Source organism: Nostoc sp. DedQUE05, assembly GCF_034530955.1.
GTDB lineage: Bacteria > Cyanobacteriota > Cyanobacteriia > Cyanobacteriales > Nostocaceae > Nostoc.
The window spans coordinates 1-57671 of the sequence record NZ_JAVRCB010000035.1 but is presented as its reverse complement, the minus strand read 5'-3'; the positions used below and the strand labels follow the sequence as shown (position 1 = coordinate 57671).

The window sequence follows — 57671 nt, the reverse complement described above, 5'->3', positions numbered from 1 at the left end:
CCTGTCGCCAGTTTATGGTGGTTGGGTGGAAGCCAAAGGGCCGCGCTATTGTCCCAGTATCGAAGATAAGATTGTGCGGTTTGCCGACAAGGAAAGCCACCAAATCTTTATTGAACCAGAAGGAAGGGATATACCCGAACTGTATATCCAAGGGTTTTCTACAGGGTTGCCAGAAAATTTGCAACTGCAAATGTTGCGGACTCTCCCTGGTTTGGAAAAATGTGTGATGCTGCGTCCCGCTTATGCAGTGGAATATGACTATTTACCAGCAACTCAGTGTTACCCCACACTAATGACTAAAAAGATTGCGGGGCTGTTTTGTGCTGGGCAGATTAACGGCACCACAGGTTATGAAGAAGCTGCTGCTCAAGGGCTGGTGGCGGGAATTAATGCCGCTCGATTTGTTCGCTCTCAAGAAATGATTGTGTTTGCCCGCGAGCAAAGTTACATTGGGACGCTAGTTGATGACCTGTGTACAAAAGACCTACGGGAACCTTACCGGATGCTTACAAGTAGGTCAGAGTACCGATTGCTATTGCGTTCTGACAATGCCGACCAACGTCTGACACCCTTGGGAAGGGAGATTGGTTTAATTGACGATCGCCGCTGGGATATGTTTACCCAAAAACAGGGTAATATCACCACAGAAAAACAAAGACTGCAAGCCACACGAGTTAAAGAACATGATGAAATTGGAATAGCGATCGCATCTGATACCCAACAAGCAATTAAAGGTTCGATTACCCTCAACGACTTGTTGCGGCGTCCAGGATTACATTACGTCGATCTCGACAGGTTCGGACTGGGAAACCCCAACCTCAACCGGGCCGAGAAAGAAGGCGCAGAAATTGACATCAAGTATTCTGGCTATCTCGCAAGGCAACAAAATCAAATTGACCAAATTGCCCGCCAAGCGCACCGCCAGTTACCTGGGGATTTAGACTACACAACAATTGATACTCTTTCTAAAGAGGCACGGGAAAAGCTGACTCACATAAAACCACTTACCCTTGGTCAAGCTGCACGTATAGGTGGTGTAAACCCAGCGGATATTAACGCCTTATTATTATATCTAGAATTGCGTAGAAGCAAGAGCCAGTCAGAGTTTCCAGCGTTAGCTTAACACAAGCTTGATAAAGACTGAGTATAGTAGTAGGGAGAGAGATTGGTATGATAGATGACATAAAGATTAGTAGTGGCATCATCAACAATCCCCAGATGCAAGTTGAGTTTAATACCAACACTCAATCAACTTATCTCAATTAGATGGGGGATTGGATGTTTCATTATTCAGGAGGCAGTGTTTCGACTACGCTCAACAACCACGCAGGAGTAACCCACGCACAACTGCATAGGATTGGCGAAAGACCGGAGGCAAAGCGGCTCCTCTGTTTGTTTCTCGCCCGATACATCTCAATACAATTCTTCTTTTTAAACAGGGTAATTACCCAAATCTGAAGTTTTTATTCATACTTATTTACTTCAGTAATAACTGCCCTCAACCTACTGCCTCCTCTGATAATCCTAATTTTCAGGCAGTCTCAATGAAACAAGTTTCACCACCAAGTATGAAAGAGGGACTGGGGACTGGAAACTGGGAACTGGTATTTTTACTCAGCACTCAGCACTCAGCACTCAGCACTTTCAAGTCAGTAGAAGTGGCGTTTCCTCGTCCAAGCAACAACCCAGAACGTCTATGTTACAAGAAGCCAGCACCCGTCTCATAGTACCAGAACCATCAGAAGACTTAATCACCAACGAGCCTTGGTCGATAGAAAACTATGCTGATGGCCTAATGGATGAACTCTTTGCCGATATCGACTACATTCTGGATGCTAGTGGTAATCTGCCTTCTCAAACTGTTAGGCACAGTAGTCAGAACAGATCGAGCCACTCTGTTGCTGGAGTTTCCGCCCAAGCTCAACGCCAATCGCCTCCAGAATACGTGCCTCTGCAAACAGTTATGATACCACAGATTACTCTGAACCAAGGAGTACAGTCAGTTGCTCAAGATCGGCACAAGCAATTGAGTACCGTTGTATTTGACACCTCTACTGTTAAACCAGTTAGTAGAAAGCGTCAAAAAACTAGTTCGGTTTTGGGCAAACTGCTGATTGTAGGAACAACTTTAGGCGTGGCGATCGCTAGTACGATCTACTTGGTGCAGTCTGGAGTCGTATATCTTTTAAATAACAAATTGCCTGAGTCAGCGCTTCTATTGCCGCAATCGCAGTCACGGTTGCCCGTAAAAACAGAAATTGAGGCAGAGTTAGTTGACTATATGCTCCAATCGCTGGCTGTTATAGATAAGCAAGGAGCAAAAAGCAATCAAAAATCTTTCAATCCAGGATTCTCCAGTCAGGCAAATACTAACCAAATAGCCTTTGGTCGCCAGCAAGCAACTGGTAATCTACCAGCACTTCCACTTCTAGCTAATAATACACCACCAGCCCCTAATCGTTCTGGAAGCGTTGTTGAGCGCATCTATGTCCCCGTTTATCAAGCGCCGTCACCAATGCGCTACGCCCTTCCAGCCATTCCGGGGACTCCCACACTTTTACCACAAGTTGCCAGCGCGTTACGGGTATCTCAACCTAATGTTGTCAAAACTGCCCTGAATACAGTGCGACAAGCTGCCAAGCCTGTAACTGTCAATATGTTAGCTGCGGCTGTACGAGCCGAACTAAAACCGGTGGCAGCCAAAACTGCACCCATTACCGTGCGCCAAACACCCAAACCTCTGCCTGCATTACCAGTAGTTCCATTGCGTGCTGCACTGGCACCAGAGTCAGAACCAACTATTACCCAAGAACAAGTATATCCGGCAACGGCGATCGCAGTTGCTCCGAGTAATACCTTAGAGGGATTGCTAGAGTTGGGCAACAAATCTGCCGCTTTGTTTAAAATTGATGGCGTGACTCGCCGCATCAATATGGGTGAAAGTATCGGCTCCAGCGGTTGGACACTAGTAGATGTCAGTAATGGCGAAGCAGTCGTCCGACGTAACGGCGAAGTACGATCGATTTATGCAGGACAGAAACTATAAATTTTTTAACTCACTATCTGATTGAGGGGAGTTTAAAGATTAAACTCATCTATTACCATTAACAGTACTGCGACCTGCAATAATTGATTGAAATAATTCGATCGCGTCAAATATTCCTCTGTCTCTATCTGCACTGTTAGGATTGCCTGCTGATATGTAGCCTGACTAATGCGATCGCGCCTTAATAGTTTTAATATTATCAGCTTTATTGATAGCAAGATCGCTTTTACCTCCAACAGACTCTAGTAACTATTGAGCGAAGATTAATTTTTTGAGAATTTGCCGATTGATTTCAGTAACTTTGATACTTTCAATGCCAAGTTGTGTAAATACTGTTGATAAATCTTTATTAAAATAAGTTTCAACTAAATCATCTAGTAATCATATAGTTTTGTCCTTTTAAAAAGGATTTGCATAACTCTTCACCCAATAATGGTTTTCCTCAAAATGGACATCTAAAATTGGGTAACTTCCTGGCTTAATATCAAATTTAATTGGGTTTATTTCCTTTGATAGCTTAAGAGTTACACATTCGCTACACTGCTATTAACCCAAGATGTTTAGGCGTAGTCTGTCGTAGACATCGCTCTGTCGGTAAGAAAAATTAAATATTTATTATAAATAGCTGAAAATCTTGTCTAATTATCTCATAAAGCAGCGAAATACCACAACCTTTAATCAATATAAGCAGAAAATCAGGTTTTTGGTGAAGAATTGGAAGACAGTATTGAATTTCCCTACCTAAAGATAGTTCACAGAAATAAATTTCAATGTTAGAACTACTATAATTTATGTTTATTATAGTTCCATTATGGTGACTATATGAAAACCTACATCGTGTATACATCTTCCTTAAGCAAGATATATTTAGCTAAAAAAGTTAGTTTGCTAATTGATGTAATCCTCAAACCTTAACAACATGAAACAACCTAACTATTTTCAAAATAATTCTAAAAACTCTTTAAGAGAAAAGTATCATCTTTACAAAGGCGAAAAGCTGAACTGGCTTCAAGTAACTCTTCGGCTTGAAAGGTCAATTATCTCTATTATTCTTCCTTGGGTAATTTTTTGTACTATATATGGTACTTTCATATCATTTTTAGCTCATTTAGGATTACCAATAGCATTTTCAGATTCTAGCAATATTCTTACCAATGCTGTTTTAAGCTTTAATATTGGCTTTACATTACTATTAGTCTTTCGGACGAATACAGCCCATGATAGATTTTGGGAAGGTCGTCAACTATGGGGAGCTTTAGTTAATACATCGCGTAACTTAACTCGTGGAATTGCGATAATAGTTAAAGAGAAGACACCACAAGATAAATTAGAAAAAGAAGCAATGCTTCGGTTAGTGACTGCTTTTGCAGTTGCAATGAAGTTACATCTTAGATCGGGGCCTTTAGACACTCAGTTGGCATCATTAATGTCTGAAAAACAATATTTATACCTCCAAGATAGCGATCATCCTCCACTACAAATTGCTTATTGGATAGGAGATTACTTGCAGTATCAGCATGACCGAAATTGCCTAAATGTCTATCAACTAACTACTTTACATAATTGTGTAAATGAGTTAGTAGATATTTTAGGCGGTTGCGAACGTATTTTAAAAACGCCATTGCCTTTGATATATACTATTAAATTAAGACAACTGTTATTAATTTTTTGTCTTATATTACCTTTGGAAATTGTGAGCTTTTTAAATTGGTGGACTGGGATAGTAATGGCTTTTGTCAGTTTTACATTATTAAGTATTGAACAAATTGGTTCAGAAATTGAAGAACCTTTTGGCTTTGATCCTAATGACTTACCTTTAAATACTATTTGCAATACAATCTCAAACAATGTTGAAGAATTAATCAGGCTTACTTCTAACAATGTTCGTTCTTATTAAACCTGTAAATAAGTTTTATCAGTCAAGTTTTGATGAGAAAGGAGAGGTTTTTCCTTTATTAAACATAGAAAATACTTGGTTGAAAAATATAATAGTTTAATAAATGCTTCGCCAAGCTTTTACCGTCCCTTTACCAATTTCGCTATCAACAGTTTGACCTCCTTCTAAAACTAGTCTGATATCTAAGTTCTCATCTGGAGCATTTTTCAAAGCAGTGGCTAGTTCTTGACTGACAGCAAATGTGCCGGTTGAACCGTCTAACTGAAAAACTTTTTCTCTGACCTTGAGTAAAAGCTTATCGACTTTTTTAGTCGTGACAAATCTAAGATAGTCAGGTCTGGGATACACACGACCTGCGGTGTAGAAAGAAGACATTGCTTGACCCGAATTTACTGTTACGAGTACTCGAATGCTGGAAGGTGTCCACAAACTAATAACTTGCGTTGAACCCCCACGGTACAAATAGCCACCTAAAGAATTGCGGTCGAAAACTCCAACCAACTCCCCTTCAAAAGGGTCAACAATTCTTACGGCTTTCGACCAAGGCACATCCATATCGGGGGACAGTCCAGCCGATTTGACCATTGGCAAATCCCTTGATGCTTGAGCAAGAATAGCTATTTCTTGAACGGTGAAAGCAGCACAATGTTGAGGGGAAATTACAGCCAAGCTAGCCCCAAAAAGAAGAACTGGAATCGTTTGCGGTAACTTCATCATAAGTCAGGGGTATAATCTTCAAATACTTCTTAGTGCAAAACAGTTTGCCTCACTTCAACTGGTTCGCCGGTTAAGCTAAAAGGTCGAACTTCGGTAATTTTTACCTTTACTAACTGCCCTTTGAGTTCTTTGATGTTGCCGCTAAAAAAGGTCAAACGATTACCGCCAGTGCGTCCCATTACCTGGGTTGGATCTTTAGGATTTTGGTCTTCTACTAAAACTTCTTCAATGCGTCCAAAGTAACGTTGCGATCGCTCTGCTACTTTTAAGTTTCCCAGATGATTGAGCCGTTGCAGGCGATCGCTTTTAATTTCTTCACTCAGTTGATTGTCCCACAAAGCGGCTGGTGTCCCCGGACGCGGCGAATATGCTGCTGTATTCAACATATCAAAGCCAATATCTTCCACCAGTTTCAGGGTATTTTCAAACTGTGCTTCTGTTTCCCCAGGAAAACCGACAATTACATCGGCACTAATCGAGGCATCTGGCATATACCGCCGAATGGTATCGATAATCCGGCGATATTTCTCATGGGTATAACCCCGCGCCATCGCCTTTAAAAGTTCGTTATCCCCAGATTGAAAGGGAATGTGGAAGTGTTCGCACACCTTGGGTAACTCAGCACAAGCCTGAATTAATCTTTCAGTAAAATAACGGGGATGGCTAGTAGCAAATCTTAACCTTTCAATTCCCGGCACATCATGTACGTAATAAAGCAAATCTGTAAAGTTGTGCAGATGCCGACCTTCTGGTGTCACTCCAGGTAAATCTCTACCGTAAGCATCAATATTTTGACCGAGTAGGGTAATTTCTTTGTAACCTTGCCGTCCTAATTCTGCCATTTCAGCCCGGATAGCTGACGGCGTGCGAGATTGTTCGACACCACGCACATTGGGAACTACGCAATAGGTACAGCGTTCGTTACAGCCGTAAATCACATTCACCCAAGCGGTCACTGTACTATCTCGTCGCGGCTGGGTGATATCTTCAATAATGTGAACTGCCTCGGTTGCGACAACTTGGTTGCCTTCAAATACTGACTCCAACAAATCTTTCAGACGGTTGGCGTGTTGTGGCCCCATTACCAAGTCTAATTCTGGCACTCGCCGCAACAGCGCTTCTCCTTCTTGCTGGGCAACACAACCAGCGACAATGAGGGTTAAATCAGGTTGCTCGTGTTTGCGCTTTGCTTGTCTGCCAAGATAGGAATATACCTTTTGTTCAGCATTATCCCGAATAGTGCAGGTATTATAGAGAATCACATCTGCATGATTCGGATCTTCACACCACTCAAAGCCCATGTCTTCCAAAACGCCAGCCATGCGCTCTGAGTCAGCTTTATTCATCTGACAACCGAAAGTAGTAATGTGATATTGGCGTTTAGAAGTGGTCATGGGCAATTATGCTGAATCAGCGTAATGTATGTCAGGTTTATTTCTATTCTATAACGCTCTTAAGCTGCTTCAGGAGTGCAGAGTACCTTGGCTCAGATTCCTTTTAATATTTCAATATAAAAACCTCAAGAAGTTACAAGCTGCAAGGATTAGCGGTGATGAAATTCCACCTCTTTCTCCAAAATTCTGATGTCATAGTTGCCAAAGAAATCGTGACCTAGTAGCCCGATGCTGGCTTTTGGTGCGATCGCTACTTGAAGATTATTGGCTGTAACTCCACCTACTGCAATAGATTTTACCTTACTGGTTGAGAATTTTACTTCACTACCATCAGCAATTTGGGCTTGCATTGTACCTGTAGCCTGGAGGTTAAGTGTATTCGCCATATCTTGAGTGATAATGGTTCCACTAGCACCTGTATCTACAATCATTTCAAAGGTTTTTTTGTCGTTGAAGGTGACATCAATCACAGGAGTTCCACCAAAACGGCGTTTGATTGAGACTCGAAAAACTTTATTGTCTGAAGGTGCGGCTATGATATTGCCACAAATTCTTCCCAATCCAACGGTTTTACCAGAGGAAGTTATCATGTAACACGCTCCTGGATCGTCTGCTGTTGCCCGATGAGAGAATGCTAAAAATATCAGCGTCGGCATTAGTGCAATTGCAGCTAGATTAACGGTTGTAATCCAACGCCTCCAAGCATTCTTCATGTTATACCGCGCTCCATTTTTTTTGACTACTTTTAATATCTAAACTCATCATGGTGGCTGTAAAACATGGTGTTAAAAGAACAGCTTTTTAATATAAAAATTCAAATTATATCTATCTAAAATAGACATTTATAACAACTTTTTTAGTTTTAAATTAGCTAATTTTTTATATATGTATCTCAAAAATATGAAATCGTCGCATCTTACTCAATATATCTTACATAGAATTACTGATTGGTAAATTAAAGATTAGGTAAAGACATGATGAAACTACTTAGAGCAGATTCAATCTGACATACTAATAAGTTGGATAAGATAAATTTGTAGCTTACTCAAAGCTTGCTGCTGCATTTACAGCAGTTGCGATCGCATTTTTAACGGCGATATCTTTTTGTTCTAGAATGATATTTTCACTATCAGTACGCGAAGCAACTACACCGCAAATAGCAGCAGCAGCAAAATTATACACACCTGCCATTTTAAATAGCGTGCCGCATTCCATCTCGTAATTCAAGATATTCAAGCGCCGATATTCTTCTGTGATGCCATGCAGCGATCGCATTAAATTTGGATTGGCTGAATCAGTGCGTTCTTGTCCTTCGTAAAAAGTATCAACTGATGCCGTAATTCCGATGTAATGTTCAATCTTTAATTCTCGTGCAGCTTTAACTAAAGCAACTGTGAGAAAAGGATCGGCTGCGGCTGGATATTCCACAGGCGCAATGTCATTTGCTGCACCTTGGCGACATAATGCTGCACTGCTAATAACAACGCTACCGACTGGTATATAAGATTGAATCGATCCGCAAGTTCCAATGCGAATAATTTGCCGGATTCCTACTTGGATTAACTCGTTGACAACAATACTTAATGAAGGCGCACCCATACCACTAGTAGCAGATAAGATGCTGCGACCATTCGGTAAGTATCCTACATAGCTATTGAGTCCGCGATTTTCTGACAAGACGCGTACATCTTGTAAATAAGTTTGAGCAATTAGGTGCGATCGCTCTGGATCGCCAGATAATAGAGCAATGCTGGGAGGCGATGAACCTAAATCGTCTTGCCCAAAGCCAATGTGATAGAAACGTTTATTTGGCATTCAATTTTGGATTTTAAATTTTAGATTATCTTACTATTTAGCTCACTTACGAACCGTCTTTACCTCTCCATGTAAGATGCCATTGGTCATAAAACTTAGACTCTGGAATAAATTTTTGGCGAATTTCTGCCATTTCTTCGGAGCGGTTAATACTTTGCATCAGATAACCACTCTCAAAGATAAGCTCATGAACTTCCTCATATTTATAAGCAGGTTGAAAGCCAAGATGAATATATAGGTTCTTAATAAAATTATTGGCTACTAATAAACTTCCTGTAAATTCAACAAGATAATTTAGTTCATCATAAATAGCGCTAGGATGAGGCACAGGCGTATCTCGACGAGAAGGTAAGACACCCAGAAAATCTTTTGCTTTACCTTGTTTTGCAAGTTTTTCTTTTAGGCTGAGAGAGATAATTAATTCTTTTAAGTAAAGCGTCTCTTCTATTACCTTATAAGTACAACAATAGCCTCGCCAACAAGCTGTTGTACCCCATTGAGGAGAAAAACCGTGTTGCGTTGGCTCAAATAATCCTACACCATCAACACCTGCAATACAGAATATTTGACTTTTATAAATTAATTGATCGCTAATTTGACCAGTCATTTTTTTCTTATACATTTAAGGGAAGCCACTTGCTCCACTTGCGATATCCCCAAATGGAGCAGTTGGCGTAAATTAGGAGGGAATGTGCGAAGCGCACCAGGTTTCAGATTTTAAATGTGTAACTCCTGCTTTACCTAAAATCTCCTCCTTCCCATACCTGAAGTTGTCTTTCAGCCGCAACTATACAATTTAGATATTTAGGTGGATAGAGAAAATGATCGTAAGCTAATGCCATCTGTCTAGCAGCTTCAGTATATGGCACTCGTCCTATTCCCGTACCCAATCCAGGACAGGCAATGGTGTTAATTTTTTGCCTAACGTGTTGATTATGGTGTCGAACTGACAGCAGCATCGCCCACATCGCTATATAAGGAATATCTGTCCCAGCAATAATCATGGGAACTCGCATCGTAGGGGTATGAGCCAAAAAAGGATGTTTGTGATGGCCTGTTTCCACAATCATTGATGTTCCCACAGGCTGTTCGCCCAAATAATCCTCAAGAATGCGCTGCTGGACTCTTGCCATTAAGGAAGGGCCGAAAAAACGGATAATTGCCGCATCTATGCCACCATCCATCATTCCGAAAGAGTTAGCAGGGCTGACCATACAATCAAAATCTGGCAACCACTCGAAATAGTTATTCACTATTTCTACATTGGGTAAGTAATTAAAATGTTCTTCAAAGGCTGCACACAACAAAGAGTCGGGAGCTACCAATATCAATTTCAAGCTTTCATTTCCTCCGCTTGAATATCTATTTTAAACGTCAGCTAGGGCAAATATCAACTGTCTGACTTTTCGCGTCAGCTAGAAAGGCCCACGAAAAACCTAACCCCCTAACCCCCAACTCGTCGCGGGAAGGGGGAAAATTCAAAGTCTCTCTCCTAAAAGGAGAGAGATTTAGAGAGAGGTTTTTCAGATACCGTAAAAAGTCAGAACTGTTTGTCTGTATTATCAGCCTTGTCTTCTATTTATACTACATATATAATACAAAATATATCACCACTCAGTTGGTGACTGTTTGTCGCTTGAACAAAAGGAAATTTTATGATTCCCCGAACACGCATCCGAAATATTGGTATCTCTGCCCACATCGACTCTGGTAAAACTACGCTGTCAGAGCGAATTCTCTTCTACACGGGCAGAATCCACGCTATTGAGGAAGTGCGGGGAGGCGGTAAGGGTGCAACGATGGACTTTATGCCAGAAGAAAAACTACATGGTATAACCATCACTTCTGCTGCTACCACCTGCCAGTGGCACGATACCCAAATCAACCTGATTGATACACCTGGACACGTAGATTTTACAATTGAAGTGGAACGTGCCCTGCGGGTATTGGATGGGGCAGTGATGGTGCTGTGTGCTGTGGCGGGTGTGCAGTCCCAGTCCATTACGGTGGATCGGCAAATGAAGCGCTACCGTGTGCCGCGTTTGGCATTCATCAACAAAATGGATCGGACGGGAGCAGATCCATTTCGTGTAGTACAAGGAATACGCGATCGCTTGCAACTCAATGCAGTATTACTCCAGTATCCTATCGGCAGTGAAGACCAATTCCAGGGAGTGATTGACCTGGTAGAAATGACTGCTGACTACTTTGAGGGGGAAAACGGGGAAAATCACGTCAAAAAGTCGATTCCCAAATCACTTAGGGATGAAGCACAACAGGCACGGGAGAAGTTGCTCGATACTTTATCGCTGTTCTCAGAACCGATGACCGAGATGCTACTGGCGGGTGAGGAAATTCCTAAAGAATTAATTTGGGAAACCATCCGACAGGCAACCTTGAGCCTAGAATTCACGCCTGTACTGCTGGGTTCGGCATTCAAAAATAAAGGAGTGCAAAACTTATTGGATGCAGTTGCGCTTTATCTACCATCTCCCGTAGATAGAGAAGTGGTTAAAACCGCAGAGTTGGTGAGTGTCTACCCTAACCCCGATGCTTCTTTGGTGGCATTGGCATTTAAACTCACTGTCGAATCCTTTGGGCAGTTGACGTATACCCGGATTTACTCTGGGACGCTCAAACCTGGCGATACCGTCTACAACTCGCGGACTGAACAGCGAGTGCAAATCGGTCGCTTGGTGAGAATGCACGCCAATAAGCGAGAAGAGGTAAAAGTTGCCGTTGCTGGGGATATTGTGGCTCTGTTGGGTGTGGATTGTGCTTCTGGTGATACATTCTGTTCTGGGGAACCACTGGTATCTCTAGAGAAGATGTTTGTACCGGAACCAGTAATTACGCTGGCAATTACGCCCAAGAAACAGGAAGATAGCGATCGCCTTTCCAAAGCACTCAATCGCTTTCAAAGGGAAGACCCCACCTTCCGGTTGAGTATCGACCCCGAATCAGGATCAACTCTGATTTCTGGGATGGGCGAACTCCACTTGGAAATCTATCTCGAACGCATTCAACGAGAATATAATGCCGAGGTTTACGTTGGTAATCCTGCCGTGGCGTACCGGGAAACCATTAGGCAACAAGCTACTTTTGACTACCGATTCAAGAAACAGTCAGGCGGCCCCGGTCAGTACGCCCATATTACTGGATGGATTGAACCCACAGATCAGCCGTTTGTCTTTGAGAATCGAGTGGCTGGGGGTGCGATTCCCAAAGAATATATCCCGGCGTGTGAGAAAGGTTTCCGTGAGGCGATGCAATCAGGACAGCTGGAAGGCTATCCGGTAACTGGGGTGAAAGTCGTTCTGGATGGTGGTTCTTATCACCCAATTGACTCTTCAGAATTGGCTTTCCGGTCAGCATCTCATCAAGCAATTGAAGGTGCGATCGCCAATGCAAAACCCTACATCCTGGAACCCATCATGCTTGTTGAGGTGGAAACACCCAACGAGTTTATGGGAAGGGTTCAGGGTGACTTATCCTCCCGTCGAGGTTTGTTGTTGGGTTCCGAGACAATGCAGGGATACACGGTGATTCGGGCAGAAGTAGCGCTGGCGCGAATGTTTGGGTATTCTACAGAATTGCGATCGCTCACTTCTGGCATGGCTACTTTTTCAATGGAGTTTGCCTGCTATCGGCAGTCCTGAACCAACATTAGCAATTAGTATCTCCAGCTTGTCCGATCAAAAAGACAAGCTGGAGCTTAATTAAATCATTTAATCAGAGAAAGCCGTAGGGCCCAGCAGTAAATACCGTTCGGTTAAGGAATTTCTTTGTTGAAGCAGGCTGTTCTTGAGCAAGGGAAGAAAAGAAGCTGTTCTTGAGAGAAGAATTACTGAACAATGACCCTCTTTTCTCCCCTACCTCTCATCTACCCCTGCTTCCCCTGCTCACCTCAACGCAGAAATTCCTTAACAAAACGGTATTGCCCCAACTGGGGAGAGTATCAACAACGCCGTTGCTCCCAGGTCTAATTATTCAGTCACGTCTTTATCATCAATTTTTAGCGCCTTAAGAGGGTGTTTGAAAAGTTTTGAGGGGTCAAATTTTATGCTAATCGCTTCACCACTATCCTGCATAATCTTCTTGTGCGGTCGGGTCTTAATGCTTAATTTTATAGACTTAAATTTCTGCCAATAGAGAGATGTTTATTTAATACTAAATACTTCTTTACTAGGTCTCTTTGCAATAAAGGGATTTTTGCAATTGTATAGAAATTTGTACTTCGCTAAGTCCTCAATAATTTATCATAATCTAAATAAGTATATCCAAGGGAAGAAATAATCTTAATGCAGATTTTTAGCAATTGATTTTTATCATAAATACTGCTAGCCTTATGATTTACAACTTATAACAATTTTGTGCAGATTAATTAGAAAATAATATATATGAGACAAAATTTATTGTTTTATAAAAAAGTCTATGGTATTAGTCTTAATTTTGTAGTGTAAAAAAATAATTAAAATGGTAAAATTAGAAATAGTTGAGCGTATAGTAAAAGAAAGAATTGAATGGATTGATTGTTGGAAAGGTCTTGCCATAATTACAGTTGTTGTAGGACATATAGTCAACCCGATATCGAAATATATTTACTGGTTTCATATGCCGCTTTTTTTCTTTATCAGTGGATATCTCTATAAAGAAAAAACTGACTACTATACTTTTTTTAAGAGAAAAATATTTCATCTTCTAGTACCCTATTTTTCATTTCTTTTTTTATTTACTCTACTTCAGTATTTACCATTGATAATTGACAGTTGGCAGCAAAAAAAGTTATTGCCGATAGATCAAATTATCATATATACATTGATGATAATTTGGAAACAATTATATGGTGGGGCAAATCTGGTGCTTTGGTTTGGTGTATTTTGGTTTGTAACTTGTTTATTTCTTACGCAGCAGGTATATAACCCGATCTATATAAAGTTTGGCTCTAATAATTGGCTGATGATAAAAATTATTCTTGGCTGTTATTGTTTAGCAATGATTAATTATTACTTCCTTAAAAATGTTATTTTTCCTTGGAATATTAATGTAGTTGCAATGGCACTTCCATTTTATTGGTTAGGACACATGGCAGCTAAATCATTATTAATTAATTCGAGGACATTAATATTAGTAATAATAATATTTCTGTCTGCATTTTTACTAGATAATGGGTCTTTGCTATATTTCAATTTTAATATGAAAAATACTACTTATGGTGTATTATTTTTTAATGTAATCATAGCTTTGTCTGGTATTATTATTACACAGCAATTGGCGATACTACTTCATAATAAATCTTACATAGGAAATGCCCTACGCGAACTTGGTAGTGCTTCTATGCTCATTATGTATTTGCATCAACCAATACAAATAACTATTAAAAATTACCCAATATTCGCATCTCCAGGAATTAGGGTAATAGGTGCATTATTGATTTCATATATTATCTACAAACTTATCATCAATTATTCAATTATGCGTAAGCTTTTCTTGGGTGATTTTTCAACTTATGGAGCAGTGGAAACTATCAAGAACTCAAAAGTATAAATTTGCACCCAATACTTTTCGGTTGTGGACACCGCCAGCACTGCGGTGTAAAGGCTATGCCAAAAGTGTGGTAGTAGGTTCATTGTTATAGCTGGGGACTGGGGACTGGGGACTGGGGACTGGGGACTGGGGACTGGGGACTGGGGACTGGGTGAAAAGTCTTTTTGTGTTTAGGTTCGATCGTCTGTTGATGTCCTAACACTACTGGGGACGGCTATAAATGCGCGATCGCTCTTAGTAAAACGTGCCATCCTATTTACAGGTGATAATAACCAAGCAGCCCAAGCAGTTTATCAACAAATTGGCTTTTTGCCTACTGGCGAGAAGTATGGCTTAGTCTTATTTGAAGAGACTCAGAATTGAGAAATATTGAGTTAAAGGTTGGAGGCGCAACACCTTACGCCCTTGCGATCCATTTATATTTTAGCTATTTCTGGATTTGCTGGAATTGATTTTGTAGTCTCTACTGAATTGATTGTAATACTTGAACTATGAGCCAGTATCGTTTCAAACAGTCATTTTCTGCCGATCCCAGCTTAAGCGATAAGCTTTTTGACTTGATGGAAGTCACATTTCCCGGACTCAGCAGTTTAGCAGAATGTGCAAGAAAACTAGGTGCATCCTGGGAAACAGCTTCAACTCCCTTTATTCGCTTTCATGATGATATAGCTATTACCCATGTGGGAGTGTTAGAAATTCCCATGCAAATTATGGGACAAAGGCTCACTGTCGGAGGAGTTCATGGAGTAGCTACCCGTGCAGAATTTCGCCGGAGAGGGTATTACCGGGAAGTGATGCAGGAAGTGCTAGGGTATTGCGATCGCGATCGCCTTTATGAAACCCTGGTACTGACGACACCACAACCAGAGTTGTACTTACCTTTTGGCTTTCGTGTTGTCGAAGAACACATCTTCAAAATTAAGTGTAACTCCACAAGTAGCACTGATAGCTTCAGAATACTGGATTTTACCAATACTAAAGATTACACATTGCTACACAGACTTTTGGAAACACGCATTCCTGTCTCTAATATAGTTGGCGTAGTCAACGAAAAACCTGTGTTCTGTGTCAATGAAGGAAGTCGTCCTTTATATTATGCAGAAGATTTAGATTTAATCGCCTGTATGGAGATAGAAGATAACCGACTTCATCTTTTCGATTTAGTGACAACGCAGATATGTTCTTTGAAGAATATTCTTAGTAAGATACCTCAACCCATTGAAGAAGTAGTGATTTACTTTAGTCCAGAACTTCTGGATGTCAAAGATGTGCAAGCATTCACCCATACATTTGATGAAACCGTGCTGATGGTTCGTGGTAAATTTGCAGCAGAAGGCGAGAAATTTATGCTGCCGCGTTCTGCAAGGTGTTGAGTTACTCAAAAACAATTAAATCATAATAGAACTGAGAGTTTCATCATCAGGATTGCTTTATGATGTATCAAACTGACCCGCCGCGATCGCCAAAAGATGTATTGCCAACCATGTACGATCTTCCTAGTGAAGACCCAGAGGAGCCTGGTTTGCCCGATCAGTTTCATTTATTGCAACCTCGTCTGTTAGACGAAACCTTTCGTCCACCAAATTATCCAAGCGACGAGATATTTGTTGCTAGCGATCTGAATCTTTATTACGATCCGCGCCGTCCACTGTGGTATAAGCGACCAGATTGGTTTGCCGTTTTAGGTGTTTCCCGCCTCTATGAACAACGAGATTTACGTTTAAGTTATGTCGTTTGGCAAGAGGGAGTTCAGCCTTTTATTGTGGTTGAATTGCTGTCTCCAGGTACTGAAAAGGAAGACTTAGGGCAAACATTGCGGGATATCAAGCAACCACCAGCAAAGTGGGAAGTATATGAGCAGATTTTGCGTGTGCCTTATTATATAGTATTCGATCGCTACAAATATGAGTTAAGGGTATTTAAGTTAGACGGTGGTCGTTATGCTGAAATCGCACTGTCAGAGTCGCGCTTCTGGATACCAGAACTAGAATTAGGCTTGGGTGTTTGGCAGGGACGCTATCAAGATGTAGAACAGCCTTGGTTACGGTGGTATGATTGGACAGGCTGCTGGGTATTGACTTCTACAGAACAAGAAAGTCAAAGGGCTGAACAAGAAAGTCAACGGGCTGAACAAGAAAGACAACGGGCTGAACGGTTGATTGCACAATTGCGAGCGCTAGGTGTTGAACCCGATTTAGATTAGCTTTTTGCCTGTTTTATAGCCCTGCAAACCACTCATAGCCTCGATCTTCCCAATAACCTTTAGTAGGTAATAAATTGCTGACGAATGTAATTTGAGTTACCCATTTGCTTTGCTTGTAGCCTAGTTTAATTGGGGATGCTAGGCGCATCGGCGCACCATTATCAACTGATAAGGGTTGTCCATTCTTTTGATAAGCCATGAGAGTTTGGGGATGTATGGCAGAAGCAAGATCCCAGCTTTCATAGTAGCCATCGGCAGATTTGAAGTAGACATAACGGACGTTTGACTTAGGCTGTACTAGCGCTACTAAATCTCGTAATCGCACACCTCCCCATTGAACGATCGCAGCCCAGCCTTCAACACAGACATGGCGAATTACCATTGAAGTCAAGGGTAGTTTTTGAATATCTGCCATACTCAATTGCATCGCATTATTGACCTCACCATCAATTATTAAGCGAAACTGTGCCGGATCGATTTGCGGGGTAAAGTCAAAGGTATTTACCAGCAATTTATCGGCTTCTATGGCACTGACAGGAAATTCAGGTATAGGTTTTTGAGTTAGCAGAAGTGCTTCAAGACTTTGGTTTAGTGGCTCAGATATTTGCCGCAGATTATCTGAGAACAAATTTGTTCCACAGCCACCAAGAAGAAAGCCTACCCCTGAAAGTCCAGATACTTGCAGTAACCGACGACGGGATAGGGTACGTTTGGGAAGAATCAGACTCATAAAACCTCTACAGAAACATAGATTTTACTAATTTGACTAATTCAAGGGTTAAAGCAAAGGTAAAAGTCAATATTTCGCATTTATCTGCCTTGCGATCGCCAACCTAAAGATTGTAAGTTAGTTACACACATAAAAATCCCCACGCATTTATTTTCTACTGATAACGGATATTTAATTTGTCTTAAGCGCTATTTTAAAAATATAAAAAACCCTAATTAGCTACAACTTTCAAATATGTCAGACAACAAAGAATTTTCATCCGAAAAAAGCTTTTCTGTTAAAAATGTCTTGATTATAGGTGCAGCCGGGTATATTGGCGGAGCGCTGTGTCAAAAGTTTTCTCAGACACAAGATTTTGCCGTATTGGCACTTGTACGTCCGAGTAGTGATATTGAGGGTATAAAGCCTTTTTGCAAAGAAATAATCCGCTCTCAAGAGGTAGACATTTCCAGCAATGATGTTGCACAAGCAATTCGCAAGCATGATATTACAACAGTAATTAATGTAGCGTGGCACATGCCTCCAGAATCAACCCAAGAAGCTCAATTCGCTTTAGACCGTATAGCATTAGAAGCCGCTTTATACGGTACTAGTGCAGTTTCGCCAGATATTCATGTAATTACAACCAGTGGAAATTTCTCTTTGATTACCGCCAATGGAGGACGAATAACAGAAATACCTCCGCCAAAAGGTTATACACGACCCGAATATTTAGTATGTTTTGACTTACTATCAGGTGTAAATGTGTTGAAAGATGTGCTAGTAGAAGAATATATCAGCAATGGAGGTAACGCCTCGATTGTCTATCCTTCATCAGTATATGGTTCAGCACCAACTCGTGGCAGTTTCTGGGATTTTGCAATTCAGCAGTTCATTACAGGGAAACCATACCAAGGCTATCAGCCATTTCCACCAGATTTTATGACGGCGTGGATTCATGTTGAAGATTTAGCAAACTGCTACATTGCGGTAGCGCGATTTGGCTCCAAAGGAGGACACTACCTTGCTGCACCTGAAAATTTTAGTATTAGCCAGGTGTCAAAAATGTTTGCCCAAGCTGCTCAGGTAGAATTTATTCCCCCAGTCTTTGAAAACAAAGACAAAGTTATATTTGATGATTCTCATACTAGAGAAGTACTTCAACTTCAATGGAAGTATAAACTGGCTGATGAGATGAAAGGTTGGGTAGAGAGAATAAAAGAGTTAGGAACTTATTTTTTAGAGTAAATCAGGGGTAAATAACTAGTCAATTGTTCGATGAGCTTGATTAAAGCCATCCGTCAACGTCACCGACGAATGGCTGCTCGCTCTATTGTTATTCCTTTCCCCCTTACCCTTTACCCTTTCCCGACAAATGCCAAGAAGTCTATTATGGGAGGTTTTAAGACTTTATCAATAAGTATGTAATTACGAATTACGTTAGCGCAGCGTTAGCGACGCAGGAGCGTCATTACGAATTACGAATTATATTGCAATCCTTCAGCACTGCTACCAATTTTTCAATATGTGCTACTTCATGAGTTGCCATCACGGATATTCTGATTCGACTTGTGGGCACTGTGGGGGGACGAATTGCTGGGGCAAAAATGCCAGCATCTCTTAGCTGTTTTCCAGCTTTGAGTGCATCTGTAGCATTAGGCAATTGAAAACATAATATGGGTGATTCAGAAGGCAGCAATTTCAGGTTAGGTAACTGTTGCAGCAAAGTTTTCAAGTAATGTATATTCCTCCACAATTGGGCGCGGCGTTGCGGTTCTTGTTGCACTATTTTAATTGCTGCTAAAGCCGCGGCTGTATCAGCAGGTGAAAGCCCAGTGGTATAAATCCAACTGGGTGCGCGGTTTTGCAAAAAGTCAATTAGGGCGCTACTTCCTGCTACATACCCGCCTAAACTACCTAAAGCTTTACTCAAAGTGCCAACTTGAATTAATTGCTTTCCCGTACATCCAAAATGCTCTACACACCCAGCGCCAGTTTTTCCTAGTACTCCAGTGGCATGAGCTTCATCGACTAGCAGCATACAGCTAAATTCATCAGCGATCGCCAACAGTGCAGGCAACGGACATAAATCGCCATCCATGCTGAAAACGCTATCAGTAAGAATCAAACAGCGTCGGTAGTTTTGTCGCTGTTGACTCAACTGAGTTTTCAATACTGCCAGATCGCAGTGTGGATATTCCACCACTGCTGCACCGCTAAGAATCGCTCCATTTTTCAGACTGGAATGATTGTACTGGTCAGAAAATATTAAATCACGCTTGCCCACAAGAGCGGTAATTGCACCCAAATTTGCTAGATACCCGGAGCTAAACACCAAGGCATCTTCTGTTTGTTTGGTAGATGCGATCGCCTCTTCTAACTCCCTGTGTAACTCCCGATGCCCACTGAGTAATCTCGAACCAGTACTACCAGTTCCAAATTCAGCGATCGCAGCAGTTGCAGCCGCCATCAACCGTTCATCTCCAGCCAATCCCAAATAGTCATTGCTGGCAAAATTAATTACCTCTTGCCCAGCTAAAACCACCGTTGCACCCGGACGACCACTGATCGGTTGTACTGAGCGATACCAGTCCGCCCGATGAATTGTTGCTAACGACTGTTCTAGCCAAGCATAAGGATCGGTGGGGAATGGGGACTGGGGACTGGGGATTGGGAATTGGGAATTGGGCATTGAGCAGGGGGCAGGGGGAGAATAACTAATGACTAATGACAAATGACAAATGACTAATAACAAATGACAAATGACAAATGACTAATGACTAATGACAACTAAACTTGTTCGCTACTGAGATGAGCGATCGCTTGTTTAATCCAGTCTTCGACATAGGCATCTTTGGGTAGTCCGATGTCTTCGCTGACCACATGCAGGGCATGACTGACTTCATGGGCAGTATATCCCAAGGCGAAGAGAGTCATTTGCACTTCTTCGAGAATTCCTGGGGCTGGCCCGCCTGTGGCGACGAAGAACCCGGCTGATTTGCGCCACTCGACTAATTTGCTTTTCAGTTCCAAACAGATGCGTTCGGCGATTTTTTTACCGACACCGGGAGCCTGAATGAGGATTTGTGTATTGCCAGCGATAATTGCTTGGACTAAATCTGGTAGTTCCAGAGTGTCTAAGAGGGCGATCGCTAAGGCTGCACCAATACCTGTGACAGTCAGCAAGTGGCGAAATAAATCGCGTTCGGCTGGGGAAGCAAAGCCATAAAGAAAGGGCACTTCTTCACGAATTTGCAAATGGGTAAAAATTTGCGTTACTCCTCCCGATTCTGGTAACTGGTTTGCTAGGCGTTGGGGAACTTGCAAATCATACCCCAAGCCATTCACTTCCAGAGTCAGAATCACGCGATTAGCGCCAATTGTTTGGATACCAGCGACTATACCTTTTAAATAACTAATCATTACAAGAGACCAAAATAATTTAAGCCTTCGATAATTCCACCTGCACAAAATCCTCTTGCCAGGTAGTGATAGTCTGCGGGATGTTCATTGTGCCATTGGAGTAACTCTTTTCGGGCATTCCCCACAATGATTCCCCGTTCGTTGCCTACAGCAAATAAAGCAATATCATTACCCGAATCACCACAGACAACTGTTTGTTCTGCTGCAAATTTCCACTTCTGGCGCAAAAACTGCATTGCTTGACCTTTATCGCTGGTCAGGGGTACAATGTCAAGGTCTATTCCGCTACTGTAGATTAACTTTACATTTAATTTAGCTTTTTGCAACTCAGCTTCAAGTTGTGGTAGAACATTCGCAGATACTTCTTGTTCTAAAAAACAACTCACTTTGAAGGGACGCTGTTCTGAATCTGGTTGCCGAACTAACTGAGGATATTTTTTTGTAATAGATAATACAGTTTCCCGTTCCCATCCTGGAGAAAGGATTTCTGACCAACCTGAGTCTGGAGTATCAGTACCATCAAGGTAAATTTCTGTACCCACAGATAGGACGAGGGCATCGGGTTGCAAAAGATTTTTTTGAGCTTGGAGTTCTTTGTAAAGTACAGGCGATCGCCCCGTAGAATAAACGATTTTAGTGCCGTATTCTTGGCGATGTTGACTCAGCAGTTGATTTAGTTCTGGTAAAGCGCTGTCATCGCCCACAGTCCGGTATACGAGGGTGTCATCTAAATCGGTTACAAACAGAAATGGTTTCATGATTAATACCTCTTGCAAAATCTCGTTATTCTACCGCGTGAAGAGACTTTTGCAAGAGATTTCTTTGTTGAAAACAAAATATTGTATCAGACACTAAATTCGAGGATCAATGCTTAACTAAAGTGTATTCTATGTAAAGCTCAGGATATGTATAACAACACTACATCACCACACTTAGCTGCTTCTTGAAAGAACTCTACCACGTAGATATAGTAATCAGTTATGTACTCTAATGCTTCCTTTCCTTCTTGCCATACATGTGGATAAACGTCTGCTGTCAAAAGTGCTGAAGGATCGAAGCGGGCTTCCAGATCGGTCTTGGAAATCTTGCTTAATTCTTTTGCTACTTCTTGTACTTCTTGAGGCGAGAGGAAGCGGGCTGGGCCAAAATCAAAATCTGGGTTTTCTGGATCGCCTAGTGGAGTACCGCCCATGACAACATTTGTTAAAGGCGGATCGTTTGGGAGTGCCGATCCAGTAAGTAAAAAATGCAGACCATGCCATGTCTTGTCAATATTGAGATAGCGCCCATCTGATTCAGATGCCTCGTCATCAGAGAATAAATAGGTAACAATAGACTCTGGATTATTTTGTAATTCAGTAAGTCGATTGGGTGTGATACGTCTATAGTGTCCTATCATTCCCATATTATTTCTTACAAGATTAAGCTACTGTTTTTGATCTCCCAAAATATAGCCTTTTGATTTACGATTTGTCTCGTTCCCATGCAGAGCATGGAAATGGCTTATTAGAGGCTCCGCCTCCAGTCAAGATATTGAGTCTCAGGCTTTAAACCGATTTTTTCAGTGACAAATAGATTTATAAGTCCATTACAATGATTGTTGCAAAGACTTAAGCCTTTCTTATATATGGAAGAACATTTGTTGTAAAGTATTAAGCCTTTCCAAAAAATAATTATACATAAGCTGCAAATACTTAAACCTTTCTTATATATGGAAGAACGTTAGCTGCAAAGTATTAAACCTTTGCAAAAAATAATTATACATAAGCTGCAAATACTTAAACCTTTCTTATACATGGAAGAACATTAGCTGCAAACGCTCAATTTTTGACAACTAATGTTTAAATTTGAGCGATGTCGAATGAGACTTAGCACCAAAAAACAATGTAGAGACTTAGTACTACGTCTCTTTGGCTTAATGCACTACGATACAATCAATTTAACCACCTCTACTGCCTGCGCTCGTAGTCAACACCTCTTCACAACATTCGACTCCAACTGATTCTCCCTCCGACATTCCGCCTCTTGAGAGTGGCGATCGCCTACATTTGTGATGACCCGTAGGCAAAAATGGATAAAGTCGAGCTTAGTCTTTGGTTTTATTCCTCTGTTCAAGCTACCCCTAGATTTTAAAAAATTAATTATAAATTTTGTGTTGAATATTATTAGTACATACTTTTACTAGATTCTTTTTTTACTCTGCACACTGTATAAATGCTAGAATCCTCAAGTAGACAGTTAGGATACTTAGATGCCAGTTGTAACTAACTCAATCAAGTTTGGTACAGACGGCTGGCGGGGCGTTATCGGTGACGAGTTCACCTTTGAACGCCTAGCCCTGGTCGCGCCAGTTGCCGCAAAAGTATTATATGATACGTATTTTTCTACGGTGGGTAGCCGGACAATAATTGTCGGTTACGATCGCCGATTCATGGCCGAAGACTTTGCTCGTGCTGTCGCCGATACTGTCTCTGCTGTCGGCTTTGATGTGCTACTGAGCGAAAGCTTTGCCCCAACTCCAGCTTATAGTTGGGCAGCAAAAGAACTCAATGCTTTGGGGGCGCTGGTAATTACAGCCAGCCATAATCCTGGCGCATATTTGGGGTTAAAAGTCAAAGGATATTTTGGTGGGTCGGTACCGCCAGAAGTCACAAAAGAGATAGAAGCGCAGTTGTCGGTTGGAGTACCACTAGCAGCTACCCCAGGCAAGCAAGAGAAGTTCGATCCCTGGCCCAGTTATACCCAAGCGCTAGAAGGTAAAGTTGATATCGCTAAACTTCGAGAAGCGATCGCATCTGGCAAACTGACATTATTTGCCGATGTTATGCATGGCGCGGCGGCTGGCGGATTGGCGAAACTACTAGGCGATCGAGTCAAAGAAATCAACAGCGATCGCGATCCCCTCTTTGGAGGCGGTGCGCCGGAACCATTGCCGAAATACCTTTCAAAGCTATTTGAAGTCATCAAGACTCACCGAGAAACCGATAAATCGGGTTTAACAGTGGGGTTAGTATTTGATGGAGACTGCGATCGCATTGCAGCAGTAGATGGAGAAGCCAACTTCCTCAGCTCGCAAGTATTAATCCCGATATTAATCGACCATTTAACCCTGCGGCGCGACTTTAAGGGTGAAATAGTTAAAACTGTTAGTGGTTCCGACTTGATGCCCCTTGTAGCAGCACTACATAACCTGTCAGTCTTTGAAACAGCAGTTGGTTATAAATACATCGCTGACAGAATGTTAGTAGCAAAAGTGTTGCTGGGCGGTGAAGAATCAGGAGGAATTGGCTATGGCAGCCATATTCCCGAACGCGATGCATTGCTGTCAGCATTGTACGTACTAGAGGCGATTGTCGAATCTGGTTTGGATTTAGGTGAATATTATCGCTACTTGCAGAAACAAACAGGATTTATCTCAGCATACGATCGCATTGACTTGCCCTTAGCAAATATGGAAGTGCGATCGCGTCTTTTGCAACAATTGCAAACCCAACCCTTAACGGAAATTGCAGGGAAAGCAGTGATTGATTGCCAAACAATTGACGGCTACAAGTATCGCCTTGCAGATAAAAGCTGGTTAATGATTCGCTTTAGCGGGACTGAGCCAGTTTTACGCCTGTACTGCGAAGCCTCGACAATTGAGCAAGTGCATCAAACTCTTGCTTGGGCGAAACACTGGGCGGAGTAAAATTAGTGAGGAGTTGAGAGTTAGGAGTTAAGAATTAATAACTCATAACTTATCACTCCTAACTCCTAACTGATAACTTTTTATGACATTACTTGTAGTAGCCACAGGAAATCCAGGTAAGTTGCGGGAAATGCAAGCTTACCTGGAAAATTCTGGTTGGGAATTAACCCTTAAACCTGAAGAGTTGGAAATTGAAGAGACGGGCGAAACTTTTGCCGCTAACGCTTGTCTAAAAGCGTCGCAAATTGCTAAAGCTACGGGAAACTGGGCAATTGCTGATGATTCAGGCTTGCAAGTAGATGCCCTAAATGGCGCACCAGGAGTTTATTCTGCACGTTACGCCAAAACCGACTCAGAACGCATTGCTAGGGTACTCAAAGAATTAGGCAACGAGGTAAATCGGCAAGCTCAATTTGTTTGTGCAGTAGCGATCGCTCGTCCTGATGGTGCGATCGTATTACAATCTGAAGGTATTTGTCGCGGCGAAATTCTCCACGTGCCTCGTGGTGATAGTGGTTTCGGCTACGATCCAATTTTTTATGTGCAAGAGTTGCAATTAACTTTTGCTGAAATGACACGGGAGTTGAAGAGGTCAATTAGCCATCGAGGCAAGGCTTTTACAGCTTTACTTCCGCAATTAGAGAGAGTTAAGAGACGCGATTAATCGCGTCTGTACAAAAGTTAAGAGTAGAGACGCGATTAATCGCGTCTGTTAGAAGTTATGAATTCTGCTAAATCTTCATTCATTAGTCTTGACTCATAACTCTTAACTCATAACTTTTTTAAACTGCTTCTGTGTTCTTTTCGCCAGTGCGAATCCGAATCACTTGCTCAACAGGCGAGATGAAAATTTTACCATCGCCGATTTCACCAGTGCGGGCAGCAGCAATAATTTTGTCTACCACCATATCAACTTGATTGTCGTCAACGACGATTTCCACTTTGAGTTTTTGGAGAAACTCAACGGTGTACTCAGAACCACGATATCGTTCAGTTTGACCTTTTTGCCGTCCGAACCCCCGGACTTCAGAAACAGTCATGCCAACAATACCAGCGTTAACTAAAGCAATTTTCACCTCATCTAGCTTAAATGGGCGGATAATAGCTTCGACTTTTTTCATCTTCTTGACTCCTGACTTCTACTAGCTTCGTTTATATATCTAACCAGATCCGCTGTCCGAAGCTGTAACTAGCAGTGCTTTTCCTAAAAAATATGTAATAATTACAACTTTTTTAAAGTGTAGGTGCTTTACTTGAGGGTTTATGACATAACAAGCGGCAAGGATTTATTAATTGGATAATCTTTGAGGTTCTAACATCAAGAAGTTGCTGTCAATTTAACATTTTATGTAGCTTTTATAACCTAAAAATAGATTGTTTCCACCATTTAGCAGATTTGTTCAGATATTTAGAGAGCGATCGCAGCCAAATTGCATACTAGCCCGAAAGCCTGCTACTGCTGACTGTGGGAATGTCAACTAACGTTTCTGATGTTCAAACAAGGGACGCACAACGAAATATCCAGCACTAAAGGCAGTCAGCATGATTAACAAGATGGTAATAATTAACCACCAGCCATTGAGTCCCTTGACATCTGGCTCAGTAGTGGAATAATAACTGACTTGCTGCTCTTCTATAAAAATTGGTTCTGATATCGGAAAGTTCATTTCCATTACAGGTGCAGAAAAGTCTTGGCGGCGGCTTTTTTTAGCTGGTTGTTTGGACACAACAGATGGACGCGAACGAGAAACCTGCTGAGGTGAACGCGCTTGTGTTACTGGCTGTTTAGCAACACTTTTAACATCACCAGAAGCTTGGTTAGCTTGGGGATAATTAGCTGTAGCATGGGAATCGACAAAATTTTGCAAACGAGAAAAAGACTCAACGACTTTGGTAATTTCTTGGCGTAATAGTTGATTTTCTTGTACTAGTTGCTGATTTTGGGTGGTGAGTGCATTTAGCCTCGCCTGTGCTGCTTGCAACTCTGTTGACAATTCCCTGTATACAGATAGTGGTACAGAGGGAGGATAGGCTTGAGTACTCAATGTTGGCGAATTTCCGTGAACAGAACCTATGGTTGTTCGCATCGGGGGCTTGGTATTAAAAATCAAAGTAATTAGATCGTACAGAGATGCTAACAGAGATAGTCACCCCTGAAACTATGCCCAAGAATAATAGAAAAATACCGAAAGGGCAAAGATTTTTTATTTGGGCATTGAAGATGAGGTACTGAGAAAACTTTTCTTTAGTCCCTATCCCGAATGCCCAGTCTCCAATCTCTAATCCCTAGTCTCTAGTCCCTAGTCCCCACAATGGGAAGAAGTGTCCCACAGGGCCTTGTCCTTCGCCAATATCTAGGGCGTAAGTGAGTGCGGTAGTCACATATTCCTTTGCCTGTTGCACTGCCTGCCACAAATCTTTTCCTTTAGCTAGATTAGCAGCGATCGCAGCCGATAATGTACAACCAGTACCGTGGGTATTTTTTGTCTCTACTTGCTGGCAAGTCAAAACTTCCAACTTGTCCCCATCAAACCAAATATCAACGCCACGTAAATCTCCCTGCATACCTCCGCCTTTGACTAAAACAACCTTTGTCTTTAAAGTCTTGTAAATAATTTCCGCAGCAGCTTGCATATCCTCTAAAGAATTAATTTGTAAACCGCTCAAAATCTGGGCTTCATAGCGATTGGGCGTAATCATAACCGCTTTCGGAATCAAAGCATGGCATAAAGTCTTTACAGCATCATCATCAATCAATTGTGCTCCCGTGCGTGACACCATTACTGGATCGACTACTAAATTATTGATTTGTAAAGCTTCCACTTGCTGGGCAACAGCAAAAATAATTTCCTGATTGAGCAACATTCCAGTTTTGGCAGCTTGTACGCCAATATCCTCAACTACTGCCTGAATTTGCGCTACAACAGCCTCTGTTGGCATAGCATCGACCCTCTTCACTCCTAGAGTGTTTTGTGCCGTGACGCAGGTTATAGCACTAGTACCGTGGACACAGTGAAAAGCAAAGGTACGTAAATCAGCTTGAATTCCTGCACCACCACCGCTATCTGAACCAGCAATGGTTAAAGCTACAGGTATTCTGGAGTTTATTTCAGCGTTCATATTATGAAGATTAAGTAAGTTAGCGTCATCAAACCAAACTATCTCAAAGATTGATGAACTAGGCTAAAATCCTTTTTCTTCCTGCGCGCGATCGCAATCTAACTTGAGAGTTCTGAATTATTTAGAGAAACTTCATCAAATCCTTGCACAAAGCGCTTTTTATGCTCATATCATTCTGGAAATTAATAGAACTCCAGCAGACATATCCATAATTTTTTGAATTTAGTTGTAAAAAAACTTACCATGTTCAGGAGTTTTACTGATATCAAGTGCTATTTGTAAAGGTTAGTTTTAACTAAGTTCACAACGCTCAGTTACACCGCTTAAAACAGGTTCAACTAAGTTGTTACATTAGTCCCCTTAAGTTAAAGGGTCAACCTAACTAAAGTTTCAACCAATTTAACTTCGATCGCTTTAACTTTAAGTCCCCAGTTATCAGCTAAGGGTGAATTTTACCATGCAGATTTGGCAACCTCTTGACCTAAAACAACGCATAAAGTTCAGAGGAATTACTATGCCAAATACGATCGTTTTATTGAAAAAAACAGATGCTAAAGCTGGTTTACAAAGAGCAGCTATGTCTACAATGGGCTACGCCTACGCAGTGGCTAAAGATAAAGTCTGGAGTAGAAGTATCTACGCGCTAATCGTCCAATTAATCTCAACAAAACTCTGACGATTGACGGTATTGATATTCCTGATTTAACCATTAACGGTTGACAGGAGAAAAATTTTTCAGTTTGACAACAGTGTTTCTATAATCGACGCGATTTTAAGTCGCGATCGGATAACTGTGACTGTCCTTAACAGTTCAGATAGATGGCTCATTCAAATAACTACTTAGCAACTGAAGAAAGTTGCTGAGATTGTACTACCAATTTCCCTTACACATATTCGGAGTAAACAGATGGCTGGCAATACATATTACGTTTCTGCAACAGGCAGTGATAGAAATAATGGCTTAGACGAAGAATCTGCATTTCTCAGCTTGGGTAGAGCCGTATATGAGATGAAAGCAGGCGACACCCTCTATGTGATGAATGGAAATTATCAAATGAAAGGGATTACGCTTTTTAACTTGAATGGCTCACCAGATAACTGGACAACAATAAAAGCTTATCCAGGGGCTACGCCGACGATCACAACAACGGGAAGTGGCATTAATATATTGAGTTCATCCTACGTGCGGATTGAAGGACTTAATATAAAAGGCAATCGGGAAAACATCACTCTCGAATATGCCTTGCAAGAGAAGAATAACCTGAATAACCCCTTGACCAATAGTAATGGTATTGCTGTTAATGCATGGAAAAACGTTGATGGTGAAGGTGGTACTAATCCCCATCATATTGTCATCACTGGTAACACAATCCGTAACTTTCCAGGTGGAGGTATAGCATTCAGTAATTCAGACTATATAACTGTTGAGAAAAACATTGTGTCTGGAAATGCTTGGTATTCACCTCACGGCAATCAGGGAATAACCTCTCTCAACAGTTTTAATTTTGATAACAATACCACTGACTACAGAATGATTTTGCGAGACAACATTGTCTACGATAACCAAAGTTTAGTTCCGTGGAAAAATGGAGGCGTTGACAAAATTACTGAGGGACATGGGATTATGCTTGATACTACCGATATCAGCAAAGATAATGTGCCCTATACAGGTAAAGCATTAATTGCAAATAACATTACTTACAACAATGGAGGTGCAGGCATTAATGTTTTCAAAGCTACCAATGTTGATGTTATCAACAACACAGCTTACAAGAATGCCCAAGTTCTTACAGATTCTGGAGAGATTAGTGTTACTTACTCGGAAAATGTACGTGCCTACAACAACATTTTGTATGCAAACGACAATCAATATGCTAACAGAATTAAGTACGACACAAATGTAATTTTCGATCGCAATCTTGTTTATAACTCGAACCTATTCCAAGCTTCAGATAATTTAAACGCTACAGGGTTACAGAATCTTTTGGGTCAAGATCCTCAATTCGTTGATGCAGACAAAGGGAATTTTGCACTCAAACCTGGAAGTGTTGCGATCGATGGTGGTTCCAATGCCTTCAATAGCATCACTAAGAAGACTCCTCAGGATGGTGATGGTAATGGCAGTACAGTCATTGATATTGGTGCATACGAAGCTCCCCGCAACTCCACCAAAACCCCAGAAATTCAAGTTCTCAATGGCAATGTTGACATTATAGATGGCAACACCGCTATTAACTTTGGTGAGACTCTTGTTGGTGAACCCTTGACTAAAACCTTTACTATCAAGAATACCGGTATAGCTGCACTCAACCTAAGTAATCTTAAACTTCCCGACGGATTTAGTTTGGTTGGAACTCTTCCAACGAGCGTAGCTGTTAATGCTTCCACTACCCTATCGGTGGCACTCAACCCCACTACAACCGGCGTCTATAGTGGCAGCCTCAGTTTAAACAACAACGATATTAATGAAAGCCATTTTGACTTTGCCATTAGTGGCACAGTTAATGCTCCAGAAATTCAAGTTCTCGATGGCAATATTAACATTACAGATGGCAACACCACTGCCATTAACTTTGGTGAAACGACTGTTGGTGACAGCTTAACCAAAACCTTTACCATCAAGAACACCGATACAGGCATACTCAAGCTGAGTAATCTGAAACTTCCAGACGGATTTAGTTTGGTCGGAACTCTTCCAACGAGCGTGGCTGGTAATGCTTCTACTACCATATCGGTAGCACTCAACCCCACTACAGCCGGTACTTATAGTGGCAACTTCAGTTTAAACAATAACGATAGTAATGAAAGCCCCTTTAACTTTGCTATTAGTGGCACAGTTAGACCTGCTCCTGCCCCAGAAATTCAAGTTCTCAATGGTACCAACTCCAATGACACCTTTGTTATCCAACGAGGTGATGGCAATTACAGCATCACCAACTTTGGTGGTGTAGGTACTGGCTCAAATCCTCCGGCTACGGTCATTGCCAAGATAGATACCTTACAATTTATTGGGACTGAATTGACTGCGAGAAATCTGCAATTAACTCAAAATGGCAGCAATTTAGAAGTCAGCTTTGGAAATGTGGCTAATACTAAAGTCACTCTGCAAAACTTTAAGTTAGAAAACCTAGACAACTTAGCCGCATCGACAACAAGACCTGCCATTGGCAATATCATCTTTGACGGAGAAGACAGTGTTACCAAAAGCTTTGATGTGATTAATGCCAACTCCACTCAAACATATATTTCTACAACAAACACTGTCACTTTCCTCAATGACTTGAACAATAACATCAGCGGTTTTTACGCTTCCAACGATGTGATTAATGGTCAAGGGGGTAATGATACCATCGATGGCAGTGGTGGTGACGACCTACTGCGGGGTGGTACTGGCAACGATCTTCTCATTGGTGGACAAGGCAATGATACTCTTGTGGGTGGCATCGGTGCTGACTCTTTCCTCTACAACACCAATTCCATCTTTAATAGTGCGGTTGTGGGTATTGATACTATCGCTGACTTCAATCGCTCTCAAGGTGATAAGATTGTCCTCGATAAGACTACCTTTACTGCTATTACTTCTGTTGGGGGAACGGGTTTTAGTAACGCCAGTGATTTTCAAATCAGCAGTTCAGGGGCACTTAGCAATGCTGTGATTGTTTACGACTCGATGACTGGGCAGTTACTATACAATCAAAATGGTAGCGCTGCTGGTTTCGGCAGTGGTGGTCAATTTGCACAACTTACTCGTGCGCCCAATCTTACTGCTTCTGACTTTATCATTCAAGCATAGCTAGTAGTTCGCCAAGGAAACTTGACTCTTTTAAGGGCAAGGGGGAAAGGGAAAAGATGTTTACTCCTTTAACCTTTCCCCTTTTCCCAGCCTTCACCTAACAATTATTGAATTTATGGAGATGTTTAATAAATGGTAGTCAAGTAAAAGCCATTCCAAAAAACATCTTTCCAATAAAAATGTCGTTGTCCATGAATAATATCATCACTAGCGATCTAACTTTTTGACCAGAAATAGCCGTATTATTTGGAACTTATAGTTGTAATATAACTACTGCTATGGTTGCGATCGCAACTCTTGTAATAGCCCCTGCAAAAACTTTCCCCATTCTGCTGCCAAAGGGATTTCTGTAAACGGAACCCGCACGGAATTAGCAGATTCGGAAAATAGAAATTCTAATTCTATGGAACGACCTTTCTCTGGTGGATTGTTTACATCTACTGATTTTTCATCTACTAAAACCTGGATTTGTTTGATATCAAGCAAGGAGAATGTTTCTAGTTTAATCGGCCCTTGAGGCGTAGGTTTTCCCCAAGTGATATTGTTTTCTTTTTGACCTAATACAGCATAAATATCATACTTAGCCCGTTCAAATTGCTCTGCCCAAGTGCGATAGGCTTCGACTTTTTGATACTCCTTCGAGCCTTGCCAAGCCAACCAGAAAAACATTACTAACAGCGGCAACCACAAAAGACCACGTTCCATCGTTTAAAAAAATCCTCAGTTTTGAGTGAAACTTGTAACTAAAAGTGCAAAATCTACCAACAAGGGGTCGAGATAAGTTATGGTATGAGCAAACTGGCAAAAAGCGGTGATGAGTTAATATGAGAAAACTTATATTATGGTGCTTGTTTGTCATTGGGCTGGGATCTGCCATATTTGGTTTCCTGAATTTTCAGGGATTGGCAGCTAAAGGAGAGTTTGAGACGATTTTGCTTGATTTTCGGGAAGATATTCCATCACTTGTAGTGGAACAGGGTTTGCAAGCGATCGCCAAACAATACAACGTTACACCCCAATTAGACAACAAGTTTTCCAAAAAAGATAATGTGTATATTATCAAGGGCGATCGCCAACGGCTCCAAGAACTGAAAAAATCTCAGTTTGCCCAAGCGACAGAATTCATTGAACCAAACTATATCTACAACAAGATTCCACAACCAGGTAAAACCGCTTGGCTAGGTGAATTTTTAACACCCCAAGAAGATGAAGAAGCAAGTCCTTCATTAACTGGCCCTAATGACCAATATTACAGCAAGCAATGGAACTTGCACAAAATCGGTGTTGAAGGCGCATGGAGTCAAACCAAAGGCAGTGGCATCACAGTCGCAGTTATTGACACTGGAATTACCAAGGTTCGCGACTTGTATGAGACAAAATTCGTCAAGGGCTATGATTTTGTTAACGACCGAGAAGAAGCCACAGACGATAATGGTCACGGTACCCATGTTGCCGGAACTATTGCTCAAGCCACAAATAATAAATATGGCGTCGCTGGAATTGCCTACGAAGCCAGTCTGATGCCCCTGAAGGTACTCAGTTCTTATGGCGGTGGTACCGTTGCCGATATTGCCGAAGCGATTAAATTTGCTGCTGATAAAGGCGCAGATGTAATTAATATGAGCTTGGGTGGTGGCGGTGAAAGCCAGTTGATGAAACAAGCGATCGAGTATGCTCATCGAAAAGGTGTTGTTATTATTGCCGCAGCCGGAAATGAAAACGCCAATGGAGCAAGCTATCCAGCTCGCTATCCCTACGTCATCGGCGTTTCGGCAATTGGCCCAGATGGCGAAAGAGCGCCCTATTCTAACTTTGGTGCAGGAGTAGATATCTCTGCTCCTGGTGGTAGTGAAGCTGGTAAAATTCTCCAAGAAACCATCGATGAAAAAGGCGAAGGCGTATTTCTCGGCTTCCAAGGTACAAGCATGGCTTCTCCCCACGTTGCCGGTGTTGCGGCATTAATCAAAGCTGCTGGCATCAAAGAACCAGATGAAGTTTTAAAAGTCCTCAAACAGTCGGCGCGAGTTATTCAGGATGATGGTTTGAACTATTATGGCGCTGGACAACTCAATGCAGAAGCAGCAGTCAAACTAGCCTTTAGCGGACAAATCAGTTTTCCAGATTTCTTTCGGTGGTTAAGGGATAGCGGCTATCTTAACCCCGGCTTTTGGATTGATGGTGGTGCGGTAGCACTGTTACCCAAGATTTTAATGGTAGTTGGTTCCTATCTGCTGGCTTGGTTTTTACGCGTTTACTTCCCCTTCACTTGGAGTTGGTCTTTATCCAGTGGACTAATCGCCGGCAGTTCTGGGTTATTCTTCCTCAAGGGAATCTATATTTTTGATCTTCCCCAATGGCCTTTCCGGGTTTTGGGCAGTTCAATTCCCGAATTAGGTAATACTCTCCAGGGAACTGATGCATTAAATCCTCTATTTGCCAGTGTACTGATTCCCATTGTGTTGATGGCATTGCTGCTGGGACATCCTAGTTGGAAATGGTTTGCCATTGGTTCAACTTTAGGTGTAGCAGCGTGCTTAACTACAAGTGCGTTTTTCGAGCCGACAGTTTGGGGATTAGGAAGTGGTAACTTAGCACGTCTTTTCCTCATTGCTAATGCCCTAGTCTGTTATGGACTTGTTCGTTTAGCATTGAAAAACGAAGAGAAAATAGCATAAATGGGGAATAGGGAATGGGGCATTGGGCATAGCGCATGGAGAATCAATTTTTTTAACTCCTAACTCCTAATTCCTAACTCCCAATTCCCTACTCTCCTTACTCAGCACTCAGCACTCAGCACTCAGCAATCAGCACTGTTATGAGCATTACACTTACAGGTACAGTCGAACGTCGTGATATTGGTACAGGCGCATGGGCGTTAGTTACAGAAGAGGGCGTTACTTACGAAATCCTCAGAGGGGCTGACAAAGACCTACTCAAAGCCGGACAAAAAGCAAAAGTTAAAGGGCAGGTGCGTGAAGATATCATGACAACTGCCATGATTGGCCCTGCCTTAGAGGTCAAATCTTTTGAGGTAATTAGTTCTGATTAGCTGTGGAATTTAGAACCTCTTGCAGACGACTTCTAAACTCCCCTTTGGGATGACCTCCTTTTACTTCACCAACAATCTGAAATTCCCCCTCTGGAGAATTGCAGAGGATGTAAGTAGGCCATCCCATTTCTGATTTATCGGGATATTGAGTCAATAAAATCTTGCGATACTTGCGGTAAGCAGTCGTATCTTGCATTTTTACATCGATAAACTCTAAACCCAGTTCTTCAGCCACCTTTTTGTCATAAAAAGACATTTTGTGGCAGATGCCGCACTCTTCTGAAGAGAACTTAATTACAGCTAAACTCATGGGTTGGCTACTCTTTGATTATAAACAAAGTTTTTTAGCATAATGCCATGAAATATTACCATATAGCTGGTCATTAGTGTCAATCTCAGGCTAAAACCCCGATCTAGTATTTTTATCCTTTTTCCTTAATAGTAGTTGTCAAGTTTAAATTAATGGGTTATCGGTAACAAACCAGTGCCGTGTCTACGATGGGCTACACCTACGCCAAAATATCAAGTTGGATGTGTTTATCAGTTCAAATCTATTCACGATCAGGATTTAAGCTTGTATTTAACAATATCCAAATCTCGATTTTTGAAAAAATAAGGTGCGTTAGCTGTCTTTGTAACGCACCATCTATTAGCAATTGCAGATTAATAAATCCACATTCCTTATTCTTCTGGCTCTAAATCGACTTCTTCCTCTTCATCTTCGTCACTAGCTTTAGCGACAGAGTTAGCAGAAACAACAGCGCCTTTATCTAGCTTTTCACGCACTAGTTTCTTGATTTCTTCAGCAAATTCAGGCTTTTCTTCTAGATACTTAATGGCGTTATCTCGTCCTTGGGAGATATTATCGCCGTTGTAACTATACCAAGCTCCTTTGCGGACAATAATGCCAGTTTCTTCTGCTAAGTCAACAAGACAACCCAAGGTAGAAATACCTTTACCAAAAATAATGTCAAATTCCGCTATTCTAAAAGGCGGCGCTACTTTATTTTTGGCGACTTTGACTTTTACACGATTACCAAATTCATCTGTACCTTTTTTCAAGGTTTGAATTCGGCGAATGTCCAAGCGCACCGAAGCGTAAAACTTCAATGCGTTACCACCAGTTGTGGTTTCTGGGCTACCGTAGGTAACACCAATTTTTTGTCGCAACTGGTTGATGAAAATTACTGTACAACCAGATTTACCAATGTTTCCAGTAATCTTACGTAGGGCTTGGCTCATTAACCGCGCTTGCAGGCCAACGTGAGCATCACCCATATCGCCTTCAATTTCAGCACGGGGAACCAATGCTGCTACTGAGTCTATAACTACAATATCAACCGCAGCAGAGCGAACAAGTTGATCGACAATTTCTAAAGCTGATTCGCCAGTGTCAGGTTGGGAAATCAACAAATTGTCAATATCTACACCCAATGCCGCAGCATAAGTAGGGTCTAGGGCGTGTTCAGCATCAACAAAGGCAGCAATACCGCCATTTCTTTGCACTTCGGCGAGCGCGTGTAGCGCTACTGTAGTTTTACCAGAACTTTCTGGCCCATAAATTTCAATTACCCGCCCCTTGGGTAAACCACCACCCAATGCTAAATCTAGGGTAAGCGCTCCACTGGAAATCGTTTCCACCCGCATCCGGGTAGCATCGCCCAAGCGCATGATTGCTCCTTTACCAAAGCTGCGCTCAATCTGGTTGAGCACCATAGTCAGTGCTTTTTGCTTGCCAGAAGTATCGGTGTTGATAGCCATTCCTGCCTCTAATGCCTCTTAATATATGGTTTTAAGGAGTGTTGGTGTCGGAGTTTGAGTAGAACAGATATACTATTTTAACCAGAAAATTCTGGAATAGGACTTCTCAAATCAAAAAAGGGGTGTGACAAGATCGTAACTCGATCGCTACCAGATTAGGGTAGTTTTGCACAATGATACCAACTTGCATTCAGAGATAGCTTTTTTTGGCTGGGTAAGCAAGGGTTTTCAAAGAAAAAATAAATTACCTAAACAACCCTGTCAGTAGAACCGTACTCGTGAGCTTTTGCGAAGGTTGCTAAATTAGGAGCGATCACCATGCCAATTAGCATATCATCGATAGCAGCTTTATCGGGTCGGGGTTAGATATAGAAAGCTTTTAGGGTAGTAGTAAAGGGATTTTCAATGCTTGAAGTGACTTTCAGCTTTGAGAGGCTATGATGTTCAGTCGTACTTGCTGCTTATGAGCTTGACGTATAATTGTACCAATACAGGGGAAAACATCCATCATGGCTAAAGTTAATCTAGATGCTCTGATTCCACGAGAGGATTTTGATGTGGAAGAAAATATTAATCTAGGTAAGAAAAAAGAAACAATTTCTATTGAAGACCTTAAAATAGACTCATTCTTCTTTTCAAACATCAGAAAACCTGATTTTCAAAGAGAAACTAATGAATGGGACAAAAATCGAATTTCTGAATTTATCAAAAGTTTTATTGAGGGCGATTTAATACCAGCAATAATTTTATGGCGAAGTACAGGCGGCTACTTGTTTGTAATTGATGGTAGCCATAGATTAAGTGCTTTATCTGCTTGGGTAAATGATGATTATGGTGATGGTAAAGTTTCAAAACTCTTTTATGATGGGGTAATTTCTGATGAACAACTAGAAATTGCTCAAGAAACACGAAAATTAGTAAACAAAACAGTCGGTTCGTATGATGATTTTAAGTTGGCTTCCACATATCCTGATAAATTTAAACCCGAAGTTGTCAAATATGCTAAAAATCTGGCAGCCTTGGCAATTCAACTTCAATGGGTTGAAGGTGATGCAACTAAAGCAGAAAGTTCATTCTTCAAAATTAATCAACAAGCTGCACCAATAGATAAAACTGAGCTAAAACTCCTTGAATCTAGGAGAAAGCCTAACAGTATTGCAGCGCGTGCAATTATTAGAAGCGGCAAAGGGCATAAATATTGGTCATCTTTTTCAAATGAAACACAACATCAAATACAAGAAATAGCTAAAGAGATTAATGAAATACTTTTTGCGCCTAAGTTAAAGACCCCTATAAAAACTCTGGACATACCAGTTGGAGGAAAACTATATTCATCACAAACATTACCACTAATTTTAGATTTTATTAATGTTGTTAACAATCTTGATTTTAATAATAAGGGAATTAACGATGACTTAACTGGTGAAGCAACAATACAGATTTTAAAGAAGACCAGAAAGATTGTATATAGACTAAATAGTAATCATTCCTCATCTTTGGGGTTACATCCAGTTATATACTTTTACTCAAAAGAGGGACGGCATAGAACAGTATCCTTACTCGCTGTAGTTGATTTTGTAATGGAACTTGATAAAAGACAAAAAATCAATGACTTCATTAAAGTACGAGAACAGTTTGAAGAATGCCTCATAAAATATGATTATTTGATTCAGCAAATTTATTTAAAATATAGGTCTGTTCAAAAAAGCTACAAAGATGTATCAAAATTATTTCAAAAACTTGTAACTAATTTACAAACCGAAAAAGCAATTCATAATATTCTAAATGAAATTATATCTAGCAATGATTTTCAGTACTTGACTATTCGTACAATAAATCAAGAAACTCATTCATCTACACAAGACTTTAATACGAAATAAAAAAAGTGAGATTTATATAAAAGATGCATTACAAAATGCACAAAAATGCAAAATTTGTCAGGGTCTTATCCATAGAAACTCAATTTCGATTGATCATATCCAGCGTAAAGAAGATGGCGGATTGGCAAGTGTAGATAACGGACAGATAACCCATCCATACTGTAATACAGGGTATAAAAATTAAGTTATAAAATACATCTGCATTAGATAATTTAGCTAATGGCGAAACTTGATACCACTTCATCCATCACCATTGTTACTATAAACGCCAGTTATCTAGTCTTAGTGAATAATTTAAATCTTGAATTCTTTGATAATGAAATAAATTACCCGTAACTAAAGTTAGATTATGACTGATGGCAATTGCAGCAATCATACAATCGGGATAACCAATTCTTTTTCCGGTTGTCTCTAAATCAGCGTAAATTTTCCCTGCTAATACAGCTTCTGTCAAGTCAAAGGATAATATTTCCTGTGAAGCCAGTATAGTTAAAAATTGCTGAAGACGTTTTTCTTGCTTACGTTTTTGCCAACCTTCTACAATTTCCATGACCGTAATTGCAGAAATTGTATATTTATTAAATTGGCTTAAGTAACTATTGGCTTTGAAAATAATACGAGGATTTACTCGTTTAATAATTTCTGAAAGAATATCCGTATCAAGTAGGGATTTTTCTACTTCATTCATCTGTTCCAGTATATCCTCTTTTTTCCATCGCCTCAGCAACAATTTCATCAACAATTTCTGGAACATCAGCATATAATCCCATTAAAGGATCGTTTTTCTCCTGGACTTCTGCTAAACGTTCAATTACATGACTAATCAATTCTGATAGAGTTGATTGATTGACTATTGCCAGAGTTTTTGCTCGTTCAAAGGTGAGTCTGTCTAGTTCAAGTTCTATTTTTTCCATTATGGTTTTAAACTCTGTTTAGTGATTAATTTAAGTCTAATAGGTTTTTTGGATATTTTCAGTTTGGTTATTCAACAAAATAGCTATCAATTAACGTTATTTGCTAAGATTTGATTAGGCTTTTGCTTTCGTATATCTTTGATGACTCTCGACTTTCCCGACTCTCTGATTCTTGATACAGCGCTTTCAGTTTCTGGATTAACTGACTATATCCGTTTGCTGTTAGAGCAAGATGAACAATTGCGGCAAGTTTGGGTAACTGGCGAAGTTTCCAGTGCTAACAACCATCGCAGTGGGTTGTTTTTTACGCTGCAAGATCCCGATCGCACTGCCGGAATTAAGTGTGTAGTATGGAATAGCCAATTGCCAAAACTCGCCCAAATGCCTATTCCTGGCGAACAGATAATCATTTTGGGCAGTATTCGCGTCTATCCGCAACGGGGAGAGTATCAGTTATCAGTTTGGCAAACTCTACCTGTTGGTGTTGGTTTACAGGCACTGCGCTATCAACAACTCAAAAATCGCTTGCTGGCTGAGGGATTATTCGACGCGCAAAGAAAGCGATCGCTCCCAACCCACCCCCAAACGATCGCTGTTGTCACTTCACCAACGGCTGCTGCTTGGGGTGATATTCAAAAAACCTTGAAGCAAAGGTATCCAGGTTTACACGTTTTATTTTCTCCCGCGACCGTACAAGGCGACCAAGCACCAGAATCTATCGTCAAGGCAATTGAGCGGGTGGAAAGAGATGGGCGCGCCGAAGTGCTAATTTTATCGCGGGGTGGTGGCGCGGTGGAAGAATTAGCTTGCTTTAATGATGAACGAGTGGTGCGATCGCTTGCTAGTTGTTCTATTCCGGTAATTACTGGGATCGGCCATCAACGAGATGAATCTTTAGCAGATTTAGTTGCAGATGTATGTGTGCATACACCCACTGCGGCAGCGGAAATGGTTGTACCATCACTTTCAGAGTTATATACTGAGCATCGGGGGCGAGTTGTCGCTTTACATGAGGCGGTGCATGACTTTAAAGAAAATGCTGAGAATAAACTGCAAGTATTGCGGAATCGTTTGCGACGTTTGCGGTTAGATCGGCAAGTGCAGCAGGAGGTGGACAAGCTAGCTTGGAAGCGTCAGCATTTGGTGCAAATTACCACGGGGCGATCGCAGCAAGCAACGCAGCATCTAGAATTATTGCGGCAGAAATTGGCTAGTCTTGACCCGAAAGCGGTGTTACAGCGTGGTTATGCGGTGGTGAGAAGGGAAGATGGAGCGATCGCTCGTTCGGCAGCAGAGTTGGCTGTGGGGCAAGAGTTAATGATTCAATTGGGGCAAGGTGAGGTTAAAGTGAAGGTTATGGAAGTGAACGAACCGCAGAGGCGCAGAGGACGCAGAGAGATTAATGGTTAAACGTAAGGGTGCTTCTAGTTCTGAGGAAGGTTGGAATTATGAGGCGAAGGTTGCTGAAATAGAGGGAATTATTACTCGCATTGAGGCGGGTGAGTTGGAATTGGAAGCTGTGTTTGACCAATTTGCAACTGCTGTGGAGTATTTGCGTCAGTGCGAAGGTTTTTTGCAGCAGCGACAACAGCAGGTAGATTTGTTGATTGAAACATTAAGCCAAGAGTAGATGCCGGAGACTCCAGTTTGAGTCTAGGCTAGTAGTGTGAATATAGAAGTTTGCTTTTTAAGTCAGGACTCAAAATCTCAAATATAAAGCAATACAGTTCAGATAAGCCCAAAACACTTGTAGAGACGGCGATTTATCGCGTCTCGAAAACCAAAAATTGTTGCCACTAGCCCTTAACTGAACCGTATTGAGATATAAAGAGTTTCTGCCTCCTTGAAGCCAGAATTCTAATGAGGAGTTGGATAAACAGAGAATGACTGATGAAATCATTGATTTGACAAACTGCGATCGCGAACCGATCCACATTCCCAGTTTGATCCAGCCTCACGGGATTTTACTGGTTTTGCAAGATCCCACGCTGGAAATCCTTCAGGTGAGCAGTAACAGCCAGGAAGTCGTTGGTCGTCAACCCGATGAATTGCTGGGCAAGCCGATATCAGATTTACTCAATGTCAAGCAAATTAAACTAATTCAACAATGTCTTGCAGAGGATTTTGAGAGCGTTAATCCCCTAAATATAATCATCAAACATCAAAATAAATCAATTCATTTTGATGGCATTGTCCATCGTTTAGATACTATTATTCTTCTAGAATTGGAGCCGAAAAAAGCGAAGGAAAAAACAGGCTTTTTTGACTTTTATCAACAGGTAAGAGGAACCATTACCCGCATTCAAAAAGCACCAACGTTGCTAGAAATGTGCCAGATTGTGGTGACAGAAGTTCGGCGAATCACTGGCTTCGATCGCGTTATGGTCTATCGATTCGATCGCGAAGGAGCAGGCAGGGTCATCGCTGAAGATACCAATCAGGAAATGCCTTATTTGGATTTACACTATCCGCCCTCTGACATTCCCAAGCAAGCCCGACAGCTATACACCTTAAACTGGCTGCGGCTAATTCCAGATGCTAGCTACCAGCCTGTCACCTTAATTCCAGCGAACAATCCTTTAACAAATCAACCGTTGGATCTCAGTCTCTCGGTGTTGCGGAGTGTTTCTCCAATTCATCTAGAGTACCTGCAAAATATGGGCGTGACTGCCTCTATGTCTATTTCTCTGATGCACGAGCAAAAGCTTTGGGGATTGATTGCCTGTCACCATTCGTCACCCAAATATATTTCTTACAATATCCGCACCATCTGCGAGTTCATTGGACAGGTGATGTCTGTGGAACTGGCAAATAAAGAAGCAAGTGAAGATATTGATTACAAAAGTCAATTAAAGTCATTACAAACTCAATTTGTCGAAGGCTTGTCTCAGGCTGAGTATTTCCTGGATGGTATGGTGCAAATGAAATCTCAATTACTCAATCTGATCGGCGCCACAGGAGCGGTGATATGTAATGGCGATCAGTATATTCCAGTGGGTAAAACGCCATCGCAGTCAGAGGTTCACGCCTTACTTGATTGGATTAAACCTCAACTGCATCATAACTTGTTTGAGACGCGATCGCTGACGAAAAATTACCCTGCCGCCTCCTTCTTTAAAGCGATCGCTAGTGGCGTGTTAGCTCTGGAAATTTCCAAAGTTCACCACAATTATATTCTCTGGTTTCGTCCAGAGGTAATTCAAACGGTGAATTGGGGCGGCAACCCCAACAAGCCTGTGGAAGTTTTCTCAGATGGCAGTTTAAGAATGTCTCCTCGCAAATCCTTTGAATTATGGCAAGAAACGGTGCAAGGAGCTGCCCTACCCTGGAAACCCTGTGAAATTGAGGTGGTTACTGAACTGCGAAGTCTGATTGTGGGCGTTGTGTTACAGCAGGCAGACAAACTGGCATCGATGAATTTTGAGTTACAACGGAGTAACGAAGAACTTGATTCTTTTGCCTACGTTGCTTCCCATGACCTCAAAGAACCACTGCGGGGCATTCACAACTACGCTAACTTCTTAATGGAAGATTATGCAGATGTACTAGATAATGATGGAATTGCCAAACTGCAAACTTTGGTGCGGCTGACGCAGCGAATGGAAGACCTGATCAATTCTCTCCTCCATTTCTCGCGGTTGGGACGCGCCGAACTGGTCAGGCAATCAGTGAATCTGCATGAGTTAGTGCCTCAGGTAATCGCCATTTTGACCATTTCCCGACCGCAGAGCGAAGTTGAGTTTCGCATTCCTCAACCCCTGAAGAGCGTTCAAGGCGATCGCGCTCAGATTAATGAACTATTCAGCAACCTGATTAGCAATGCTATTAAGTACAATGATAAACCTGAGAAATGGGTCGAAATAGGTTTTATTGAAGGCAATGGGGAAAGCAAAGTTGCTTCTAATTCTGTAACTTTCTACGTTCGTGATAACGGTATTGGCATCCCCCAAGAACATCTCGACAAAATCTTTCAAATCTTCCGCCGCTTACATGGACGGGATGAGTTTGGTGGTGGGACTGGCGTAGGGTTAACCATTGCCCGGAAAATTGTGGAACGTCATGGTGGTAGAATTTGGGTGGAATCTACCCCAACTCTTGGTAGTACCTTTTACTTTACCCTGTCGGCGGAGGCAAATACATGACTCAAATTTCAGCCTCCCCGATCCCAGAAAAGCCACTACTTTTAATTGTCGAGGATAGCAATGAAGACTTTGAGACGCTGCAAAGATTTCTAGGGCGCTCTGCCATTGCGATCGCTATTCAGAGGTGTGTGAATGGAGAACAAGCCTTGGCGTTTCTTTATCGCACTGGTAGCTATGTGGAGCGCAAAAGTGCGCCCCGACCCGGCTTGATTATGCTTGACTTGAACCTACCCGGAACCGATGGACGAGAAGTGTTACGCCGGATTAAACATGATGATAACTTGAAGATGATTCCAGTGGTGGTGTTTACTACCTCTAATAATCCCAAAGATATTGAAGTATGTTATCAATATGGTGTCAACAGCTACATCGTTAAACCAATCAATTTTGCTCAACTGAAAAGAGATATTCAGATGCTTGTGGAATATTGGTTTGAAGTGACGACGCTGCCTGATTATCCCAAGGATTAGTCCTAAGTCAGAGATCGCGCATTGTCTTAATTGTTGATGATTGCCAGAAGATTGAGAACTCTATTTGCGGTATTTACTGCGTGACCAAGATTATTCCCATAGCATTTTAGCTCGACTTTATCCACGATTAAGAACTCGGTTTTCTGTATCCGGCAAAAACCCTAACTTTTGAGCAAATAGTTTTTCCAGATTACAGATTAGACCTCTTGCAAAAGTCCCTAACACCCCACCCCCAACCCCTCCCCGCTTGCGGGGAGGGGAGACAAAGCGTAGCTTTGGCGGGGTGGGGTTCTTTCTTATTTTTGATTTATGCAAGAGGTCTATTATCGATGAAGTTAAAAAGTAAAACTACTGTCCCATAAGGGTTGCATTCAAAAATACAGCATTTTGCGATCGCACCTCAGAATGTGGATTATATCTTAATATAGGACTCCTATTTGATTTTTGAACAAGACTCAGCACGGTATCCTTTCTTTCCTATTCCCTATTCCCTGTTCCCTGCCCACGCAAGTAAATTCTCCGAATCAAACCGGATTCCTATATATATTACTTATTGAGTATATTTGCAATTGTGATAATGGCGATCGCATTCAGTTTATATATGTCCTGCCATTGGTCTAATATTATGCTGAGTAAAAAATTTATTATTCAGACTGCAAAGTTTAGGGAACTGAGAGAAAGAGGGTTTTAAGACTTTTACATAGATGCAGTCCGACAATAATAACTAAGGGACTTCCAAGAAATAAATTATCCAAATAAACGTAGACGCATACTCCTACAAAGAAGCAAGCTAGCAAGAGCGTCTCCAAGAGTTGCGGCTACTCTACGAGAACGCCAAAGGCGAAGCCGCAGGCTACCACTCCAGACACAGAGAACACAGAAAAAGGAGAAATAAAGAGGGTTTTTTCATCAGTTTTGGGAAATTTTTTTATTTAGAAATCCCTTATGAATCAGATATAGCAACCGAATTTAAACACGAGAATATTAGAAGATTAAAATTTCCTAATTATAAGCTTTACAGCGATTTTATTTCTCCCAAATTATTTAGGATTGCTATTACGATCTTCATAGAAAATTTGTATTATTGAATGAATATTTATAGATTATTCTGTGGCAAAAGTGATATAAATTTTATAAGTAAGTTAAGAACTAATTTATACATTAAAACTATCAAATAAGTGAACGTAAAGCAGATGTAAAGAGCGAATCAATAAATCTATAAAATATGTTAAAATCCTGGTATAATCAGGGTTTTAGCATTTTTTGAAAAATGTCGATTTTCTATGCCAACCTGCTGAATGTGGGTTAACATCTACTTGATTAATTAATTCACAATGTCTCAGCAACAGCGCGCTCTCTTAATTGTCGATGATTCCCCAGAAGATCGAGAACTCTATCGGCGGTATTTACTGCGCGATCGCGAATATTCTTACACTATCCTAGAAGCAACGCTGGGACAACAGGGGCTAGAACTTTGGCAGCAACATCAGCCCGATGTAGTATTGCTTGATTATCGATTGCCCGACCTAGACGGACTGGAATTTCTGGCACAATTGCAACCCTCGTCGAGCCAACAGCCTTGCCTACCCGTGATTGTCGTCACTGGACAGGGCAATGAGGCGATCGCAGTTAAGGCGATCAAAGCGGGCGCACAAGATTATCTTGTCAAAGAGCAAATTACCCCAGAAGGGCTGCAAATAGCGGTCAATGGGGCAATTGAAACAGTGCAGCTACGCACCCAACTACAACAGCGGATTGAACGAGAGCGCGTAGTCTCACATATTACCCAGAAAATTCACCAATCGCTAAATCTGGATGAAATTCTTCAGACAACTGTAGCCGAAGTGCGAGAATTTCTGCACACCGATCGCGTCTTGGTTTTTCAGTTAAAACCTGATGGTAATGGGACAGTAGTAGCAGAATCGGTTGGGGCAGAGTGGCGATCGCTGCTTGACTCTACTATGTACGATCCCTGCCTCGCAAAGAACTACCTTGCATGGAATCCATTGGAAACTGTCAGCTACGATACCGTCTTTGTCGAGAATTATATCCAACGCTATCGTCAGGGTTACGTAACGGCAATATTTGATATTCAGCATAGCAGTATCGATCCCTGCCACGTTGAATTGTTGGCTCAGTTTCAAGTGAAAGCTAATCTGGTCGTGCCGATTATTTACGATGACCACTTTTGGGGGTTGCTAATTGCTCATAACTGTGCAATTCCTCGAAAGTGGCAACCCTTAGAGATCGACTTGCTCAAAGAACTGGCGATTCAAGTTGGCATTGCAATTCGCCAAGCGGAACTCTATCAGCAGGCACAAAATGAACTGACCGAGCGCAGACGGGTAGAAGCAGAATTACGGGAGAGTGAAGAACAGCTGCGATTAGCACTATCAGCTTCGCGGATGGGAACGTGGAACTGGAACATCCAAACGGGAAAAATTTCCTGGTCGGATAACCTGGAAGCCTTGTTTGGACTAGAACCAGCAGAATTTGACGGTTCATTCGAGATGTTTGCCGCGCGAGTCCACCCTCAAGATCGCGATCGCGTGCTGACAGCCGTCGAGCTTGCTGTCGCCACCGGAGAAGACTATGACATTGAATTTCGGGTAGTGTATCCCAACGGGAAAATTCGCTGGGCATTAAGCCAGGGTAAGGTGCTCTACGACCAACAGGGGCAACCAATTCAGATGGCCGGTATCGATTTAGATATCACCGAACGCAAACAGTCAGCCGAAACTCTGCGCGAGAGTGAGGAACGTTTTCGGCAGCTTGCAGAAAATATTGATGCGGTGTTCTGGATCAAAGAAGTGTCGGAAAATCGAATCAGCTATGTTAGTCCTGCATATAAACGACTGTGGGGATTGAACCCGCAAGAATTGTATCAAGGACAACAAATATGGATCGATCGCATCCATCCAGAGGATCGAGAATCTACAGACAGAGCGTTTCATGAAAAGGCTGTCGCCGGGAAATTTGATCGGGAATATCGGATTATTTTACCCAATGGTAATATTCGCTGGGTTCACGATCGTTGCTTTCCCCTGCGAGATGAAACAGGAGAGATTTATCGGTTTGCCGGGATTGCCGAAGACATCAGCGATCGCAAACAGGCAGAGCAAGCTTTGCGAAACAGTGAAGAACGCCTGCAAATGGCACTGGAAGGTTCTGGTGGCGGTCTATGGGATTGGAACATTATTACTAATGAAGATTATTTAAGTTCCAGATGGCTGGAAATGCTCGGATATGAAAAAGGAGAGTTACCGGATGACTTTAGCAGTTGGCAGCGACTAATTCATCCTGACGATAAAGTTTGGGTGATGGAACGGTTGAATGCCCATCTTCAGGACGATTCGGTGTCTTACAAATTTGAATATCGGATCTTAACCAAGTCTGGGGAGTGGAAATGGATTGCCAACCACGGAAAAGTGGTTTTGCGCGATCGACAGGGCAATCCCCTGCGAATGGCAGGCATCCATCATGATGTCACAGATCGCAAACAGGCAGAGCTTGCTTTGCGCCAGAGTGAAGAATTTAAGAACCGCATTTTAGAAAGCAGTACTGACTGCATCAAGGTATTAAGCCTCGATGGGCGGCTGCTGTACATGAATACAGGTGGACTGTGTTTAATGGAAATTGATAACTTAAATTCCTATCTGAATACTGAATGGCTCTGTTTCTGGGAAGGCAGTTATCGGCAGCAGGCAGAGGAGGCACTTGCTGCCGCTAAAACAGGCGAAGTCAGCATTTTTCGCGGATACTGCCCAACTGCAAAAGGCACTCCGAAATGGTGGGAAGTGGTCGTTAGCCCGATCTTGGATGGCTCTGGGCAGCTGGAACGAATCTTGTTGATTTCACGAGACATTACCGATCGCAAAAAGATAGAACTCCTGTTGCAGGAGAGCGAAGCCCGGTTGAAATTGGCGTACAAAGCTACACAATCGGGATTATGGGACTGGGACATTATCCGCAACAGAGCTCATGTATCTGAAGAGTATATCAATCTGTTTGGGCTTGACCCAACCACAAAGGAAATCACCTATGAACTGTGGTTAAGTATCTTGCACCCAGACGATCGCACCTCAGCCAATGAAACGGTGACTAACACCATCCAGCAACAGCAAGAACACTATGAAGATGATTTCCGCATTATACATCCTGATGGCATTCGCTGGTTAGCGGCTAGAGGTCAGGTTTTCTATGATGTTGCGGGCAATGCGGTACGGATGGTAGGCAACGTCCGGGATATCACCGCTCGCAAACAAGCTGAAATCGAACGCGATCGCCTATTTCAACTAGAACAAGCAGCCAGAGCCGAAGCCGAACGCGCTAATCGAATCAAAGATGAGTTTTTGGCTATTCTCTCCCATGAATTGCGATCGCCTCTCAACCCGATTCTCGGCTGGACAAAACTGCTGCAAACCCGCAAATTTAGTGAAACGAAAACGGCTGAAGCTTTAGCTACCATCGAACGCAACGCCAAACTACAAACTCAACTGATTGATGACTTGCTCGATGTAGCCAAGATTCTGCGGGGCAAACTCAGCATCGATGCGGCTCCTGTAAATTTGGCATTTGTAATTGAATCTGCGCTCGACACAGTAAATACAGCAGCCCTTTCCAAATCAATTGTGTTGCATTCAGTACTGCCGAATATTGGGCAAGTCTCTGGAGATTCCAACCGCCTTCAACAAATCGTTTGGAATTTACTTTCCAACGCGATCAAGTTTACTCCCAAAGGCGGACGGGTAGAAACCAGATTAGAGCGAGTTGACGATCGGGTACAGATTATCGTTAGTGACACTGGTAAAGGCATTAACCCAGATTTTCTCCCGTATATTTTTGAATCATTCCGTCAAGAAGATGTCTCAATTACTCGCAAGTATGGCGGGTTGGGATTGGGATTAGCGATCGTCCGGCAGTTGGTTGAGGCGCACGGCGGCACGATCACGGCTGATAGTCCAGGTGTTGGCTTGGGAGCCACCTTTAGAGTCCAATTGCCACTGCTGAATGTTGAACCGGAAATCAAGCAGACAGATGAGTTGCCACAACCCGCACTCGGACTCACCGGGATTCGAGTCCTCACAGTTGATGATGACGCCGATGCTCGTGAGCTAATAACAGTATTGCTTGCTGAATACGGCGCGCAAGTCCTGACTGTTGCCTCTGCGACAGAAGTTTTAGCAAACCTAGAATCCTTTCAACCCGATGTTTTAGTCAGTGATATTGGAATGCCCGAAGTCGATGGCTATTCTCTGATTCAACAAATCCGCGCTTTAACTCCCGAAAAAGGGGGAAAAATTCCCGCGATCGCTTTGACTGCTTATGCTAGAGTTGAAGACTATCAACTAGTGATAAGCAGTGGCTATCAACTGCACGTTACCAAGCCTCTCGATCCAGAAGAGTTAGTTCAAGCTGTGGTGGCACTTGCACGCAGTAAACAAAACCATCCCATTTCTCAAAATGATTCGGTTTAACCTTCAATCAACACCTGTGTTTGGATTGACCTTTAAAAGTACTTCTCGAATAATGGCGGAAGACTCCTTGGCAGAGAGTGCCTCCTCTTTGAATCGTGCCGCTAAGGTTTGATTGCGAACCTCCATCCTTGAAGCCATACGATGTGATAAAGAAGCTTTCTCTTCCAATGCCCTCAAAGCGATCCATAGTGCATCTTCCACCTTATCATACTGCGTGGCCAGCAAAGTTTCTGCTGAATAAGCATGACCCGTGCGGCAGCGGAAGCGCAACAAATTTCCCTCTTCGAGTTCCCAGAGGATACCGCCGCAGTCAGGACAGCCAAAGGTTGATGGTTTACCAGGTCGATTGCTTTCGTTTTCTACTGCTTCCAAATTCAATTGCACTATTTCAGTTTCAAACTCTATCTCGCTAGGTACTGGGTTTTCCGGTTGTACTTTCATTGGTGTATTAACTAGAGCTACTAAAGTAGAAGGAATATCTGAAAGTGGCAGAATATGGTCAATATCCTCTACGTTCTCGATCGCATTACGTGGCATATCAGGATACAAAGCATCGTCAGGATTTTGGACAATTGCCACACCACGCCGCATTTTTACAGCCATTAGTCCCGCCGTGCCGTCGTCAAGCAGACCTGTTAGTAGCACAGCAATCACTCGCTGCCCATAAGTTCGCGCTGCACTGCGAAACAATGGATCGATAGCAGGACGACAACGGTTTTCTTTTGCACCCCGCGTCAAACGCAAATATCCTTTTTCTACCAGTAAATGGTAGTCAGGCAAAGCGACATAAATCGAACCACGAACAATAGCTTCGCCGTCCTGAGCGTGAGACACTGGCAAGTTGCCAGCACGACTTAATATTTCTGGCAGAAAACTCTTGCTGTGACTGGATACATGAAGGACTATAATTACAGCAGCATTGAGATCGGGCGGCAAATGCTTGACTAGATAAGTCAGCGCCTCAACTCCACCTGCTGATGTTCCAACGACGATAATATTCTGTTCAAGCATTAATGTAACAATTTGACTAGTATAGCAGCGTGGGCAACAAAAGCACATATACCGCCAGTCTTAACATTAACGCAGCCAAAGAATTTGCTCACCTAGCTTTGAGAGGATTATATTCTTTTTTGAGGAATAGGATTTTAGCTCGACTTTATCCAAAATTAAGAACTCGGCTTTCCTTATCCGGCAAAAACCCTGGCTTTTTGGCAAATACTTTTTCCATGTCACTGATTTCCGGTCAAGTCCAAAAACTAAAACTATCGTCCCTCAATGGTTTCAGTATCAGGTTTTGGGTTTCATAAAAATGGATAAAGTCGAGTTAAGAATCCTTGATTTTTTTAGTTGAACAAAGTTAAACCAACCTATAAATATTTGATTTTTTCAGAATAATAAAAGAGCGCTAACTGGGTACTCAGAAATGCTTTGATTATTTGGGCTTTGGCTAGTTGTCTAGTGGGGAGATTGGTGATTTTAAATTGTATAACTTGAATAGCTGACTTTTCACGTTATGTGGAAAAGCGCACGAAAAACCTAACCCTCTAACCCCCTTCCCGATGCTCTAAGGGTTGAAAATTCAAAGTCTCTCTCCTTTTAGGGGAGAGATTTAGAGAGAGGTTTTCCAGATACCGTGAAAAATCAGCTTAAATAGACGCGATCGCATTTCTAAAAAAATTAGGACTTACGCACTATACAAATCAACCAAAACGTGTACTACGGTATTTAGTCTTTTCAGAGGCTTCAGATAACCCTGATTTATTCCGACATTTGCGATCGCTGGATGCAAAACATGGCTAAAATACCCAAATTGTGTTTAGTACTTATGTACGATGCGTAAGTCCTAAAAATATAAACATTAATAATCCTTAATAGTATTAACTATTAAGGATTGTTAACATGAGCAAAAACTGCTCACAAACCTGATTTTTCCTTAAAAATCATCGAGAAACTGACTAAGGCGACTGATTACGGGGTCAACCTCTTGAGGAGGGGTAGCAACAGTATAAGAAGTATTATTTACTACTTCTAATTGGGTTGGAGACGGAATGAACGAGCGATCGTTGACGATGAGCGCCAGTTGTGCAACTTGTTGAGAAAGTTGCAGTAGATGATGTTCCATCGCCTCCAAACGATTAGATCCCTTGGCAAAAAAACGTTCCTCAAGTCCAGCCACTTGACGTTGCAGTTCACCGATTTGTTGATCGATCGGTGTATTTACTGCTGTTTGTGGAGCAGGTTGTACAGTTTCCGGTACACATAAAGATTGCCACAAGGCTTCTTTACAGAGATCGCTGAAAGTCTTGTCTGGTTGTTTTTCCAAATAACTTTCTACTTGCGCTAACAAGCTTTCATCAGCAAGCTCTGGGTTGAACGTGACGGATTTAACTACCTTTTTTGACCATTGGAACATCAGCTTTATGCCCTAGCAGCGCGATTGGAGGATAATTGTGCCTCTCCATAAATATACTGCCCCAAAGCATTCGCCTGACGGGAAGGTGCTGCTAAATGAGCATTAATCTTTGCTTCTTTGAGCAGACGTTGAACGTCGTCCCAGAAGAACTCACCACCGCCGCCAGTAAGAATCACATCGGTGACGCGTTCTGGCAACCAGGCTAGCACACGGCTACAGATTTCGCGCGAAAACATCTCTGTGAGGTTGGGAAGAAAATCATCTAGGTTGGTGGGCTTGCTAGCGCCTTTAGGACGGTAAAAGCGTTCACCTCTAGGTTTGTTGACAGCGGAAATCAACGCTAGAGATTGACTATCTGCTCCCTCGATTTCGGCAGACACTAATTCATAAAACTTATTCATCCCGAAGTCTTCGCTCTTAGAAGCACCTCTGGCAAAACGGAAGTTATCTACCATCAAAAGATCCACGGTTTGATGACCAATATCGACGATCGCCACCGATATTTTTGTAAAATCGGGACTACCAGGGTTTTTCTTGGGTTGAGCTTCAGACCATAACAGGCTGCCGTAGCCTTCTGGCATGACCCATACCTTACTGACGTTCAGCGACACAGATTCGCCTCGGAAGTTCAACACGTGAGGGCCACCTACTTGGCTAATCAATTGTGCTTTTTCTTTTTCAAATTGCTCTAAGGAAAGAAAAGGCAGACCAAGTACAACTGAGATATCGTCTCTGAGTTTGAAGTAGCCAGCACTTGCTAAAACTTTTACCAGTGCAGCTTCTACCTTAGATTGTCCGACTCCTAAATTCGCCCCAAAATCGGCTGCCAGTTGACCAACAGCATATCCATTTCCTTGATACTCCAGCCACAAATCCATTAAGGGGTCAGTAGCTCTGGCTTCAAAAACACCACCGCGTACTTGTTCGATTGACATCTGCTTGACGTTGGCAGGTACGAACACCACACTGCCTGGTTCGCGACTCACACAAGTTTTTGTGGAAGTTCTGCCTAAATCAACACTGAGAATGGTTTTCCCAGAACCACCGGCTGGCTTGCTAGTGGGAGGATTATTATTAACAGCATTGATAGGAGTAGATGCTAACGGCTGCCTATTCATGGGTATAGCAGCAGCATTGATAGGGGTAGCGGCGGAAGGTTGGTCTGTCATGAAAGCTCCTAGTTCAAACTTAACTGTAAAAAGTTGTCATGCTCATCTTACAAAAATGCGAGCAACCAGAAATTCTAGGTTGCGTCAAGTGTAGCTAGAAATACGCCAAAAATTAATTCCGGCGATACCTCTGGTAAGCTCTGCCAACGCACATCTAGTATTATTTGGCATAGTGTAGGCGAATTTTGGCCAGATGTAACCCCTGCTTTCACTGCTTTCAAACCAAAAGCGTCCGTGTTTCATCTTCTAGTGCGTCTAGTGCGTCTTAACTGGCGCTTGAATATCCAGAAAACAAATGCTAGAACCAAACCGCCAAGCACGATTTTAGATACAGGAGCAAGGTACTTGTCCACAAGTTCATACTGACTACCCAATATGTATCCTGAGTATGTTAACAAACCCACCCAAGCAGCGCTACCTAATGTTGTGTAAACCAAAAATGGTAGCAAAGGCATATTGCTAATACCTGCGGGAACAGAAATTAAGGTGCGGATTCCTGGCACAAGACGACCAATTAATACTGCTGTTCTACCTTGTCGGTCAAACCACTCTTTGGCTTTGGTAATATCTTTACTGGATATAGCCAGCCATTTGCCATACTTGTCAGCCCAAGCTTTCAAACGGATTTCACCCAAAAACTTACCCGGATAGTACCAAATAAGTGCGCCCAATACAGAACCCAAAAGTCCTGCGAAAAATACACCAATAATATTCAGCTTTGCCTCTCCTGGTTGATATGGACTTGCTGTAAATCCAGCCAGTGGCATAATCAATTCTGAAGGAATGGGGGGAAAAAGGTTCTCTAAAAACATTAGTAAGGCGATTCCCCAATAGCCAAAATAGTTGATAGTATTAGTTATCCATTCAAGCATTGAGTTAATTCCTGAAATTGCTGGACTAGTCTTGTTGCTAAATTCAGCTTTAGCTTTTTTAAAGGGTAATTATTCTCGCTTGCTACAGTCAAGGGAATTGGGCTGCACTAAAAATTGCCATCATAACTGAAAAATAGAGTCAGACAAGTAGAAGCTAGGTGTCTGTTTCATTAATGTTGAGAGTTATAAAAGTTCGTAAGTAGCTCTACCTTTGAGATTGAACGATTTATCGCTCACTACAAACCTCACAAAATTAATCAAACGAACTACTAGGTTTTGTTTTCTAATTTTTTAGATCCCCCTTAGCCTGCTTTTTTAAAAGGACTAGGAAGGATCTAAAGATTTGATGGCAAATTTAAAAACATATTCTAGGTTTTCTGCGGAAGTTGAGACTGTGGGGTAGCACCGGGAGAGAAGGGAGAAAATTTCACCTTGTCCCCCTTGTCTCCTATTCTTCTAGACTGTGGGGGTCAAAGATTGTACCCTTGGTTCCGATTGCCAGTCTAAGGGATTCCAAACTCGATCTTCCAGCGCCATCTGCTCAATTAAACTTGCAAGTCTCAAGGCTTTAAGAGCTTGTTCGCCACCTACTGAAGGTTGATTGCCACCGTGTACGCAGTTGACAAAATGTTCTAATTCTGCACTTAGGGGTTGAATATTGCTGGTGTAGACTTTTTCAATTACACCGTCTTGCCTGTAAAGTACTTGTCGGTGGTCGGTGAGAGAATTGGCAGCCGTTTGTCGGTGAATCAAAATTTCATTCTTGAGAAAATCTGCCTCAGTAAATGAATTTTTGCAATGGGCGACAATTCGGCGAATTTTGCGGTGAGTGACTTTACTAGCAGTCAGAGTAGCAACAATACCATTGGCAAACCCCAAGGTGGCGGTTACGTAATCTAAATAACCAGAGTCTAGGGAGCGAGTACCGCTAGCAGTCAATTTTGTGACTGGGGAAGCAGCTAATTCCAAAAGTAGGTCGATGTCATGGATCATTAAATCCAGCACAACTGAAACATCGTTTGCCCGATCTGAGTAAGGACTCATTCTGTGGGCTTCTAGCGCCAGCAATTCCTCTGTTTTTAGAACTTGGCTCAGTTCTTTAAAAGCTGGGTTAAAACGCTCAATATGACCTACTTGCAGGATACATCCAGACTCAGCTGCGGCATTTACTAAAGACTCTGCCTCAGAAATACTGGCTGCGATCGGTTTTTCAATCAAAACATGAATTCCCGCTAACAGACAGTTGATGCCCACGGCATAGTGCAGACGGGTGGGAACAGCTACACAAACTGCTTCCACAAGGGGTAGCAGATCGCAATAATCTTCAAAAAAACGCACCTTGTACTTGCTGGCAGTTTCTAATCCTCGCTCGACGTTAATATCTGCCACTCCGACTAGTTCAACATCTTTCATTGAACTCAGCACGCGAGCGTGGTGTTGTCCCATGTTACCCACTCCAATCACGCCTATGCGGATTGGTCGTGGCTGGTTGCGCTGTGTATATGGATTCGGTTCTGCCACTGACATGCTATTTTGCACTATTATTCTCTCCTCAACCACCAAATTTAGAGACGCTACGGCCGTTGGCGTTTATACTCGAAAGCCGGTTACGATCCGTCTAAAACCATCCAGATGGTAACATAGAGCCTATGTTTATGAAGAATTTCAAAGTTTGCGATCGGTTCCCGTAATCTAAATATCTTTTGTATAGATATTTCGAGTTTGCTCTTTCTCCAAAAATATATGTATTTTTATTAACTTTAAACGTTCCAGTACAGCTTAAGTATAAATTCTCCTTGGCATCGCTTTCTGGCGTCTTGTTAAGGTTTGATGCAGTTATTTGAAATCCAAAATTTGCAACCGAGATGAAAGCTGTAATTTTGTTATCTGGGGGATTGGACTCTTCCACAATTCTGTACAAAGCTCAAGCTGATGGCTGTGAATGTCATGCTATTTCCTTTGATTACCAGCAGCGACATCGACGAGAGTTACAGTCAGCCTTTAGTGTGGCTCAAAAAGCTGCGATCGCAAAACATCAGGTAGTTAACTTTGACTTACGACAATGGGGCGGTTCGGCCCTTACTGATAATGCCATTGATTTACCCCAAGAGCGATCGCTGGATGAAATGTCTCAAAATATTCCTGTCACATACGTTCCGGCTCGTAATACCATATTCTTAAGCTTTGCTCTTGGTTATGCCGAAGCGATCGCCGCAGAGCGCGTCTATATCGGCGTTAATGCCCTCGATTACTCAGGATATCCTGATTGTCGCCCCGACTATATCCAAGCAATGCAGGAAGTTTTTCGCCTGGGAACCAAACAAGGGCGTGAGGGACAACCAATTAAGATTGTTGCACCCCTAATCAACCTGAAAAAAACCGAAATCATCCAACTGGGGAATCAATTGGGAGTTCCTTGGGAATTAACTTGGTCTTGCTATACAGGTGGAGATGTTGCCTGTGGTGTGTGTGATTCTTGTCGCTTACGGCTAGCAGCTTTTGCCGAATTGGGACTTGTCGATCCAGTGGCGTATGCACAGTAGAGGCATTTGTCATTGGTCATTTGTCATTTGTCATTAGTTATTATCCCCAGCCCCTCTGCTCCCCTGCTCCCCTGCTCCCCTGCCCCTCTGCCCCTCTTCCTCTAACCGTCGCAGTTGAATTTGATGCAGGCGTGGGCCAACAATCGATACCACGGTAAATTCGAGATTTTGATAACAAAAGATTTCGCCTTTGGCCGGAATTTTCTGTAACTCATACAGCAAAAAGCCCCCTAGTGTTTGGTATTCTCTGGTCAGGGGCAAATTGAGATGCAAAACTTCATTGAGGTCTTCAAGGTTGATTTGTGCTTGCACTAAAAATTTATGCTCATCTAACATCTGAATCAGCAAGTCGTCATTGCTCTCAGGTTCGCTGGGATCGCCAATAATTTCGGCAATCACATCTTTGATTGTCACTAGTCCCACAGTAGAGCCAAATTCATTCACTACCATCACCATAGCGGGTTTCTCTTGCTGCATCATGGGCAAAAGTTCACTCAAGGGCGTGTGTTCTGGAACAAACCGGACGGGACGCATCCAAGGTTGGATCTGTGTCTCTAAACTGAGGTTTCCGACTGCCAAAGGTTGTGCCAAATCTTTAAAATAAACAATACCGCGAACATCGTCTAAAGATTCACCAATCACCGGATAGCGAGAGTAACCAGTAGAAGCCATTTCCCTGAGTAATGTCTGGAAGGTAGCATCTTTTGGCAGTGTGATAATACTGGTGCGCGGGATCATCACATCTTGCGCCATCACATCCCCAAACTCAAAGACATTATTGAGCAATTCTCGCTCTGCACGCTGTAAACCAGTAGACCCCCATTCTGTAGAGATAATCAGTTGTAATTCTTCGGGAGTTACAGGCGGTCGCCAGCCTTGGCCTGTGTATTGGATGCCAAAAATCCGTAATAAAAAACGAGTTGATTGGTTAAGAATCCAGATGAAGGGGCCAAAAAAACGCACGATCGCTTTTACCAAAGGCCCCAAAAACCTTGCTAGCTGTTCTGAGTACAGCATGGCTAAAGATTTGGGACATAGTTCTCCGATCACAATTTGCAAATAGGCAATTAAGAAAAAGGCGATGGGAATTGATAGGGAATGGGCGAGGAAGGTAGTCATCCCACTGGGTAAAGGCCAGGATCTCAACCAGGCCTTCACCAGCACAACAATCGTACTTTCGCCAATCCATCCCAGTGCCAAACTAGAGAGGGTAATGCCTAACTGGGTGGTAGATAGCAGTCGGTCAATACTGCGTTGTAACATTTCTACAGCGATCGCTGGAATATCCCCAGCCTTAACTAGCTGGTGAATACGCGATCGCCGCACGCTCACCATCGAAAACTCCGCCGTTACAAAAAAGGCATTTATGGCAATCAGTAGTAACACTGACAACAACCGCAGCGCCACTTCTATCAAACTTAAATTAGGAAAACCACTCACCACCAAAGCTCGTGTAAAACTCACGCCCTCCATTTAGGGGGATTGGGGACTGGGTATTGGGTATTGGGTATTGGGTATTGGGTATTGAAAAAGTATTCCTAAATATTTATTTCCTATTACCCAGTCCCCAGTCTCCAGTCCCCAGTCCCCAGTCCCCAGTCCCCAGTCCCCAGTCCCCAGTCCCCAGTC

General features: G+C 42.2%; 49 protein-coding genes (1 of these 49 running past the window's edge). 23 read left to right on the top strand and 26 right to left on the bottom strand.

Annotation, left to right across the window (positions count from 1 at the left end; translation table 11 throughout):
• The 3 genes from mnmG to RMZ42_RS23810 form a co-directional block, all read left to right on the top strand.
• Positions 1–1123 carry the 3' portion of a tRNA uridine-5-carboxymethylaminomethyl(34) synthesis enzyme MnmG gene (gene mnmG / locus RMZ42_RS23820; protein ID WP_322673767.1) on the top strand. Its footprint begins 800 nt before the window's first position, so the window shows 1123 of its 1923 coding nt (coding positions 801–1923); the start codon falls outside the window, past its left edge; it ends in the stop codon at positions 1121–1123.
• A 421-nt stretch (positions 1124–1544) separates the two neighbouring features.
• Positions 1545–1727, top strand: a complete 183-nt coding sequence (locus RMZ42_RS23815; RefSeq protein ID WP_322673737.1) for a hypothetical protein — start codon at positions 1545–1547, stop codon at positions 1725–1727.
• Positions 1697–3046, top strand: a complete 1350-nt coding sequence (locus RMZ42_RS23810; RefSeq protein WP_322673736.1) for a hypothetical protein — start codon at positions 1697–1699, stop codon at positions 3044–3046. The genes RMZ42_RS23815 and RMZ42_RS23810 overlap by 31 nt, the downstream gene beginning before the upstream one ends.
• A gap of 32 nt (positions 3047–3078) precedes the next feature.
• Here RMZ42_RS23810 and RMZ42_RS23805 read toward each other — a convergent pair whose 3' ends face one another.
• Entirely contained in the window at positions 3079–3264 is a 186-nt protein-coding gene (locus RMZ42_RS23805; RefSeq protein WP_322673735.1) for a hypothetical protein, read from the bottom strand.
• Positions 3265–3965: 701 nt separating this feature from the next.
• Here RMZ42_RS23805 and RMZ42_RS23800 point away from each other — a divergent pair.
• Positions 3966–4943: a bestrophin family protein gene (locus RMZ42_RS23800; protein ID WP_322673734.1), complete on the top strand. Its 978-nt coding sequence runs from the start codon at positions 3966–3968 to the stop codon at positions 4941–4943.
• 96 nt (positions 4944–5039) lie between these two features.
• Here RMZ42_RS23800 and RMZ42_RS23795 read toward each other — a convergent pair whose 3' ends face one another.
• The 6 genes from RMZ42_RS23795 to RMZ42_RS23770 form a co-directional block, all read right to left on the bottom strand.
• Complete coding sequence (locus RMZ42_RS23795; RefSeq protein WP_322673733.1) at positions 5040–5660, bottom strand: hypothetical protein; 621 nt, start codon at positions 5658–5660, stop codon at positions 5040–5042.
• A 29-nt stretch (positions 5661–5689) separates the two neighbouring features.
• The gene (gene miaB / locus RMZ42_RS23790) at positions 5690–7054 is read right to left on the bottom strand and encodes a tRNA (N6-isopentenyl adenosine(37)-C2)-methylthiotransferase MiaB (RefSeq protein WP_322673732.1); all 1365 of its coding nucleotides are present in this window, start codon (positions 7052–7054) and stop codon (positions 5690–5692) included.
• Positions 7055–7203: 149 nt separating this feature from the next.
• Positions 7204–7767, bottom strand: a complete 564-nt coding sequence (locus RMZ42_RS23785) for a retropepsin-like aspartic protease (protein ID WP_322673731.1) — start codon at positions 7765–7767, stop codon at positions 7204–7206.
• A 328-nt stretch (positions 7768–8095) separates the two neighbouring features.
• Positions 8096–8869, bottom strand: coding sequence for a nucleoside phosphorylase (locus RMZ42_RS23780; protein ID WP_322673730.1), 774 nt, complete (start codon positions 8867–8869; stop codon positions 8096–8098).
• Between the two features lie 46 nt (positions 8870–8915).
• Positions 8916–9476, bottom strand: a complete 561-nt coding sequence (locus RMZ42_RS23775) for a hypothetical protein (protein ID WP_322673729.1) — start codon at positions 9474–9476, stop codon at positions 8916–8918.
• 130 nt (positions 9477–9606) lie between these two features.
• A complete protein-coding gene (locus RMZ42_RS23770; RefSeq protein WP_322673728.1) occupies positions 9607–10206 on the bottom strand; it encodes a macro domain-containing protein in 600 nt (199 codons plus the stop codon).
• A gap of 318 nt (positions 10207–10524) precedes the next feature.
• Between RMZ42_RS23770 and fusA the strand changes: the two genes are divergently transcribed.
• The 4 genes from fusA to RMZ42_RS23750 all read left to right on the top strand — a co-directional run bounded on the left by fusA (position 10525) and on the right by RMZ42_RS23750 (position 16619).
• Positions 10525–12528 (top strand): elongation factor G, encoded by a 2004-nt coding sequence (gene fusA / locus RMZ42_RS23765; protein ID WP_322673727.1) that lies wholly within the window; start codon positions 10525–10527, stop codon positions 12526–12528.
• Positions 12529–13345: 817 nt separating this feature from the next.
• Entirely contained in the window at positions 13346–14416 is a 1071-nt protein-coding gene (locus tag RMZ42_RS23760; protein WP_322673726.1) for an acyltransferase family protein, read from the top strand.
• A gap of 491 nt (positions 14417–14907) precedes the next feature.
• Positions 14908–15789 (top strand): GNAT family N-acetyltransferase, encoded by an 882-nt coding sequence (locus tag RMZ42_RS23755; protein ID WP_322673725.1) that lies wholly within the window; start codon positions 14908–14910, stop codon positions 15787–15789.
• A gap of 62 nt (positions 15790–15851) precedes the next feature.
• On the top strand, positions 15852–16619 hold the full coding sequence (locus RMZ42_RS23750; protein WP_322673766.1) for a Uma2 family endonuclease: 768 nt from the start codon (positions 15852–15854) through the stop codon (positions 16617–16619).
• A gap of 13 nt (positions 16620–16632) precedes the next feature.
• Here RMZ42_RS23750 and RMZ42_RS23745 read toward each other — a convergent pair whose 3' ends face one another.
• Positions 16633–17349 carry a molybdopterin-dependent oxidoreductase gene (locus tag RMZ42_RS23745; RefSeq protein ID WP_322673724.1) on the bottom strand — a complete coding sequence of 239 codons (717 nt, stop codon included), beginning with the start codon at positions 17347–17349 and terminating at the stop codon, positions 16633–16635.
• A 234-nt stretch (positions 17350–17583) separates the two neighbouring features.
• Here RMZ42_RS23745 and RMZ42_RS23740 point away from each other — a divergent pair, with 234 nt between their 5' ends.
• Positions 17584–18576, top strand: coding sequence for an NAD-dependent epimerase/dehydratase family protein (locus RMZ42_RS23740; RefSeq protein ID WP_322673723.1), 993 nt, complete (start codon positions 17584–17586; stop codon positions 18574–18576).
• 223 nt (positions 18577–18799) lie between these two features.
• Here RMZ42_RS23740 and bioF read toward each other — a convergent pair whose 3' ends face one another.
• The 4 genes from bioF to RMZ42_RS23720 all read right to left on the bottom strand — a co-directional run bounded on the left by bioF (position 18800) and on the right by RMZ42_RS23720 (position 22150).
• Positions 18800–20020, bottom strand: coding sequence for an 8-amino-7-oxononanoate synthase (bioF, locus tag RMZ42_RS23735; RefSeq protein WP_322673722.1), 1221 nt, complete (start codon positions 20018–20020; stop codon positions 18800–18802).
• Positions 20021–20118: 98 nt separating this feature from the next.
• Positions 20119–20751: a Holliday junction branch migration protein RuvA gene (ruvA, locus tag RMZ42_RS23730; protein WP_099101282.1), complete on the bottom strand. Its 633-nt coding sequence runs from the start codon at positions 20749–20751 to the stop codon at positions 20119–20121.
• Positions 20751–21509 (bottom strand): sucrose-phosphate phosphatase, encoded by a 759-nt coding sequence (locus RMZ42_RS23725; RefSeq protein ID WP_322673721.1) that lies wholly within the window; start codon positions 21507–21509, stop codon positions 20751–20753. Before RMZ42_RS23725 ends, ruvA begins: the two co-directional genes overlap by 1 nt.
• 140 nt (positions 21510–21649) lie before the next feature.
• Entirely contained in the window at positions 21650–22150 is a 501-nt protein-coding gene (locus RMZ42_RS23720) for a YfbM family protein (RefSeq protein ID WP_322673720.1), read from the bottom strand.
• An 852-nt stretch (positions 22151–23002) separates the two neighbouring features.
• Between RMZ42_RS23720 and RMZ42_RS23715 the strand changes: the two genes are divergently transcribed.
• Complete coding sequence (locus RMZ42_RS23715) at positions 23003–24439, top strand: phosphoglucomutase/phosphomannomutase family protein (protein ID WP_322673719.1); 1437 nt, start codon at positions 23003–23005, stop codon at positions 24437–24439.
• 82 nt (positions 24440–24521) lie between these two features.
• On the top strand, positions 24522–25103 hold the full coding sequence (gene rdgB / locus RMZ42_RS23710; protein WP_322673718.1) for an RdgB/HAM1 family non-canonical purine NTP pyrophosphatase: 582 nt from the start codon (positions 24522–24524) through the stop codon (positions 25101–25103).
• A gap of 118 nt (positions 25104–25221) precedes the next feature.
• Here the strand turns inward: rdgB and RMZ42_RS23705 are convergent, their stop codons facing one another.
• From RMZ42_RS23705 to thiD, 3 genes are all read right to left on the bottom strand, one after another.
• Complete coding sequence (locus RMZ42_RS23705) at positions 25222–25560, bottom strand: P-II family nitrogen regulator (protein ID WP_012410794.1); 339 nt, start codon at positions 25558–25560, stop codon at positions 25222–25224.
• A 357-nt stretch (positions 25561–25917) separates the two neighbouring features.
• Positions 25918–26526 carry a hypothetical protein gene (locus RMZ42_RS23700; RefSeq protein WP_322673717.1) on the bottom strand — a complete coding sequence of 203 codons (609 nt, stop codon included), beginning with the start codon at positions 26524–26526 and terminating at the stop codon, positions 25918–25920.
• Between the two features lie 199 nt (positions 26527–26725).
• Positions 26726–27559, bottom strand: coding sequence for a bifunctional hydroxymethylpyrimidine kinase/phosphomethylpyrimidine kinase (gene thiD / locus RMZ42_RS23695; RefSeq protein ID WP_322673716.1), 834 nt, complete (start codon positions 27557–27559; stop codon positions 26726–26728).
• A 514-nt stretch (positions 27560–28073) separates the two neighbouring features.
• Between thiD and RMZ42_RS23690 the strand changes: the two genes are divergently transcribed.
• Together RMZ42_RS23690 and RMZ42_RS23685 are read left to right on the top strand one after the other, a co-directional pair.
• Positions 28074–28235, top strand: coding sequence for a hypothetical protein (locus tag RMZ42_RS23690; RefSeq protein WP_322673715.1), 162 nt, complete (start codon positions 28074–28076; stop codon positions 28233–28235).
• Positions 28236–28466: 231 nt separating this feature from the next.
• On the top strand, positions 28467–31352 hold the full coding sequence (locus tag RMZ42_RS23685; RefSeq protein ID WP_322673714.1) for a choice-of-anchor D domain-containing protein: 2886 nt from the start codon (positions 28467–28469) through the stop codon (positions 31350–31352).
• A gap of 276 nt (positions 31353–31628) precedes the next feature.
• Here RMZ42_RS23685 and RMZ42_RS23680 read toward each other — a convergent pair whose 3' ends face one another.
• Complete coding sequence (locus tag RMZ42_RS23680; protein ID WP_322673713.1) at positions 31629–32057, bottom strand: hypothetical protein; 429 nt, start codon at positions 32055–32057, stop codon at positions 31629–31631.
• A gap of 119 nt (positions 32058–32176) precedes the next feature.
• Here RMZ42_RS23680 and RMZ42_RS23675 point away from each other — a divergent pair, with 119 nt between their 5' ends.
• Positions 32177–34027, top strand: coding sequence for a S8 family peptidase (locus RMZ42_RS23675; protein ID WP_322673712.1), 1851 nt, complete (start codon positions 32177–32179; stop codon positions 34025–34027).
• Positions 34028–34167: 140 nt separating this feature from the next.
• Positions 34168–34401: a hypothetical protein gene (locus RMZ42_RS23670; RefSeq protein ID WP_289796246.1), complete on the top strand. Its 234-nt coding sequence runs from the start codon at positions 34168–34170 to the stop codon at positions 34399–34401.
• Here RMZ42_RS23670 and RMZ42_RS23665 read toward each other — a convergent pair.
• Entirely contained in the window at positions 34388–34711 is a 324-nt protein-coding gene (locus RMZ42_RS23665; RefSeq protein WP_099103723.1) for a thioredoxin family protein, read from the bottom strand. The two genes, RMZ42_RS23670 and RMZ42_RS23665, sit on opposite strands and share 14 nt — an antisense overlap.
• A 371-nt stretch (positions 34712–35082) precedes the next feature.
• Positions 35083–36162 (bottom strand): recombinase RecA, encoded by a 1080-nt coding sequence (recA, locus tag RMZ42_RS23660; RefSeq protein ID WP_292865143.1) that lies wholly within the window; start codon positions 36160–36162, stop codon positions 35083–35085.
• A 509-nt stretch (positions 36163–36671) separates the two neighbouring features.
• Here recA and RMZ42_RS23655 point away from each other — a divergent pair.
• Both RMZ42_RS23655 and RMZ42_RS23650 read left to right on the top strand, forming a co-directional pair.
• Positions 36672–38042, top strand: a complete 1371-nt coding sequence (locus RMZ42_RS23655; RefSeq protein ID WP_322673711.1) for a DUF262 domain-containing protein — start codon at positions 36672–36674, stop codon at positions 38040–38042.
• The gene (locus tag RMZ42_RS23650; RefSeq protein WP_322673765.1) at positions 37999–38226 is read left to right on the top strand and encodes an HNH endonuclease signature motif containing protein; all 228 of its coding nucleotides are present in this window, start codon (positions 37999–38001) and stop codon (positions 38224–38226) included. Before RMZ42_RS23655 ends, RMZ42_RS23650 begins: the two co-directional genes overlap by 44 nt.
• A gap of 75 nt (positions 38227–38301) precedes the next feature.
• Here RMZ42_RS23650 and RMZ42_RS23645 read toward each other — a convergent pair whose 3' ends face one another.
• On the bottom strand, positions 38302–38730 hold the full coding sequence (locus tag RMZ42_RS23645; RefSeq protein ID WP_322673710.1) for a type II toxin-antitoxin system VapC family toxin: 429 nt from the start codon (positions 38728–38730) through the stop codon (positions 38302–38304).
• On the bottom strand, positions 38723–38956 hold the full coding sequence (locus RMZ42_RS23640; RefSeq protein ID WP_229469801.1) for a hypothetical protein: 234 nt from the start codon (positions 38954–38956) through the stop codon (positions 38723–38725). The genes RMZ42_RS23645 and RMZ42_RS23640 overlap by 8 nt, the downstream gene beginning before the upstream one ends.
• Before the next feature lie 141 nt (positions 38957–39097).
• Here RMZ42_RS23640 and xseA point away from each other — a divergent pair, with 141 nt between their 5' ends.
• From xseA to RMZ42_RS23615, 5 genes are all read left to right on the top strand, one after another.
• On the top strand, positions 39098–40366 hold the full coding sequence (gene xseA / locus RMZ42_RS23635; protein WP_322673709.1) for an exodeoxyribonuclease VII large subunit: 1269 nt from the start codon (positions 39098–39100) through the stop codon (positions 40364–40366).
• Positions 40359–40586: an exodeoxyribonuclease VII small subunit gene (gene xseB / locus RMZ42_RS23630; protein ID WP_099102361.1), complete on the top strand. Its 228-nt coding sequence runs from the start codon at positions 40359–40361 to the stop codon at positions 40584–40586. The genes xseA and xseB overlap by 8 nt, the downstream gene beginning before the upstream one ends.
• Before the next feature lie 253 nt (positions 40587–40839).
• Complete coding sequence (locus tag RMZ42_RS23625; RefSeq protein ID WP_322673708.1) at positions 40840–43098, top strand: ATP-binding protein; 2259 nt, start codon at positions 40840–40842, stop codon at positions 43096–43098.
• On the top strand, positions 43095–43568 hold the full coding sequence (locus RMZ42_RS23620) for a response regulator (protein WP_322673707.1): 474 nt from the start codon (positions 43095–43097) through the stop codon (positions 43566–43568). Before RMZ42_RS23625 ends, RMZ42_RS23620 begins: the two co-directional genes overlap by 4 nt.
• Positions 43569–44902: 1334 nt before the next feature.
• Positions 44903–49045 (top strand): PAS domain-containing protein, encoded by a 4143-nt coding sequence (locus RMZ42_RS23615; RefSeq protein ID WP_322673706.1) that lies wholly within the window; start codon positions 44903–44905, stop codon positions 49043–49045.
• Between the two features lie 3 nt (positions 49046–49048).
• Here the strand turns inward: RMZ42_RS23615 and RMZ42_RS23610 are convergent, their stop codons facing one another.
• The 5 genes from RMZ42_RS23610 to RMZ42_RS23590 all read right to left on the bottom strand — a co-directional run bounded on the left by RMZ42_RS23610 (position 49049) and on the right by RMZ42_RS23590 (position 55038).
• Positions 49049–50056, bottom strand: a complete 1008-nt coding sequence (locus tag RMZ42_RS23610) for a chemotaxis protein CheB (RefSeq protein WP_322673705.1) — start codon at positions 50054–50056, stop codon at positions 49049–49051.
• A 922-nt stretch (positions 50057–50978) separates the two neighbouring features.
• The gene (locus RMZ42_RS23605; protein ID WP_322673704.1) at positions 50979–51458 is read right to left on the bottom strand and encodes a plasmid segregation centromere-binding protein ParR; all 480 of its coding nucleotides are present in this window, start codon (positions 51456–51458) and stop codon (positions 50979–50981) included.
• 5 nt (positions 51459–51463) lie between these two features.
• Positions 51464–52627, bottom strand: a complete 1164-nt coding sequence (locus RMZ42_RS23600) for a ParM/StbA family protein (protein WP_322673703.1) — start codon at positions 52625–52627, stop codon at positions 51464–51466.
• A 239-nt stretch (positions 52628–52866) separates the two neighbouring features.
• A complete protein-coding gene (locus tag RMZ42_RS23595) occupies positions 52867–53499 on the bottom strand; it encodes a DedA family protein (protein WP_322673702.1) in 633 nt (210 codons plus the stop codon).
• A gap of 456 nt (positions 53500–53955) precedes the next feature.
• Positions 53956–55038: a Gfo/Idh/MocA family protein gene (locus RMZ42_RS23590; protein ID WP_099102323.1), complete on the bottom strand. Its 1083-nt coding sequence runs from the start codon at positions 55036–55038 to the stop codon at positions 53956–53958.
• Positions 55039–55364: 326 nt separating this feature from the next.
• Here RMZ42_RS23590 and queC point away from each other — a divergent pair, with 326 nt between their 5' ends.
• On the top strand, positions 55365–56042 hold the full coding sequence (gene queC, locus RMZ42_RS23585) for a 7-cyano-7-deazaguanine synthase QueC (RefSeq protein ID WP_322673701.1): 678 nt from the start codon (positions 55365–55367) through the stop codon (positions 56040–56042).
• 33 nt (positions 56043–56075) lie between these two features.
• Here queC and RMZ42_RS23580 read toward each other — a convergent pair whose 3' ends face one another.
• Positions 56076–57515 carry a hemolysin family protein gene (locus tag RMZ42_RS23580; protein ID WP_322673700.1) on the bottom strand — a complete coding sequence of 480 codons (1440 nt, stop codon included), beginning with the start codon at positions 57513–57515 and terminating at the stop codon, positions 56076–56078.
• Positions 57516–57671: the final 156 nt, after the last annotated feature.

Coding starts and splice junctions, on each gene's coding strand:
- RMZ42_RS23815 (WP_322673737.1), top strand. CDS start 1,545: ATGAAACAAGTTTCACCACCAAGTATGAAAGAGGGACTGGGGACTGGA.
- RMZ42_RS23810 (WP_322673736.1), top strand. CDS start 1,697: ATGTTACAAGAAGCCAGCACCCGTCTCATAGTACCAGAACCATCAGAA.
- RMZ42_RS23800 (WP_322673734.1), top strand. CDS start 3,966: ATGAAACAACCTAACTATTTTCAAAATAATTCTAAAAACTCTTTAAGA.
- RMZ42_RS23795 (WP_322673733.1), bottom strand. CDS start 5,660: ATGATGAAGTTACCGCAAACGATTCCAGTTCTTCTTTTTGGGGCTAGC.
- miaB (WP_322673732.1), bottom strand. CDS start 7,054: ATGACCACTTCTAAACGCCAATATCACATTACTACTTTCGGTTGTCAG.
- RMZ42_RS23785 (WP_322673731.1), bottom strand. CDS start 7,767: ATGAAGAATGCTTGGAGGCGTTGGATTACAACCGTTAATCTAGCTGCA.
- RMZ42_RS23780 (WP_322673730.1), bottom strand. CDS start 8,869: ATGCCAAATAAACGTTTCTATCACATTGGCTTTGGGCAAGACGATTTA.
- RMZ42_RS23775 (WP_322673729.1), bottom strand. CDS start 9,476: ATGACTGGTCAAATTAGCGATCAATTAATTTATAAAAGTCAAATATTC.
- fusA (WP_322673727.1), top strand. CDS start 10,525: ATGATTCCCCGAACACGCATCCGAAATATTGGTATCTCTGCCCACATC.
- RMZ42_RS23760 (WP_322673726.1), top strand. CDS start 13,346: ATGGTAAAATTAGAAATAGTTGAGCGTATAGTAAAAGAAAGAATTGAA.
- RMZ42_RS23755 (WP_322673725.1), top strand. CDS start 14,908: ATGAGCCAGTATCGTTTCAAACAGTCATTTTCTGCCGATCCCAGCTTA.
- RMZ42_RS23750 (WP_322673766.1), top strand. CDS start 15,852: ATGTATCAAACTGACCCGCCGCGATCGCCAAAAGATGTATTGCCAACC.
- RMZ42_RS23745 (WP_322673724.1), bottom strand. CDS start 17,349: ATGAGTCTGATTCTTCCCAAACGTACCCTATCCCGTCGTCGGTTACTG.
- RMZ42_RS23740 (WP_322673723.1), top strand. CDS start 17,584: ATGTCAGACAACAAAGAATTTTCATCCGAAAAAAGCTTTTCTGTTAAA.
- bioF (WP_322673722.1), bottom strand. CDS start 20,020: ATGCCCAATTCCCAATTCCCAATCCCCAGTCCCCAGTCCCCATTCCCC.
- ruvA (WP_099101282.1), bottom strand. CDS start 20,751: ATGATTAGTTATTTAAAAGGTATAGTCGCTGGTATCCAAACAATTGGC.
- RMZ42_RS23725 (WP_322673721.1), bottom strand. CDS start 21,509: ATGAAACCATTTCTGTTTGTAACCGATTTAGATGACACCCTCGTATAC.
- RMZ42_RS23720 (WP_322673720.1), bottom strand. CDS start 22,150: ATGATAGGACACTATAGACGTATCACACCCAATCGACTTACTGAATTA.
- RMZ42_RS23715 (WP_322673719.1), top strand. CDS start 23,003: ATGCCAGTTGTAACTAACTCAATCAAGTTTGGTACAGACGGCTGGCGG.
- rdgB (WP_322673718.1), top strand. CDS start 24,522: ATGACATTACTTGTAGTAGCCACAGGAAATCCAGGTAAGTTGCGGGAA.
- RMZ42_RS23705 (WP_012410794.1), bottom strand. CDS start 25,560: ATGAAAAAAGTCGAAGCTATTATCCGCCCATTTAAGCTAGATGAGGTG.
- RMZ42_RS23700 (WP_322673717.1), bottom strand. CDS start 26,526: ATGCGAACAACCATAGGTTCTGTTCACGGAAATTCGCCAACATTGAGT.
- thiD (WP_322673716.1), bottom strand. CDS start 27,559: ATGAACGCTGAAATAAACTCCAGAATACCTGTAGCTTTAACCATTGCT.
- RMZ42_RS23690 (WP_322673715.1), top strand. CDS start 28,074: ATGCCAAATACGATCGTTTTATTGAAAAAAACAGATGCTAAAGCTGGT.
- RMZ42_RS23685 (WP_322673714.1), top strand. CDS start 28,467: ATGGCTGGCAATACATATTACGTTTCTGCAACAGGCAGTGATAGAAAT.
- RMZ42_RS23680 (WP_322673713.1), bottom strand. CDS start 32,057: ATGGAACGTGGTCTTTTGTGGTTGCCGCTGTTAGTAATGTTTTTCTGG.
- RMZ42_RS23675 (WP_322673712.1), top strand. CDS start 32,177: ATGAGAAAACTTATATTATGGTGCTTGTTTGTCATTGGGCTGGGATCT.
- RMZ42_RS23670 (WP_289796246.1), top strand. CDS start 34,168: ATGAGCATTACACTTACAGGTACAGTCGAACGTCGTGATATTGGTACA.
- RMZ42_RS23665 (WP_099103723.1), bottom strand. CDS start 34,711: ATGAGTTTAGCTGTAATTAAGTTCTCTTCAGAAGAGTGCGGCATCTGC.
- recA (WP_292865143.1), bottom strand. CDS start 36,162: ATGGCTATCAACACCGATACTTCTGGCAAGCAAAAAGCACTGACTATG.
- RMZ42_RS23655 (WP_322673711.1), top strand. CDS start 36,672: ATGGCTAAAGTTAATCTAGATGCTCTGATTCCACGAGAGGATTTTGAT.
- RMZ42_RS23645 (WP_322673710.1), bottom strand. CDS start 38,730: ATGAATGAAGTAGAAAAATCCCTACTTGATACGGATATTCTTTCAGAA.
- RMZ42_RS23640 (WP_229469801.1), bottom strand. CDS start 38,956: ATGGAAAAAATAGAACTTGAACTAGACAGACTCACCTTTGAACGAGCA.
- xseA (WP_322673709.1), top strand. CDS start 39,098: ATGACTCTCGACTTTCCCGACTCTCTGATTCTTGATACAGCGCTTTCA.
- xseB (WP_099102361.1), top strand. CDS start 40,359: ATGGTTAAACGTAAGGGTGCTTCTAGTTCTGAGGAAGGTTGGAATTAT.
- RMZ42_RS23625 (WP_322673708.1), top strand. CDS start 40,840: ATGACTGATGAAATCATTGATTTGACAAACTGCGATCGCGAACCGATC.
- RMZ42_RS23620 (WP_322673707.1), top strand. CDS start 43,095: ATGACTCAAATTTCAGCCTCCCCGATCCCAGAAAAGCCACTACTTTTA.
- RMZ42_RS23615 (WP_322673706.1), top strand. CDS start 44,903: ATGTCTCAGCAACAGCGCGCTCTCTTAATTGTCGATGATTCCCCAGAA.
- RMZ42_RS23610 (WP_322673705.1), bottom strand. CDS start 50,056: ATGCTTGAACAGAATATTATCGTCGTTGGAACATCAGCAGGTGGAGTT.
- RMZ42_RS23605 (WP_322673704.1), bottom strand. CDS start 51,458: ATGTTCCAATGGTCAAAAAAGGTAGTTAAATCCGTCACGTTCAACCCA.
- RMZ42_RS23600 (WP_322673703.1), bottom strand. CDS start 52,627: ATGACAGACCAACCTTCCGCCGCTACCCCTATCAATGCTGCTGCTATA.
- RMZ42_RS23595 (WP_322673702.1), bottom strand. CDS start 53,499: ATGCTTGAATGGATAACTAATACTATCAACTATTTTGGCTATTGGGGA.
- queC (WP_322673701.1), top strand. CDS start 55,365: ATGAAAGCTGTAATTTTGTTATCTGGGGGATTGGACTCTTCCACAATT.
- RMZ42_RS23580 (WP_322673700.1), bottom strand. CDS start 57,515: ATGGAGGGCGTGAGTTTTACACGAGCTTTGGTGGTGAGTGGTTTTCCT.